Origin of the sequence: Aliivibrio kagoshimensis (assembly GCF_050337105.1) — a bacterium.
Taxonomy (GTDB): domain Bacteria; phylum Pseudomonadota; class Gammaproteobacteria; order Enterobacterales; family Vibrionaceae; genus Aliivibrio_A; species Aliivibrio_A kagoshimensis.
Map to the genome: position 1 here is coordinate 1 of NZ_JAKJSQ010000006.1, position 57,671 is coordinate 57,671.

At 43.9% G+C, this 57,671-nt stretch carries 53 protein-coding genes (1 of these 53 running past the window's edge); 29 read left to right on the top strand and 24 right to left on the bottom strand.

What is annotated here, in order from left to right:
- Positions 1 to 30: 30 nt before the first annotated feature.
- The 5 genes from add to glnA form a co-directional block, all read right to left on the bottom strand.
- Positions 31 to 1,032 carry an adenosine deaminase gene (gene add / locus L4C32_RS03620; RefSeq protein WP_428195496.1) on the bottom strand — a complete coding sequence of 334 codons (1,002 nt, stop codon included), beginning with the start codon at positions 1,030 to 1,032 and terminating at the stop codon, positions 31 to 33.
- Positions 1,033 to 1,130: 98 nt separating this feature from the next.
- Entirely contained in the window at positions 1,131 to 3,674 is a 2,544-nt protein-coding gene (gene gepA / locus L4C32_RS03625; RefSeq protein ID WP_428195497.1) for a phosphodiesterase GepA, read from the bottom strand.
- 70 nt (positions 3,675 to 3,744) lie between these two features.
- Positions 3,745 to 5,148 carry a nitrogen regulation protein NR(I) gene (glnG, locus tag L4C32_RS03630; RefSeq protein WP_428195498.1) on the bottom strand — a complete coding sequence of 468 codons (1,404 nt, stop codon included), beginning with the start codon at positions 5,146 to 5,148 and terminating at the stop codon, positions 3,745 to 3,747.
- A 33-nt stretch (positions 5,149 to 5,181) separates the two neighbouring features.
- Entirely contained in the window at positions 5,182 to 6,228 is a 1,047-nt protein-coding gene (gene glnL, locus L4C32_RS03635; protein WP_428195499.1) for a nitrogen regulation protein NR(II), read from the bottom strand.
- Between the two features lie 267 nt (positions 6,229 to 6,495).
- Positions 6,496 to 7,905: a glutamate--ammonia ligase gene (gene glnA / locus L4C32_RS03640; protein WP_428195500.1), complete on the bottom strand. Its 1,410-nt coding sequence runs from the start codon at positions 7,903 to 7,905 to the stop codon at positions 6,496 to 6,498.
- A gap of 503 nt (positions 7,906 to 8,408) precedes the next feature.
- On the opposite strand from glnA, the gene typA reads away from it, so the two are divergent.
- The 4 genes from typA (at position 8,409) to L4C32_RS03660 (ending at position 12,670) form a co-directional block, all read left to right on the top strand.
- A complete protein-coding gene (gene typA / locus L4C32_RS03645) occupies positions 8,409 to 10,232 on the top strand; it encodes a translational GTPase TypA (protein WP_428195501.1) in 1,824 nt (607 codons plus the stop codon).
- Positions 10,233 to 10,394: 162 nt separating this feature from the next.
- The gene (locus tag L4C32_RS03650; RefSeq protein WP_428195502.1) at positions 10,395 to 11,315 is read left to right on the top strand and encodes a virulence factor BrkB family protein; all 921 of its coding nucleotides are present in this window, start codon (positions 10,395 to 10,397) and stop codon (positions 11,313 to 11,315) included.
- Complete coding sequence (gene dtd / locus L4C32_RS03655) at positions 11,287 to 11,724, top strand: D-aminoacyl-tRNA deacylase (RefSeq protein ID WP_428195503.1); 438 nt, start codon at positions 11,287 to 11,289, stop codon at positions 11,722 to 11,724. Before L4C32_RS03650 ends, dtd begins: the two co-directional genes overlap by 29 nt.
- Positions 11,725 to 11,761: 37 nt before the next feature.
- Positions 11,762 to 12,670 carry a bifunctional GNAT family N-acetyltransferase/hotdog fold thioesterase gene (locus L4C32_RS03660; protein ID WP_428195504.1) on the top strand — a complete coding sequence of 303 codons (909 nt, stop codon included), beginning with the start codon at positions 11,762 to 11,764 and terminating at the stop codon, positions 12,668 to 12,670.
- A gap of 7 nt (positions 12,671 to 12,677) precedes the next feature.
- Here the strand turns inward: L4C32_RS03660 and L4C32_RS03665 are convergent, their stop codons facing one another.
- The 4 genes from L4C32_RS03665 to hslR all read right to left on the bottom strand — a co-directional run bounded on the left by L4C32_RS03665 (position 12,678) and on the right by hslR (position 18,020).
- Positions 12,678 to 14,621 carry an AsmA family protein gene (locus L4C32_RS03665; RefSeq protein ID WP_428195505.1) on the bottom strand — a complete coding sequence of 648 codons (1,944 nt, stop codon included), beginning with the start codon at positions 14,619 to 14,621 and terminating at the stop codon, positions 12,678 to 12,680.
- 128 nt (positions 14,622 to 14,749) lie between these two features.
- Positions 14,750 to 16,384 carry a phosphoenolpyruvate carboxykinase (ATP) gene (pckA, locus tag L4C32_RS03670; RefSeq protein WP_428195506.1) on the bottom strand — a complete coding sequence of 545 codons (1,635 nt, stop codon included), beginning with the start codon at positions 16,382 to 16,384 and terminating at the stop codon, positions 14,750 to 14,752.
- Between the two features lie 321 nt (positions 16,385 to 16,705).
- A complete protein-coding gene (gene hslO, locus L4C32_RS03675; RefSeq protein WP_428195507.1) occupies positions 16,706 to 17,581 on the bottom strand; it encodes an Hsp33 family molecular chaperone HslO in 876 nt (291 codons plus the stop codon).
- A gap of 19 nt (positions 17,582 to 17,600) precedes the next feature.
- On the bottom strand, positions 17,601 to 18,020 hold the full coding sequence (hslR, locus tag L4C32_RS03680; RefSeq protein WP_428195508.1) for a ribosome-associated heat shock protein Hsp15: 420 nt from the start codon (positions 18,018 to 18,020) through the stop codon (positions 17,601 to 17,603).
- 231 nt (positions 18,021 to 18,251) lie between these two features.
- Between hslR and gspC the strand changes: the two genes are divergently transcribed.
- The 14 genes from gspC to cysQ are packed head-to-tail and all read left to right on the top strand — an operon-like array spanning position 18,252 to position 30,910.
- Positions 18,252 to 19,163: a type II secretion system protein GspC gene (gene gspC / locus L4C32_RS03685; RefSeq protein WP_428195509.1), complete on the top strand. Its 912-nt coding sequence runs from the start codon at positions 18,252 to 18,254 to the stop codon at positions 19,161 to 19,163.
- A gap of 37 nt (positions 19,164 to 19,200) precedes the next feature.
- A complete protein-coding gene (gene gspD, locus L4C32_RS03690; RefSeq protein WP_428195510.1) occupies positions 19,201 to 21,228 on the top strand; it encodes a type II secretion system secretin GspD in 2,028 nt (675 codons plus the stop codon).
- On the top strand, positions 21,228 to 22,754 hold the full coding sequence (gene gspE / locus L4C32_RS03695; RefSeq protein ID WP_428195511.1) for a type II secretion system ATPase GspE: 1,527 nt from the start codon (positions 21,228 to 21,230) through the stop codon (positions 22,752 to 22,754). Before gspD ends, gspE begins: the two co-directional genes overlap by 1 nt.
- Positions 22,754 to 23,971, top strand: a complete 1,218-nt coding sequence (gene gspF, locus L4C32_RS03700) for a type II secretion system inner membrane protein GspF (protein WP_428195512.1) — start codon at positions 22,754 to 22,756, stop codon at positions 23,969 to 23,971. The genes gspE and gspF overlap by 1 nt, the downstream gene beginning before the upstream one ends.
- Before the next feature lie 30 nt (positions 23,972 to 24,001).
- Positions 24,002 to 24,460 carry a type II secretion system major pseudopilin GspG gene (gspG, locus tag L4C32_RS03705; protein WP_428195513.1) on the top strand — a complete coding sequence of 153 codons (459 nt, stop codon included), beginning with the start codon at positions 24,002 to 24,004 and terminating at the stop codon, positions 24,458 to 24,460.
- A 16-nt stretch (positions 24,461 to 24,476) separates the two neighbouring features.
- Positions 24,477 to 25,064, top strand: a complete 588-nt coding sequence (gene gspH / locus L4C32_RS03710; protein WP_428195514.1) for a type II secretion system minor pseudopilin GspH — start codon at positions 24,477 to 24,479, stop codon at positions 25,062 to 25,064.
- Complete coding sequence (gspI, locus tag L4C32_RS03715; RefSeq protein ID WP_428195515.1) at positions 25,054 to 25,410, top strand: type II secretion system minor pseudopilin GspI; 357 nt, start codon at positions 25,054 to 25,056, stop codon at positions 25,408 to 25,410. The genes gspH and gspI overlap by 11 nt, the downstream gene beginning before the upstream one ends.
- Complete coding sequence (gspJ, locus tag L4C32_RS03720) at positions 25,397 to 26,074, top strand: type II secretion system minor pseudopilin GspJ (protein ID WP_428195516.1); 678 nt, start codon at positions 25,397 to 25,399, stop codon at positions 26,072 to 26,074. Before gspI ends, gspJ begins: the two co-directional genes overlap by 14 nt.
- Positions 26,074 to 27,090, top strand: a complete 1,017-nt coding sequence (gene gspK / locus L4C32_RS03725; RefSeq protein ID WP_428195580.1) for a type II secretion system minor pseudopilin GspK — start codon at positions 26,074 to 26,076, stop codon at positions 27,088 to 27,090. The genes gspJ and gspK overlap by 1 nt, the downstream gene beginning before the upstream one ends.
- Positions 27,059 to 28,285, top strand: coding sequence for a type II secretion system protein GspL (gspL, locus tag L4C32_RS03730; protein ID WP_428195517.1), 1,227 nt, complete (start codon positions 27,059 to 27,061; stop codon positions 28,283 to 28,285). The genes gspK and gspL overlap by 32 nt, the downstream gene beginning before the upstream one ends.
- Entirely contained in the window at positions 28,282 to 28,758 is a 477-nt protein-coding gene (locus L4C32_RS03735; protein ID WP_428195518.1) for a type II secretion system protein M, read from the top strand. Before gspL ends, L4C32_RS03735 begins: the two co-directional genes overlap by 4 nt.
- A 3-nt stretch (positions 28,759 to 28,761) precedes the next feature.
- Complete coding sequence (locus tag L4C32_RS03740; protein WP_428195519.1) at positions 28,762 to 29,520, top strand: type II secretion system protein N; 759 nt, start codon at positions 28,762 to 28,764, stop codon at positions 29,518 to 29,520.
- A gap of 28 nt (positions 29,521 to 29,548) precedes the next feature.
- A complete protein-coding gene (nudE, locus tag L4C32_RS03745) occupies positions 29,549 to 30,100 on the top strand; it encodes an ADP compounds hydrolase NudE (protein WP_428195520.1) in 552 nt (183 codons plus the stop codon).
- A gap of 3 nt (positions 30,101 to 30,103) precedes the next feature.
- Entirely contained in the window at positions 30,104 to 30,910 is an 807-nt protein-coding gene (cysQ, locus tag L4C32_RS03750) for a 3'(2'),5'-bisphosphate nucleotidase CysQ (RefSeq protein WP_428195521.1), read from the top strand.
- 82 nt (positions 30,911 to 30,992) lie between these two features.
- Here cysQ and nfuA read toward each other — a convergent pair whose 3' ends face one another.
- Positions 30,993 to 31,577, bottom strand: coding sequence for a Fe-S biogenesis protein NfuA (gene nfuA, locus L4C32_RS03755; protein ID WP_428195522.1), 585 nt, complete (start codon positions 31,575 to 31,577; stop codon positions 30,993 to 30,995).
- 201 nt (positions 31,578 to 31,778) lie between these two features.
- On the opposite strand from nfuA, the gene L4C32_RS03760 reads away from it, so the two are divergent.
- On the top strand, positions 31,779 to 32,744 hold the full coding sequence (locus L4C32_RS03760; protein WP_428195523.1) for a DUF2860 domain-containing protein: 966 nt from the start codon (positions 31,779 to 31,781) through the stop codon (positions 32,742 to 32,744).
- Positions 32,745 to 32,768: 24 nt separating this feature from the next.
- Here the strand turns inward: L4C32_RS03760 and L4C32_RS03765 are convergent, their stop codons facing one another.
- Entirely contained in the window at positions 32,769 to 33,494 is a 726-nt protein-coding gene (locus L4C32_RS03765) for a ComF family protein (protein ID WP_428195524.1), read from the bottom strand.
- A gap of 39 nt (positions 33,495 to 33,533) precedes the next feature.
- Here L4C32_RS03765 and bioH point away from each other — a divergent pair, with 39 nt between their 5' ends.
- Together bioH and L4C32_RS03775 are read left to right on the top strand one after the other, a co-directional pair.
- Positions 33,534 to 34,301, top strand: coding sequence for a pimeloyl-ACP methyl ester esterase BioH (gene bioH / locus L4C32_RS03770; protein ID WP_428195525.1), 768 nt, complete (start codon positions 33,534 to 33,536; stop codon positions 34,299 to 34,301).
- A 100-nt stretch (positions 34,302 to 34,401) separates the two neighbouring features.
- Positions 34,402 to 34,875 (top strand): ATP-dependent Lon protease, encoded by a 474-nt coding sequence (locus tag L4C32_RS03775; RefSeq protein WP_428195526.1) that lies wholly within the window; start codon positions 34,402 to 34,404, stop codon positions 34,873 to 34,875.
- Positions 34,876 to 34,953: 78 nt separating this feature from the next.
- Here the strand turns inward: L4C32_RS03775 and L4C32_RS03780 are convergent, their stop codons facing one another.
- A complete protein-coding gene (locus L4C32_RS03780) occupies positions 34,954 to 37,287 on the bottom strand; it encodes a Tex family protein (protein WP_428195527.1) in 2,334 nt (777 codons plus the stop codon).
- A 3-nt stretch (positions 37,288 to 37,290) separates the two neighbouring features.
- Positions 37,291 to 37,767 carry a transcription elongation factor GreB gene (greB, locus tag L4C32_RS03785; protein WP_428195528.1) on the bottom strand — a complete coding sequence of 159 codons (477 nt, stop codon included), beginning with the start codon at positions 37,765 to 37,767 and terminating at the stop codon, positions 37,291 to 37,293.
- Between the two features lie 194 nt (positions 37,768 to 37,961).
- Between greB and ompR the strand changes: the two genes are divergently transcribed.
- Together ompR and envZ are read left to right on the top strand one after the other, a co-directional pair.
- Positions 37,962 to 38,681: an osmolarity response regulator transcription factor OmpR gene (gene ompR, locus L4C32_RS03790; RefSeq protein ID WP_428195529.1), complete on the top strand. Its 720-nt coding sequence runs from the start codon at positions 37,962 to 37,964 to the stop codon at positions 38,679 to 38,681.
- A 12-nt stretch (positions 38,682 to 38,693) separates the two neighbouring features.
- Positions 38,694 to 40,013: a two-component system sensor histidine kinase EnvZ gene (envZ, locus tag L4C32_RS03795; RefSeq protein ID WP_428195530.1), complete on the top strand. Its 1,320-nt coding sequence runs from the start codon at positions 38,694 to 38,696 to the stop codon at positions 40,011 to 40,013.
- 6 nt (positions 40,014 to 40,019) lie between these two features.
- Here envZ and recG read toward each other — a convergent pair whose 3' ends face one another.
- From recG to gmk, 5 genes are all read right to left on the bottom strand, one after another.
- Positions 40,020 to 42,104, bottom strand: coding sequence for an ATP-dependent DNA helicase RecG (gene recG, locus L4C32_RS03800; RefSeq protein WP_428195531.1), 2,085 nt, complete (start codon positions 42,102 to 42,104; stop codon positions 40,020 to 40,022).
- An 18-nt stretch (positions 42,105 to 42,122) separates the two neighbouring features.
- Positions 42,123 to 42,827 carry a tRNA (guanosine(18)-2'-O)-methyltransferase TrmH gene (trmH, locus tag L4C32_RS03805; RefSeq protein ID WP_428195532.1) on the bottom strand — a complete coding sequence of 235 codons (705 nt, stop codon included), beginning with the start codon at positions 42,825 to 42,827 and terminating at the stop codon, positions 42,123 to 42,125.
- 99 nt (positions 42,828 to 42,926) lie between these two features.
- Positions 42,927 to 45,041, bottom strand: a complete 2,115-nt coding sequence (spoT, locus tag L4C32_RS03810) for a bifunctional GTP diphosphokinase/guanosine-3',5'-bis pyrophosphate 3'-pyrophosphohydrolase (RefSeq protein WP_428195533.1) — start codon at positions 45,039 to 45,041, stop codon at positions 42,927 to 42,929.
- Positions 45,042 to 45,083: 42 nt separating this feature from the next.
- Positions 45,084 to 45,356, bottom strand: coding sequence for a DNA-directed RNA polymerase subunit omega (gene rpoZ / locus L4C32_RS03815; protein ID WP_428195534.1), 273 nt, complete (start codon positions 45,354 to 45,356; stop codon positions 45,084 to 45,086).
- A 122-nt stretch (positions 45,357 to 45,478) separates the two neighbouring features.
- Entirely contained in the window at positions 45,479 to 46,102 is a 624-nt protein-coding gene (gene gmk / locus L4C32_RS03820) for a guanylate kinase (protein ID WP_428195535.1), read from the bottom strand.
- 162 nt (positions 46,103 to 46,264) lie between these two features.
- On the opposite strand from gmk, the gene L4C32_RS03825 reads away from it, so the two are divergent.
- On the top strand, positions 46,265 to 46,972 hold the full coding sequence (locus tag L4C32_RS03825; protein ID WP_428195581.1) for a 3-deoxy-D-manno-octulosonic acid kinase: 708 nt from the start codon (positions 46,265 to 46,267) through the stop codon (positions 46,970 to 46,972).
- 14 nt (positions 46,973 to 46,986) lie between these two features.
- Here L4C32_RS03825 and L4C32_RS03830 read toward each other — a convergent pair whose 3' ends face one another.
- Together L4C32_RS03830 and L4C32_RS03835 are read right to left on the bottom strand one after the other, a co-directional pair.
- A complete protein-coding gene (locus L4C32_RS03830; RefSeq protein WP_428195536.1) occupies positions 46,987 to 47,811 on the bottom strand; it encodes a glycosyltransferase in 825 nt (274 codons plus the stop codon).
- A gap of 37 nt (positions 47,812 to 47,848) precedes the next feature.
- Positions 47,849 to 49,618, bottom strand: a complete 1,770-nt coding sequence (locus L4C32_RS03835; protein WP_428195537.1) for a bifunctional glycosyltransferase family 4 protein/polysaccharide deacetylase — start codon at positions 49,616 to 49,618, stop codon at positions 47,849 to 47,851.
- A gap of 319 nt (positions 49,619 to 49,937) precedes the next feature.
- Between L4C32_RS03835 and L4C32_RS03840 the strand changes: the two genes are divergently transcribed.
- From L4C32_RS03840 to L4C32_RS03850, 3 genes are all read left to right on the top strand, one after another.
- Complete coding sequence (locus L4C32_RS03840) at positions 49,938 to 50,942, top strand: YecA family protein (protein ID WP_428195538.1); 1,005 nt, start codon at positions 49,938 to 49,940, stop codon at positions 50,940 to 50,942.
- Between the two features lie 300 nt (positions 50,943 to 51,242).
- Positions 51,243 to 52,334 (top strand): AAA family ATPase, encoded by a 1,092-nt coding sequence (locus L4C32_RS03845; RefSeq protein ID WP_428195539.1) that lies wholly within the window; start codon positions 51,243 to 51,245, stop codon positions 52,332 to 52,334.
- Entirely contained in the window at positions 52,331 to 52,978 is a 648-nt protein-coding gene (locus tag L4C32_RS03850) for a DUF4276 family protein (RefSeq protein WP_428195540.1), read from the top strand. The genes L4C32_RS03845 and L4C32_RS03850 overlap by 4 nt, the downstream gene beginning before the upstream one ends.
- A 98-nt stretch (positions 52,979 to 53,076) precedes the next feature.
- Here the strand turns inward: L4C32_RS03850 and L4C32_RS03855 are convergent, their stop codons facing one another.
- Positions 53,077 to 53,940: a YicC/YloC family endoribonuclease gene (locus L4C32_RS03855; RefSeq protein ID WP_428195541.1), complete on the bottom strand. Its 864-nt coding sequence runs from the start codon at positions 53,938 to 53,940 to the stop codon at positions 53,077 to 53,079.
- A gap of 131 nt (positions 53,941 to 54,071) precedes the next feature.
- Here L4C32_RS03855 and rph point away from each other — a divergent pair, with 131 nt between their 5' ends.
- Both rph and pyrE read left to right on the top strand, forming a co-directional pair.
- Positions 54,072 to 54,788 carry a ribonuclease PH gene (rph, locus tag L4C32_RS03860; RefSeq protein ID WP_428195582.1) on the top strand — a complete coding sequence of 239 codons (717 nt, stop codon included), beginning with the start codon at positions 54,072 to 54,074 and terminating at the stop codon, positions 54,786 to 54,788.
- 80 nt (positions 54,789 to 54,868) lie between these two features.
- Positions 54,869 to 55,510: an orotate phosphoribosyltransferase gene (gene pyrE, locus L4C32_RS03865; protein WP_428195542.1), complete on the top strand. Its 642-nt coding sequence runs from the start codon at positions 54,869 to 54,871 to the stop codon at positions 55,508 to 55,510.
- A 56-nt stretch (positions 55,511 to 55,566) separates the two neighbouring features.
- Here the strand turns inward: pyrE and lpxL are convergent, their stop codons facing one another.
- From lpxL to coaBC, 3 genes are all read right to left on the bottom strand, one after another.
- On the bottom strand, positions 55,567 to 56,505 hold the full coding sequence (lpxL, locus tag L4C32_RS03870; RefSeq protein ID WP_428195543.1) for an LpxL/LpxP family Kdo(2)-lipid IV(A) lauroyl/palmitoleoyl acyltransferase: 939 nt from the start codon (positions 56,503 to 56,505) through the stop codon (positions 55,567 to 55,569).
- 29 nt (positions 56,506 to 56,534) lie between these two features.
- Positions 56,535 to 57,128 (bottom strand): nucleoid occlusion factor SlmA, encoded by a 594-nt coding sequence (gene slmA, locus L4C32_RS03875; RefSeq protein WP_428195544.1) that lies wholly within the window; start codon positions 57,126 to 57,128, stop codon positions 56,535 to 56,537.
- A 148-nt stretch (positions 57,129 to 57,276) separates the two neighbouring features.
- Positions 57,277 to 57,671: the end of a bifunctional phosphopantothenoylcysteine decarboxylase/phosphopantothenate--cysteine ligase CoaBC gene (gene coaBC, locus L4C32_RS03880; RefSeq protein ID WP_428195545.1), read on the bottom strand. The gene runs 814 nt beyond the window's last position; only the last 395 of its 1,209 coding nucleotides appear in the window; its start codon lies off the right edge, out of view; it ends in the stop codon at positions 57,277 to 57,279.

Consider the following 57,671-nt stretch of genomic DNA (forward strand, 5'->3'; position numbering starts at 1 on the left):
GAAATTAGCCATATCAAAGACTCTTATATATTATCGATTACTTACTAGCTCTCTCAACGCTTGTTTTTCTTGCTCTGACAAGTAAGCCAGCTCCAATCCATTGATCTGTGCCTGTTTAATCTCCCCCTGTGATAACCCCACTTTTGATGCCGCGATCTCATACTCGTGAGGCAGTTCAATACCCTCTACCGCTGGGTCATCGGTGTTCAAACATGCAAGAATACCATGATCTAAGAACGCTTTGATTGGATGCTCAGCAAAAGAAGCCACGGTGCTGGTTTGAATGTTTGAGGTTAAGCAAGACTCAATACCAATTTTGTGTTTTGCTAGGTAGTCCATTAGTTTTGGATCTTGTAGTGCTTTAACACCATGACCAATACGTGAAGCGCCAAGCTCTTGAATAGCTTGCCACATACTTTCTGGTCCTGCTGCTTCACCTGCGTGAACCGTTACCTGTAATCCCGCATCCCTCACTTGCTTAAAGTGCGTTAAGAAGCGATCACCAGGTTGTCCGAGCTCATCACCAGCAAGATCGATAGCGACCAAATGGTCTTTTTGGCTTAACAAACCGTTCAGCTCTTGTTGGCAGGCCTCTTGACCAAAAGTACGGCTTAAAATACCGATTAAGTTTGCTTTGATACCTAGGTCGCGACAACCGGCTTGAACACCATCCACAACCGCTTCAACCACTCCTGCGACAGGTAACTGATGTTTCATCGCCATGTAGTAAGGGGAGAAGCGCAGCTCGGCATAATCAATTTGTGCATTTTTTGCATCAGCCACATTCTCGTAAGCAACACGACGACAAGCTTCTAAATCGCCTAAAACCGCAACTCCCCAGTCTAGTTTTGATAGAAAGGCCACTAAACTAGGCTCGGCTTCGACAATCTGTACATGTGGTCTAAGGGACTCAATGTCATAAGCTGGAAGGGTTATCCCAAACTGTTTGCCCAGTTCTAAAATGGTTTCAATGCGAATATTCCCATCAAGATGGCGGTGTAGATCGGTTAGGGGTATGTTTTTAGTTATCATTGGTATCTTCCTAAGCTCAGTGGTTTACATCAGTATAAAAATGAATCCCGAGAGTGTCAGTATTAAATGGGCATATAAACAGCAAAATCAGCATTTTTCTATTTGATGTTAACCAAATCTGTTGGCCACTCTTCGATTGGAACAGGGCGAGAATAGAGGAAACCTTGCGCTTGAGGACAATGTAGTTGTGAAAGTAGCTCTGCTTGTTGAAGAGTCTCTACACCTTCAGCCACTAAATTGACCTTAAAGCCTTTGGTGATGTTGACGATAGCAGAGACGATAGAGCTGTCTATGTTTTCACTATTTAACTGATTTACAAATGTCCGATCAATTTTTAGGCAGTCAAAAGGCAGTTTGTGTAGGTAGGCCAATGAAGAGTAACCTGTACCAAAGTCATCAATGGCGATGCTAATTCCCAGTTTCTTTAGTGCGTGCATATTACTAATAACCATCGGGTCACTATCGGCAATACGTGACTCGGTTATTTCTAGTGTTAGGTTTTGTGCAGGTAGTCCCGTTTCATGTAAAGTCGCTTCCACACTATCGACATGGCAAGGTTGTGATAATTGGTTAACGGAAGCATTTACATGGATATTGAAATCTTGAGCCCACGCTCCTGATTCAATGGCACTGACAGTATCTCGACAGGCTTTGAGTAGAATCATTTTACCAATGGCTTCAATCAAGCCTGACTCTTCTGCCAGTGGAATAAAGTCATTAGGTGGAATAATCTCATTTGAATGAGTTATCCAGCGTGCAAGAGCCTCTGCCCCGACGACAGAACCGGTTTCTAGATTAATAATTGGCTGATAAAAAGGGATAAATTCATCATTTTTCAGACCATTCTGTATGCGTGCGAGCATCTGAGTACGGTGACGAGAGATATCGGTCATTTCTGTTCGATAAAAGCTGATCTTTACCTTGTCTTTTTTCGCCTGACTTAAAGCGATACTGCTGTTTCTCAGCCAAAGTGCCATCTCTTTTTCTGGCGATGTTTTGACAATACCAATCGACGCGGTTATCACAATGCTTTCATGTTCTAACAGAAAAGGAGAGGTGAATATATCTAATATAGAATCAGCGAATTGTTGAATTTGGTCTTGATGGTTAAGTGTAGGTGCGTAGATGGAGTATTCACTTCCACCAGTACGGGCAATCAGCATATTAGGAGCCGCTATTTTTTTTAAACGCTCAGCAATCATCACCAGTACGTTTTCGCTTTTTTGGTGGCCTAGGCTGTCACTAATTTCTCTGTACCGGTCTAAACCAATTAAAAGAAGTGCACCTTGTGTGGTTTGTTCAATATCGTTGCTCTGCTTGATTAACCCTTCTCGACTATAAAGCTTGGTCAATGAATCAAAGATAAGCTGAGACTGCAGAAGATCAAATGAAGCCTTAAGGTTATTGGTCATCTCATTGAATGCAACCACGAGCATACTGGTTTCATATATATATCCAGTTTGTGGCATTTTACTCCCCCAGCGACCTCTGGCTAAGTGTTTAGCAGCATCAGCAGTGGAGGTTATAGGTTTGGTGATTAAATTGATAAAAAAGAGAGAGGTCACAACAGCGATGATGCTGATCAGTAAACCGATGAGCCAGCTATTTTTCTGTGTTTGAAGGACATCCCCTAGAAGGTCAGACTCCGAAATGGAGATGCTAATGTACCAAGAGAGGCCAAATTCATCCTGAAAGGGCGTCACTTGGCTGAAGTAACGGTTATTATTAAAAATGAAACTAAATCGTTCAGCTGAGGATACATTTTTCAGAACGTTATTTTGGAAATTAATTGCGCTGCTTTTTATGATGGGATTATTGCTTTCGATAGCGAGCAGTCTTTCTCCTTTAGCAGTTTGACTCTCCCCATTTGACAAAATACTGTCATAGTCTGAATGAGTAACTAGGCGTTTGTTTTCATCAAAAATATAGATCTCATAATTGGTTAGGTTTTGCAATTCCTGCAAAAAAATATTGAAGCTATCAATTTGTATATCAGCAGCAAGTACACCAATAAATTGGGTTTTGGAGAAGACGGGAGTAAGTGCAGATAACGTGATCTTTTGTTTTTCGTCAGCATTAGTATAAATGCTTGACCATTGTGGTTTTAAGGATTGAGAGACGGGTTGATACCAAGGCCTGATGTTTGGGTTATAGTCTGGGATGGTTAAGCGAATTTCTTCGCTGATTTTATTGCCTCGGTAAATAATGAGATTTTGCTGCGTTCTATTATCTTTTAACATCAGAGAGTAGCCGTTGTTCGGCTCTTTACGAAATCCCACAAAATTCTGGGTTTCAGAACCAAAGCCTAAAACATCCAGTTGTGGGATGCTCTTAGAGGTTTTGAATAGTGAGGAGAAAAGGTACGCTTGTAACTTACTGAGATCCTCAGGTTGCACGATGTCATTAAATTCAATGTTATTACTTATATTTAACGCGACATTGAAAGGCTCAGATAAGAATTGATCAAGCCGTTGATTGACGCTTGCATTCATTAATGAGAGCTGTTTCGAACTGATGTCTTCAATCATCTCTTCGTAGTGGCTTTTTTGTATTAATACTATGGCACTAAATGTAAATATAAAGATGACTAAAAATGGCAGAAGGATTGCAGTTCTTAGTGTGATTTTATTCTTAGTAAGCATAGTTAAGCACTTCATGAACACGATATTATGTAATTGTATAGATAATAAAAGAAGGTAGCGAATTCCTTTATTAATATAGCTCCTTTAGTTTTCTCGTGAGCGTATTTCTTCCCCAACCGAGTACTTTTGCAGCCTCCTGTTTATGCCCATTTGTATGCTCTAGAGCCGCTTCTAATAAAATGCGCTCAAATTCCGGTTGTGCATATGAAAGTATCTCTTTCTCACCAGAAGCTAATGACTTCTGTACCCATAAGGTAAGTTGGGATTGCCAACTCATTTCATTGTGTACATCAGTAACCACCTTTTCTTCAAGCAGCTCTGAAGGGAGATCTTGAGAGAGGATCTCACTGCCACTGGCCATCACGGTTAACCAGCGACAGATATTCTCAAGCTGTCTAACATTCCCAGGCCACGATAGCTTATTCAATGTTTCAAGTGTGGATGGATGTAGGGATTTGACCTCTACATCCAACTCTTCGGCAGCCAAGCTCAGAAAGTGTTGACTGAGCTTCTCAATGTCCTGCTTGCGCTCTCTTAAAGCAGGAATATGGATACGAATAACATTAAGGCGATGAAATAGATCCTCTCTAAATCCCCCTTCATGAACCAGTTTCTCAAGGTGTTGATGAGTCGCTGCTACGATTCGCACATCGACTTGAACCGCTGAATGACCGCCGACTCGATAGAATTGCCCATCGGAAAGCACGCGCAGTAGTCGCGTTTGGATATCAAGGGGCATATCGCCAATTTCATCAAGAAAGAGTGTGCCGCCATTAGCTTGTTCAAAACGGCCTTGTCTAACACTGTTGGCCCCAGTAAATGCCCCTTTTTCATGACCAAACAGCTCTGACTCAATTAAGTCTTTCGGTATAGCCGCCATGTTGAGTGCAATAAAGGGTTTAGCTACTCTAGGGCTGTGACGATGAAGCGCGTGAGCAACGAGCTCTTTCCCTGTACCTGATTCACCATTAATTAACACTGAGATGGAGGAGCGAGACAGTCGGCCTATGGCTCTAAAAACCTCTTGCATAGCGGGAGCTTCACCAATAATTTCAGGGGCCTCAGAGTTAATCTCCTCTTCAGAGATGTTATTCCTTTTCTGTTCATGGCTATGAATAATAGCGCGTTCAACCAATGCCAGAGCTTCATCAATATCAAACGGCTTAGGCAGGTATTCAAACGCTCCGCGCTGATAAGCATTAACAGCAGCATCAAGATCAGAGTGGGCAGTCATAATAATTACGGGAATATCTGGGTAGTGCTCTTGCAAGTTCTTTAGCAGTGCAAGGCCGTCCATTCCGGGCATTCTGATATCTGAGACAATCACATCTGGGACATTCCGTTCCAGCGCAAGCAGCACACTTTCACCGTTGGCAAAGGTGTCACACTGCATTTGAGCGGAAGTTAGGGTCTTTTCTAATACCCAGCGTATAGAGCTATCATCATCTACAACCCAAATTAGTCCTTTGCTCATATCTGCCTCTGAAGTCTTTATTAAAAATGGTTGCTATTTTATTGGTAAATAGAGAGTGAACGTGGTCTGCCCCGGCCAGCTAATCACCTCTATCTTGCCTTTATGTTGGTCGATTAAGTTTTGTGAAATCGATAAGCCTAATCCAGTGCCTCCTTCGCGAGCACTGACCATAGGATAGAAAAGGGTATCCTGTATCTCTTTAGGGATCCCTGGGCCATTATCGGTGATTTCCACTTTGGCACTTAATCGATATTGGTGGCCATGGATATTGGTTTGGTATTCGGTGCGGGTGCGTAGGGTAATTACTCTCTCTTGCTGGTTTTCCAATGCTTGAGCGGCGTTGCTAATCACATTCAAAAATGCCTGCTCTATCTGCTCGGAATCCATCAAAAAGTCAGGCAAGCTTGGGTCATAATCGCGAATGAACTTGATCTCTCCCTCGTTGGCCAACTCAACAATTTGGCGCGCCTTCTCAAGCACTACGTGGATATTGTTCTCTTGTTTTTTCCCTAATCGTTGTGGCCCTAACAACCGGTCGACAAGGTTTCTTAATCGATCGGCTTGCTCAACGATGAGCTGGGTATACTCTTTTAGAGATGGGTCTGGCAACATTTTTTCAAGCAGTTGAGCAGCACCTCGTAATCCCCCGAGCGGATTTTTAATTTCATGTGCTAAGTTGCGCACTAATACCTTGGCCGCCATCTGTTGGGCATGCTGGGATATCTCTTGGCTTAATCGTCGCTGTTTTCCTATCTGTCTTAACTCTACCAGCAGCATGATTTTTTTATCCCAAGAGACGGGGCTGACGGTGATTTCTACCATGACGGGACGGTGATCAATGACTAATGTGACGTCGCTATCGGTAATACTTTGGCCACTGATTAAAGGCTGAGTAAAGAGTGAAAGGTCTAACGATGTGTGTTGAATGAGTTTGGTGAGCTTCAATTTATCCAGACGACGCGCACTTTGTGAAAAGAGTTGTTCAGCGGAAGGGTTAGCATAAGCGATCGCCAACTCTTCATCTAACAGCACAGCGGCGGTAACGAGATTGTTCAGTAGTGTTTCGGATAAATTTGTCATGGTATCGCCACTCATTGTCATCTGATTCTTAAGTGTGCACTATTTTGGTGCATCAAGATATCTTAGAAGGGACATTTATACTGATAACCTTCTGTTTTGGTGCGAATCTAATAAATTGTTACTCTTTGTGCTAATAATGCAATTTTCTTGCCTATATGTTTGTAATAAGCGTTTAATTTATAATTGATTTTATACGGGTGAAAAAAAACCCACGGCGAGCGCAGGTTTTATTTTATTACGGGTTAATGGTGAGCGTAATGCCTGCCATTATACTGAGTAGTACAGTTCAAACTCTAATGGGTGAGTTGTCATGTTAATCAGTTCTACATCTTCAGACTTAAGCTTAATGTAAGAGTCAATGAACTCACTTGAGAAAACACCGCCAGCCGTTAAGAACTCACGGTCGTCGCTAAGTGCCTGAAGCGCTTGTTGTAGTGATTCTGCAACTTGTGGGATCTCTGCAGCTTCTTCCGCTGGAAGGTCATAGAGGTCTTTATCCATTGCATCGCCAGGGTGAATCTTGTTTTTGATTCCGTCAAGGCCAGCCATAAGCATTGCTGAGTAGCAAAGGTAAGGGTTAGCCGCTGGGTCACCAAAACGTACTTCGATACGACGAGCCTTAGGGCTTGGAACAATTGGGATACGGATAGAAGCAGAACGGTTACGTGCTGAGTAAGCCAACATAACAGGGGCTTCAAAACCAGGAACCAAACGCTTATAAGAGTTGGTTGATGGGTTTGCAAATGCGTTAATCGCACGGGCGTGTTTGATGATACCGCCAATGTAGTAGATCGCTAGGTCAGACAGGCCGCCATACTTATCGCCAGCAAAAAGGTTTACACCATCTTTTGCTAGTGATTGGTGTACGTGCATACCAGAACCGTTATCACCTACAAGAGGCTTAGGCATGAACGTCGCTGTTTTACCAAATGCGTGGGCAACGTTATGTACAACGTATTTATAGATTTGCGTCTCATCGGCTTTAGTGGTTAGCGTATTAAAGCGAGTTGCAATTTCGTTTTGACCAGCTGTTGCCACTTCGTGGTGATGTGCTTCAACAACAAGGCCCATCTCTTCCATAACAAGACACATTGCAGAACGAATGTCTTGAGAAGAATCGACTGGAGCAACAGGGAAGTAACCACCTTTAACGCCAGGACGGTGACCTTTGTTACCACCTTCGAAGTCAGAACCTGTGTTCCAAGCCGCTTCGATATCGTCAATTTTGAAGAAAGAACCTGACATGTCAGTGTTGAACTTAACATCATCAAAAAGGAAGAACTCAGGTTCAGGACCAATTAATACGGTGTCAGCAATACCTGTAGAACGTAGGTACTCTTCAGAACGCTTAGCGATTGAACGTGGGTCACGGTCGTAACCTTGCATTGTCGTTGGTTCAAGGATGTCACAACGGATATTCAGAGTTGCGGTTTCAGTGAATGGGTCAAGAACCGCGCTCGAAGCGTCAGGCATCATTACCATGTCTGATTCATTGATTCCTTTCCAACCTGCAACAGACGAACCATCAAACATTTTACCTTCTTCGAAGAAGTCAGCATCAAGCTGGTGAGATGGAATTGAAATGTGCTGCTCTTTACCTTTTGTATCGGTAAAACGTAAATCGATAAACTTTACTTCGTTTTCTTGGATCAGTGCTAATACGTTATCAACTGACATCAGGGTAACCTCCGGTGTTATAAATTTAGTGTCTAAAATCTATTTCGTCTGAAAACTATACTGCGAAAATCGTGCCAAAGAGTGCACTCCTTAAAAATCAGTCATTTATCTGTTGTTATGTGAATGCTAACAACGATACTGCACCATTTTTGATCTTTGCTGCACTCTTTCGGTGCAACAGGGCAAGGTAAGCACCGTAATAATGCAACTGTTGAAATATAGACCACTGAACAATCCTATTCTATTAAAAAGGAAAGCAGGTTTTCTCGACAATCTAAGATACTTTTTTATTTTACTTAATGTAAGGAGAAATATTCAATTACACTTACAAATCATATGTTTATATGTAATTGTTGTGCTTGTGTTTAAAAAAAGGAAAAAAAGATTGTGGATTAAATCACATATTTCGTGGGTTTTGTCTTAAAATCTGTTAAATTATTGACCGATTTTAAACCAAGTAGCACCAATGGTGGTAGCTACATGCTCTGAGTGAATTTGAATCCATGTCTACTCCACAGATTGATAAACTAAGAAATATCGCGATTATCGCGCACGTTGACCACGGCAAAACGACGTTGGTTGATAAGCTGTTACAACAGTCAGGTACCCTAGAATATCGTGGTGAGTCTGAAGAACGTGTAATGGACTCGAATGATATCGAGAAAGAGCGTGGCATCACCATTCTTGCAAAAAACACAGCAATTAACTGGAATGATTACCGCATCAACATCGTAGATACCCCTGGACACGCCGATTTCGGTGGCGAAGTTGAGCGTATTATGTCGATGGTTGATTCCGTATTATTGATTGTTGATGCGGTTGATGGCCCTATGCCTCAAACTCGCTTTGTAACTCAAAAAGCCTTCGCACACGGTCTTAAGCCAATTGTTGTCATTAATAAGATTGACCGTCCTGGCTCTCGTCCTGAGTGGGTTATGGATCAAATCTTTGACCTATTTGATAATCTGGGCGCTACTGATGAGCAACTTGATTTCACAACCGTCTATGCATCAGCATTAAACGGTTGGGCAACAATGGAAGGCGATACGGTTGGCGAAGATATGCAACCTCTATTCCAAGCGGTTGTTGATACCGTTGAACCACCTAAGGTTGACCTAGATGGTTCACTTCAAATGCAAATTTCGCAACTAGATTACAACTCATACGTGGGTGTTATCGGTGTTGCACGTGTTGCTCGTGGTTCTGTAAAACCTAACCAACAAATTACTATTGCAAGTGCTGATGGTAAAACACGTAATGCTAAAGTCGGTACGGTTCTTGGCTACTTAGGCCTTGAGCGTCACGAAGTTGAACAAGCTAACGCAGGTGATATTGTTGCGATTACGGGTCTGGGTGAGCTTAAAATTTCAGACACTATCTGTGACGTAAATAATGTTGATCCATTACCGCCTCTTTCGGTTGATGAGCCAACAGTTACTATGACTTTCCAAGTAAACACTTCTCCGTTTGCTGGTAAAGAAGGTAAGTACGTTACTTCACGTAACATTTTAGAACGTCTTGAAAAAGAGTTGGTTCATAACGTAGCGTTACGTGTTGAAGAGACTGATAGCCCGGATCGCTTCCGTGTATCTGGTCGTGGTGAACTTCACCTTTCTATCTTGATTGAAAACATGCGTCGTGAAGGTTTCGAGCTTGCTGTATCTCGTCCTGAAGTTATCATTAAAGACGTTGACGGTCAGAAAATGGAACCGTTTGAAACCGTTACCATAGATGTTATTGAAGAACATCAAGGTGCCATTATGGAAAATATTGGTATTCGTAAGGGTGAACTTACTGACATGGCACCAGATGGAAAAGGCCGTATCCGTATGGACTTTATGATGCCTTCTCGTGGCTTGATTGGTTTCCAAACTGAATTCTTAACAATGACTTCAGGTTCTGGTCTTATTTATCACTCATACGATCACTACGGTCCTCATAAAGGTGGCGAAATTGGTCAGCGTTCAAATGGCGTATTGATCTCTAACGGCACAGGTAAAGCGGTAACTTACTCACTGTTTAACCTACAAAGTCGTGGTCGCTTGTTCTCAGAGCACGGTGATGAAGTATATGAAGGTCAGATCGTCGGTATTCATAACCGTAATAACGATTTAACCATCAACTGTTTACGCGGAAAGCAGCTGACAAACGTTCGTGCATCTGGTACGGATGAAGCACAGGTTCTTTCTCCTGCAATCAAGTACACACTTGAGCAAGCTCTTGAATTCATCGATGATGATGAGCTAGTTGAAGTAACACCTGAAAGCATCCGTATTCGCAAGCGTCACCTAACGGAAAATGACCGTAAGCGTGCAAATCGCGGATAAACATAACAGTAGGTAGAGAACCATCTACTAACTGGTTGTGATAGAAATCCCTTCGTGGCTAGGCTGTGAAGGGATTTTTTTTATCTGCTATAATGAGTTAGATAAATTCGAATGGAATGTCGACATTAATATGTGCAATAGAGTTGAAGAAAGATGATAGGTATGGATAAAATATTTTCGACACACAATGCACACCGCTTAACCGTGTTACTCAACTACTTTCGTTACCTTTGGCAGCGAATTGGTCATGACCGTTTACCGGTAAGCGCTGGCTATATGGCTTACATTACTCTGCTCTCATTGGTACCACTGCTCACTGTTCTGCTCTCTGTGCTGTCCCATTTTCCCATCTTTTCTGGTGTGGGTGAGGTGATACAGCAGTTTGTGATCAGCAATTTTGTGCCTGCAGCGGGGGAAGCTGTTGAACAATCACTTAATGAGTTTATTTCAAATACTGGCAAGATGACTGCGGTAGGTAGCTTGTTTCTTTTTGTCGCCGCCGTCATGCTGATTTCATCCATTGATAAAAGTTTGAATTTCATCTGGCGAGTCAAGCAGAGTCGTCGTCGAATCTACTCGTTTTCTATGTACTGGATGGTCTTAACCCTAGGTCCACTATTTGTAGGAGCCAGTATTGCCGCCAGTTCCTACTTGGCGTCACTGTCGATCCTAGAAGGGGAGTTGGCCAGTGGCTTTTATCATCAGTTGTTGGGGTGGCTACCTATCATTCTCTCTTTTTGCGCTTTTGGTGTGCTCTATCTGCTGGTGCCTAACAAAAAAGTGCACCTGTTACATGCGTTAATCGGTGCGCTGGTTGCCAGTGTACTGTTTGAGTTGAGCAAAGATGGGTTTGCCCTATATATCACCCGGTTCCCATCCTATCAACTGATATACGGAGCACTGGCCGCAATACCCATTTTATTTGTGTGGGTATATCTATGTTGGCTTATTGTATTGCTCGGTGCAGAGATCACTGCAAGTTTAGGTGAACACGATAAGTGGCGGTATTTACCCACACAGTCATTCGATACACATTCAATAGAGAGTAAAGATAGTGATAGCATTGATACAACGAGTAAGTGACGCTTGTGTAAAAGTTGATGGCAACCGTGTTGGTGAAATTGGACAGGGATTATTGGTACTGCTCGGGGTTGAAAAAGGCGATGATGAGAGCAAAGCTAATCGGTTGGTTGAACGAGTTTTAGGTTATCGAGTGTTTGAAGATGCCGACGGTAAGATGAATTTAAATGTACAACAAGTGAACGGTAGTCTATTAGTAGTGTCTCAATTTACACTGCCAGCGGATACTAAGAAAGGAACACGACCAGGATTCTCCAAAGGAGCGGCTCCTGAAGAGGCACAGAGGTTATATAACTACTTCTCTGACAAGTGCGCTGATACATCCATTACTACCGAGAGAGGGCGTTTTGGTGCGGATATGAAGGTATCACTGACCAATGATGGTCCCGTGACTTTCTGGCTACAAGTATAATCAGCCAACCAATTTACTACTGCGTGAGAGGGAGTTCATGTTTCGTTTAATTACCCCAAAAACTGATGATGAATATAAACGGTATTATCACTTCCGATGGCAAATATTGCGTGAAATGTGGCACCAACCTGAGGGGTCAGAGCGTGATGCCTATGATGAGGTCAGTCAGCATCGGATGATTGTTGACAGCAAAGGGAACCCCCTTGCGGTTGGTCGGCTTTATCTCACACCAGATAATGACGGACAGATTCGATATATGGCGGTCTCTCCACAATATCGAGGTAAAGGTATCGGAGCCTTGGTACTGATCGCTTTAGAGTCTTACGCTCGACAAGAAAATGCCAAACGTTTGGTCTGTAATGCCCGTGAAGAGGCAATACCTTTTTATCTGCAAAATGGCTTTGAAAGCCAAGGTGAAATGAGTGATGAGCGAGGGCCAATACGTCACCAACAAATGCTAAAACCATTGGATCCTATGGCGGATGTATTGAGACGACCAGATTGGTGCGCGGAACTGCAAGAGCGTTGGAGCAAAGAGATCCCGATCAGTGAAAAGATGGGCATCAAAATCACCCAGTACACCGGTTATCGTTTTGAAGTTGGCGCGGTAATGAATGCCAATTTAAACCCACACAACACCATGTTTGCTGGCAGTATTTTCACCATGGCAACCTTAGCTGGTTGGGGGTTGGTGTGGCTGCTAATGAAAGAGCGAAACTTACTTGGAGACATTGTGTTAGCAGATAGCCATATCCGTTATCGTAAACCGATTAAAAGTAACCCAAGAGCGGTCTCCTCTTTAGATAGCTTGAGTGGTGATCTGCGTAGACTAGCAAGTGGACGTCAGGCTCGTTTTCAGATTACCGTGAGCCTATTCAGTGGTGATGAGGAGTGCGCAGAGTTCACCGGAACTTATATGCTGCTGCCTCAAGGAAATAAATACTAATCGACTATCACTCCTTAGAGGTGTCGCAGGAGTTAATGATTTCCATCTCCTGCACATTTACCGCTCGGTTTATTTGCTGACACTCTTGACTGAACTGATAACTCAGAGAGCTTTTTTGCGGTGACACCAGATCGTAGTCACCCTCAAGATGTAAGATAAAATCATCTCCAGAGACATCGACAGGGGATACCGTGACTCTTCCTCTATCCGCAGATACCTCAATGGCTGAACTATCGAGAGCGAAAGGACCACCACCCTGCTCTTTATCAGTATGGATTTTTAACTGTCGTTGCCAAAGTTGCTGCCCGTCCATTGAAGAGAGGACGTTTCTTGGCACGAGTATTAACCGACCTTCAAGACTGTAGTTAAAGGCGGTTCGGTTAGCAATCAATCCTTTAGCGGATAAGTTTAGCTCGGCATCTCCGCTGATGGAGAGTTCAGGGTCTATCCATTGAGAGATCACATTTATTGGAACCCCATCACCAATGGCAGATAGCGACCAAGGCTGACTGTCACTATGCAAATCGACGTTACCAGTGATGTCTAGTAATCCTGCGGCAAAAGGAAAGACTGCACGTTCAATGATCCATTCGCCACCCATGCTATTCATCTTCACTAAGGGTTGCTCAGTGGTCAGGTAGTCAATACTGGCACTGGAAGCGCTCATACTGATGTTTCCACTCCACAAGCCCCATTGGTCATTCTGCTGTAGCTCTAACCCTTTTCCTTCCATTTCCAGTGACGTTATCTGGAAAGGGTGAGGATCATTCGCATTGATAATTTTACTGTTCTTGATAGAGAGTTGGGCAATATCAAGTTGAGAAAGGCCGTTTATATACGCACTGACTTTGTTTTTGATATCGGTGTCAACAATCCACTTAAGATGACTAATATTGAGAGACTCAAGATTAACGGTGGTTGGTGATACTTGGCCAGTGAACTGTATTGAACCGTTGAAGATCTGTAGGGATGCGTGTTCAACTTCAGCCCGATTATCACGAATAGAGAACTGAACAATCGGGCTTTCAATCAGCTGTTGGTTGAGCTGAATAGAGTCAGCACTGAAGGTCCACTCACTCTGTTGTTGCCAAAATGAGCGGTTCAGATCGATATTTTGCGCTGTTAGGTTCAGTTGGTTAGCTGAAAATTCAGGCAGTTCAATATTGCTGTTTAGCAGGTCGATTCGTTCTAATTGGAACTGATAATCTTGTTCGGTAATATGCATTAAATACTGTGTTGCTTGCTGAAATGAATCTGACTCAAGATTTAAATGACTGATAGTTAAGCTGGGAACTTTCCAGATTTTACTATCAATAAGCTCTGCTTGAGCGGTAATTTCACTCTGCTGCCAGGTAAAGGACAAACCGTAAAGTGTGGTCAGATTCGGAGCATAGTGGCCATTTATTAGGAGGTTGTTGAGTGCTTCACCGTGCCAGTAGAGCTGCTTGGCTGAAAATTGGAATTTACCGCTAAACTGCAGAGACGATTGTGACATATCGACGCCACTTTCAAACTGCACGCTTGCTTCTCTTAATACAAGTTCGTTGTCTGCGTAATCCAAATTATTGATAGAGAGTTGGTTGATCTGAATCCAGTCATACAGTGCTAATGCAGGTTTACCTTGCTGCAGACTCATACCATCAACAAGTAGACTTTTGAGCTGTAACTTTGAGTCTTGTATAAATCTAGGTGCAATCCACAGCTCGAGCCGTTCAATGTGTAGAGGAGCACTCTTAGCTTGCTTGATCGTTATATCTTTCATGTGGACGTAGAGAGGAGACTGGATATCATAATCGACCTGACCAATATGTACCGAGTTATCCGCGTACTTGCCAAGCAGTTGATTGATGACAGGTTCGGCGTATTTTGTCTGTAGAAGAATCGCAACAGAGGAGATGGCTAGCATCAATAAGATGATCAGTGTAAGAAGTAGTTTTGCCGCAAATTTCATGGATAACCCTCAGTATTAGAACCCAACACTGACGGAAAATTAGGGAATATACAAGTGAGAAAACAGAAAAAAGCCCTTCAGGTGAAGGGCTTGAGATCCAGATAGCTTTTTAAAATCTGAAGTGGGGATTAATCTCGCTGCGGTCCAGCAGCCACTAAAGATTTCCCTTCATCATTATCCGTGTATTGATCAAAGTTATTGATGAACAGTTGGGCTAAATCATCGGCTTTCTCATCCCACTCTTTGCTCTCTGGGTACGTATCACGAGGGTCAAGAATAGAAGGGTCAACATCATGAAGTGCAGTCGGTACTTCAAGATTAAACACAGGGATCATCTTAGTTGGTGCATCATCGATTGAACCATCTAAAATCGCGTCAATAATGCCACGAGTATCTTTAATTGAGATACGTTTACCTGTGCCATTCCAACCGGTGTTGACTAGGTAAGCTTCAGCGCCTGAAGCTTCCATACGTTTAACTAACACTTCAGCATATTTGGTTGGGTGAAGCATTAAGAAGGCTGCACCAAATGCCGCTGAGAAGGTTGGTGTCGGCTCAGTAATGCCTCGTTCAGTACCAGCAAGCTTTGCAGTAAAGCCTGATAGGAAGTGATATTTCGTCTGCTCAGGGGTTAACTTAGAGACAGGGGGTAAAATACCAAATGCATCTGCAGTTAAGAAAATCACTTTAGTAGCGTGACCCGCTTTTGATACTGGCTTAACGATATTTTCAATGTGGTAAATAGGGTAAGAAACACGAGTGTTCTCAGTTTTTGACCCGTCATTGAAATCGATCGATGCGTTATTACGAACCGTTACATTCTCAAGTAGAGCATCACGGCAGATAGCATTGTAAATATCTGGTTCTGCTTCTTTGGAAAGGCGAATGGTTTTTGCGTAGCAACCGCCTTCAAAGTTGAAGATACCATCATCATCCCAGCCGTGCTCATCATCACCAATCAGTTGACGTTTTGGATCCGTTGAAAGAGTCGTTTTACCGGTACCCGATAGACCGAAGAAGATAGAGGTATCTCCTTTCTCTCCTACATTGGCAGAACAGTGCATAGACGCAATGTCTTTTTGAGGAAGTAGGTAGTTCATTACAGCGAACAGACCTTTTTTCATCTCACCGCCGTACCAAGTACCACCAATGATTTGAATGCGTTCTGTCAGGTTGAAAGCAACAAAGTTTTCAGAGTTAAGTCCCTGCTCTTTCCAATTTGGGTTAGTGGTTTTCGCACCGTTCATGACTACGAAGTCTGGTTCAAAGGTTTCTAGCTCTTTGTCAGTAGGGCGGATAAACATGTTTTTTACAAAGTGTGCTTGCCAAGCTACCTCTGTGATAATACGAACACATAAACGAGAGTCTGGATTGGCACCACAATATGCATCGATAACAAATAGACGCTTGCTAGACAATTGCTCAGTGACTAAAGATTTTAGATCAGACCACACTTCCTGTGTTATCGCTTTGTTATCATTTTTACCTTGATCAGACCACCAAAGTGTATCGCTAGTGGTATCATCTTTAACAATGTACTTATCTTTTGGTGAGCGCCCAGTAAAAATTCCGGTATCAACGGCAACCGCACCTAGCTCAGTAACAGTCCCTTTCTCATACCCTTCTAGCCCAGTACGAGTCTCTTCAATAAAAAGCTCTTCATAAGAAGGATTACGCAGAATTTCTTTCACGCCAGTTAGACCATATTTAGATAGGTCGATGCCTTGCGCAACCTTTGTGTCATGTCCGTTATTAACGCTCATAGGTGCTCCTGTAGGGGGTAAAATTGTCTGACTAACTGTCGACCATGCTAGCAACCTGAAAATACCTCAGGTTAATGATGTAAATATAAACCGAAACTATTGTTAAGATCTTACGCCTTAATCATTTTCTGGCTATACCTATATTCTATCCTTAAGTTTATCGTTTGCGCTAGATGTAGATGATTATTACTTGTACAAAATTAAGTGAGTATTTATAAGAGTAAAAAGCGTTTATTTAGAAACGTAGAACACAAAAAAGCCAGCACGACGGCTGGCTTTTACTTGACTTATTGTTACTGAGAAATAAACCAGTTAAGCGAATTAATGTAGCTTTTCATTACCTTTTACTGCATTTTCGAATAAGTTGGCAACATCAACACTATCAAAGTTGTAAGTGGTGCCGCAATAATCGCAATGAAGAGAAACTTTTCCTTCTTGCGAAATGATGTCATTAATTTCTTCACGATTAATTGTGATAATTGCGGCTCCGCTCCGATCTCTTGAACATCCACAGAAAAATTCAACACTTTGAGGATCGAATAATTTTACTGATTCTTGGTTGTAAAGACGGTAAAGAAGGTCTTCTGCTACTAAGGTAAATAGCTCTTCATTTTTCACCGTATCTGTTAATTGTTCTAAGTGTTCAAAATCATCTTCGGAACCTGTGCCATCTGGCATCACTTGTAACAACATACCAGCAGCGTGTGCTTTTCCATTTACGTCACCAAGACGGATCCATAACCGTGTTTTTAGTTGTTCCGAACGTTCAAAGTAGGCTTCCAGACACTGAGATAAGTTGTCACCTTCTAAAGCGACTACACCTTGATAGCGCTCGCCTTTATTCGGAGTAATAGTGATCACTAAGTGACCCTTACCTAGTGCTTCGTGTAAACCTGCATCATCGGCAACCTCACCATCATAACGGGCAACCCCTCGCACTTTTTGATTGTTATCGCCATTGATAACCACTAAAGATACTGGGCCATCCCCTTGCAGTTGAAGCGTAATTGACCCTTCAAATTTTAAGGTGGCCGTGAGAAGAGTTGTTGCAACTAACAGCTCTCCCAGTAAGTTTTGAACGGCAGTCGGGTACTCTTTGCTAGAGATTATCTGCTGATAGGCGTCGTCTAGTTGAACAAGCTCCCCACGAACGGAGAGATCTTCAAATAGATATCGATGCAAAGTATTGTTGGCCATTAGCTGCTCCAGCTTTGATTTAATCGTTGTCGACTAAATTGTTAATATTTTTAAATTTAATGATGTCACGTCGCTGTTTTTTATCTGGGCGTCTCTCTGGACTAGGACTGACTGCGTGTAGTTTTCGTTTCAAATGATTCTCTTGACGAAGTTCGATGCTCTGTTCTGTTTCAGAGTAGAGCAGTTCCGCTTCTGGAGCTCCACGTCGCTGATCGGAAATTTTCAAAATGGTGATGGTTTTCTCATCATTACCTTGACGAAGTTTGATCACCGCATTGAGCTCAACCATTTTACTTGGTTTAGAGCGCTGACCATTATAATGAACTTTTCCACCATCAACCATGTTTCTTGCGATTGAACGTGTTTTATAGAAACGAGCAGCCCATAGCCATTTATCGAGACGAACTTGGTTATTTGTGCTGCTTTTATTTGAACTCATGGCTACTTTCCGAATCAAAGAACGACTCTCCTTATATGGAGATGGCTGATAACAATTTCAAGCATAGATAACTGGCGTGCTGTTAATTAGTATTGATAGAATTAATAGACCTTTTTTTGTGATAAGTAGACCAAGTACGGTTATTCATACTTCATTTTAGCCGCATTATTACGGACTTAGTGATGTTTATTGGTTAAGATTACCAGATAGATAAAAAGAGACGTTAACCTAATGACCCGAAGCCTTCGATCAACCATGACCGCCAATAAATTGCTTGCAGCTGAAAAGCCAGCAAGCCAGATAGTCATGATCGTTGTGATCATGTTACTAGCGTGGGTATTGGGTTCATTGATCTGGACACTTTCTACTTTAGAACAGCCTATCAGTAAGTGGCAGCCAAGCGGTGCTAATGTAACCTTGAATCAACCCATTCAAACAGGGACGTTAACTCCCCTTATTCAAAGTGATCTATTTGGTCAATATCGTGCGGAAAACAGTGCGGTGGCAGTTGTGACAGAAATCATCAGCGAAGTACCTGAAACGGAACTCAATTTAGAATTGGCAGGGGTAGTTGCCACCTCAGATAAAGAGAAAAGTTTAGCGGTTATCACCAATCAAGGAAAACAGAACACCTATGGCTTAGGCGAACTGATTGATGGGACTAGAGCAAGTCTAAAAGCCGTTTATCCAGATCGAGTGATCATTGATAACCGAGGTCGAGATGAGACCTTAATGTTGGAAGGGATCGATTATAGTCAGCAACCTATCACCGAACCTAAAAAAATACCGAGCGGGATGATTGCTAGCCAAGGGAATAACAGTGGCAGCAGTGAAGCGATGATTGCTAAGTTACGACAGGATATTGTTAAGAACCCTCAAGCGATTATGCAGTATATTCGGTTGTCTCAAGTTAACCGCAACGGTGAAATTGTTGGTTATCGAGTTAGCCCTGGAAAAAATAGACAAATATTTGATTTGATAGGATTGAAGCCAGGAGATGTGGCGATGAGCTTAAATGGAACCGATTTGACGGATCCAAATGCGCTGTCATCAATATGGCAATCTTTCTCTTCATTAACTGAATTAAGCTTAACCGTAGAACGCAACGGTCAAACCCATAACGTGTATCTACCTTTAAATTAACGAAAACTACAATTAAAAGCGGTTTTAGGAGTTTCTTGTGAACAAATGGACGTACAGATTAGCCGTTTTTCTACTCAGTGGATGGTTATGCTTTGGTGCCTCGGCCAATGATTTCAGTGCCAGCTTTAAAGGGACCAACATAACGGAATTTATCAATATTGTTGGTCGAAACTTAGAGAAAACCATCATTGTTGATCCCGCAGTTCGTGGCCAAGTGAATGTGCGCAGTTACGATGTTCTTAATGAAGAGCAGTACTATCAGTTCTTTTTAAATGTGCTCGAAGTGTATGGATTCGCGGTGGTTGAGATGGAGTCTGGTGTACTGAAGGTCATTAAAGACAAAGACGCCAAAACCTCCGCAATTCCGGTGTTGGGCAGCAGTGATTCGGTTTCAGGTGATGTTGTGATCACGCGTGTAGTTCCTGTACTCAATGTCTCTGTTAGAGAGCTCTCGCCGCTATTAAGGCAGCTAAACGATAATGCGGGTGCCGGTAATGTGGTGCACTACGATCCAGCCAATATCATTATGTTAACGGGCCGTGCCGCTGTGGTTAATCGCTTGGCTGAGATCATAAAACGCGTCGACCAAGCGGGCGATAAAGAGATTGAAGTGGTTGAGCTGAAAAACGCGTCAGCTGCTGAAATGGTTCGCATTGTCACCGCGTTGAATAAAACCACCACAGATAAAAACACGCCTGCATTCCTTCAACCTAAAATTGTAGCTGATGAGCGCACCAATGCCATATTGATCTCAGGGGATCCTAAAGTCCGTAAGCGCCTGAAAAAATTGATTGATCAGTTGGATGTGGAGATGGCAACCAAAGGAAACAATCGAGTTTTCTATTTAAAGTACGCCAATGCTGAAGAGCTGGTGGATGTGATTAAGGGTGTCACTGATAATTTAAGTGCAAGTAAAGGTGCGAAACAGGCAACCACTAATAGCAGTACCCGCGGAGAGATTTTTATTGCCGCGCATACCGATACCAATTCATTAGTGATTTCAGCCCCGCCCGATATGATGAAGTCGGTTGAAGATATTATTGCTCAGCTGGATATTCGTCGTGCGCAAGTGTTGATTGAGGCACTGATTGTTGAAATGGCAGAAGGTGACGGGGTTCAGCTTGGTGTGCAGTGGGGCTCTCTAGAGACAGGGGCGGTGATCCAGTATGGCAATACGGGCGTTCCTATTGGTAATGTCATGGTCGGTTTGGAAGAGGCTAAAGATGTAACCAAAACGGAAAGTTATTGGGACTCTACTAACAATAAATGGGAATCTCGAGAGACCACAGAAGAGGGGGATTACTCTGCGTTAGCATCGGCTTTAGGAGGGGTTAACGGCGCTGCTATGAGCGTTATTATGGGAGATTGGACAGCGTTAATTAGTGCTGTTGCCACCGACTCTAATTCGAACATTCTCTCTTCACCGAGTATTACTGTGATGGATAATGGGGAAGCCTCATTTGTTGTCGGCGAAGAGGTACCGGTGATTACTGGTTCTGCCGCGGGTTCAAATAATGACAACCCATTCCAAACGGTGGAACGTAAAGAGGTGGGCATTAAGCTCAAAGTGGTGCCGCAGATCAATGAAGGTAACTCGGTGCAGTTAGACATCGAGCAAGAGGTGTCTAATGTCTTAGGGGCCAATGGCGCCGTAGATGTTCGGTTTGCAAAACGCCAACTCAATACTTCCGTGATTGTGCAAGATGGACAGATGTTGGTGCTTGGTGGGTTAATCGATGAGAGGGCGCTTGAAAGTGAATCGAAAGTCCCTTTTTTAGGGGACATTCCAGTCTTAGGTTACCTATTTCGATCCACCAGTACCCAAGTTGAGAAGAAGAACCTGATGGTCTTTATCAAACCGACCATTATCCGCGATGGCATTACCGCCGATGGTATTACTCAACGCAAATACAACTATATTCGTGCGGAGCAGCTTTATAAAGCAGAGCAGGGCTTACAACTATTACCAGACAGTGACATTCCAGTACTGCCTGAGTATGGGGCTGATAGAAGACACCCCGCTGAAATTCAAGCCTTTATTGATCAGTTAGGAGATAAAGGGTAATGGTGGACTTTTCCTCGATGCAGGTGCCAATGCACTATCGACTCCCTTTTGCTTATGCAAAACGAAATCAGGTAGTGATCGAGCTCGTAGAGAGTCGAACCGTAGAGGGCGAGATGTTGTCAAACTGGGTGCTATTCCATATAAACCCATTGCCTTCTATCGTTTTGCTCGAAATTCGCCGAGTGGTAGCAGCGCCTTTCTCACTGCATCAACTGACGGATGAGGAGTTTGATGCAAAGTTGACTTTAGCCTATCAAAGGGACTCATCGGAAGCGCGTCAGTTAATGGAAGATCTTGGCTCAGATAATGATGACTTCTTCTCATTGGCTGAAGAGCTACCTGAAAACGAAGACCTGCTTGAGTCAGACGATGATGCACCCATCATTAAGTTGATTAACGCGATGTTAGGTGAAGCGATCAAAGAGGGGGCATCAGACATTCATATTGAGACATTCGAAAAAGAGCTTTCGATTCGTTTTCGTGTTGATGGTGTGCTGATTGATGTATTACGACCGAGTCGCAAATTAGCCCCGCGGTTAGTCTCTCGCGTTAAGGTGATGTCTAAATTGGATATTGCCGAGAAACGTATTCCTCAAGATGGGCGGATTTCATTAAGAATTGGCGGACGAGCGGTGGATGTGCGGGTTTCTACCATGCCCTCTTCCCATGGTGAACGTGTGGTCATGCGACTACTAGATAAAAATGCCACTCAGCTTGATCTGCACAGTTTAGGCATGACCCATGAGAACCACACTAGCTTCCAGAAGATGCTAAAACGCCCCCACGGTATTATTTTGGTTACCGGTCCTACTGGTTCTGGTAAATCCACCACGCTGTATGCCGGTCTGCAAGAGCTTAACAGTGCCGAGAGTAATATCTTAACAGTAGAAGACCCCATTGAATTTGATATTGATGGCATTGGACAGACCCAAGTTAACCCTAAGGTAGACATGACCTTTGCCCGAGGATTAAGAGCGATTCTACGACAAGATCCAGATGTGGTGATGATCGGTGAAATCCGAGATATTGAAACCGCTGACATTGCGGTGCAAGCATCATTAACTGGCCATTTAGTCATGTCGACTCTACACACTAATACCGCGGTGGGGGCGGTGACTCGCCTTCGAGATATGGGGGTTGAACCCTTTTTAATCTCATCATCTCTACTCGGAGTGCTGGCCCAGCGATTGATTCGTAAAATTTGTCCAGACTGTCGACAACCTTATGAAGCGGATCGGGAGCAGAAAAAACTGTTTGCGATGGGTGAAGAGCAATCATTAACCCTCTACCATCCGAAAGGGTGCGAGCACTGTAATCATAAAGGGTATCGAGGCCGAACCGGTATTCATGAGTTGCTGTTGGTTGATGAGCATATTCAAGAGCTCATCCACAGTGAAGCGGGGGAACAGGCGATTGAAAAGTGGGTACGTCAAGCAACGCCAAGTATCCGTATCGACGGTCTGCTGAAAGTCAGACAAGGTATCACGACTCTTGAAGAGGTAATGCGTGTTACTAAGGACAGTTAATGCCAGCATTTGAATACATTGCGCTGAACAGTAAAGGAAAGCAGCAAAAAGGAGTGATGGAGGGAGACAACGCTCGCCAAGTTCGTCAGCGCTTGAAAGAGAAATCACTTATCCCTACTCATGTGGTAGAGACCAAGCTTAAAGAGCAAAAAAAATCGACCCAATCCCTAAGCTTCAAAAAAGGGATCACTACCAATGCGCTAGCGCTGTTAACCCGTCAACTCTCTACGTTGGTGGAAGCGGGAATGCCTTTAGAGGAGTGTTTAAAAGCCGTTTCAGAGCAGACTGAATCAGTACGTATTCGAAATATGTTGATGAGTGTTCGATCTCGTGTTGTGGAGGGCTATACCCTATCGGAAAGCTTCTCAGAATATCCTCATGTTTTTGATGAGATGTTCTGCTCTATGGTGGCTGCGGGTGAAAAGTCGGGCCATTTGGATACGGTGTTAGACCGGTTAGCGGATTACGCTGAAAACAGACAGCGCATGCGAAGCAAGCTTCAACAAGCGATGATCTACCCAACTATGCTGACCCTAATTGCCATCTGTGTGGTGGCATTCCTATTAGCGACTGTGGTTCCTGATATCATTGACCAGTTTGTACATATGGGACAAGGGTTACCAGCAGTCACTGAAGTGTTATTGGCAATGAGTAACTTTGTCCAGCACTGGGGCATCACCGTCTTAATCGTGCTTTTTCTATTTATATCGATACTGAAATGGGCCTTAAAGAGGCCTTCATTTCGTTTGCATTGGGACAGAAGCCTGTTATCAGTGCCAGTGATTGGTAAAGTCGCTAAAGGGCTAAATACCTCACGCTTTGCCCGTACATTAGCGATCTGTACCTCGAGTGCGATTCCGCTGCTTGAGGGAATGAAAGTCGCTGCTGACGTGATGGGCAATCAGTGGTTTAAAGATCAGGTGATTGAAGCGTCGCTGAGGGTGAGAGAGGGGGAAAGCTTAAAGTTATCCCTAGAGCAAACACGACTCTTCCCACCTATGATGCTGCATATGATCGCCAGTGGTGAGCGCAGTGGTGAGCTCGAACCCATGTTAACACGAGCAGCGGATAACCAAGATCGAGATTTTGAATCACTGGTCGCCATGGCTCTAGGTATCTTCGAACCCCTGTTGATCGTTGCGATGGCTGGCGTGGTTCTCTTTATTGTCGTCGCAACACTTATGCCGATTATCGAACTGAATAATATGGTTGGTTAACGGTTTTTATTGGAAATGGTAGAGGTTTTTATGCAGTCACACAGTTTAGTACGATCATCAAAGCAGAGCGGTTTTACTCTATTAGAGGTGATGGTTGTTATCGTAATTTTAGGTATTTTAGCCACCTTGGTTGTTCCTAATCTGCTTGGTAATAAAGAGAAAGCCGATCAACAAAAAGCAGTGACGGATATTGTGGCCTTAGAGTCTGCGCTGGATAACTATAAGTTGGAAAACAGCCGCTATCCTAGTACTGATCAAGGGTTAGAAGCACTGGTTTCTAAGCCATCAATTGCTCCTGAACCTCGTAACTACCCTGAGGGCGGTTATATCAAACGTATGCCAAAAGACTCTTGGGGTAATGAGTACCAATATTTAAGCCCTGGTGAGAATGGTCGAATTGATATCTTTACCTTTGGTGCTGATGGTCAAGAGGGCGGTGAAGGTATTGATGCCGATATTGGAAACTGGAATATGCAAGATTTTCAGTAAGTAGGATTGAGCGATCATGACCGCGAGTAGAGGCTTTACTCTGATTGAAATCATGCTGGTATTGGTGCTGCTCTCTGTCAGCTCGCTGGTGGTGGTGATGAGTCTACCTGAAAACAGCAATAAACAGTTAGAGCAACAAGCGTCTCGTTTCTATCAGCTAGTGCAACTGCTCAGTGAAGATGCGCTACTGAATGGGACTGACTTCGGTGTCCGAGTGAATGAGAGCCAAGCGGAGTACCGGTTTTTAACCTTAGGCGAGCAAGGTTGGAAAGAGATTGAGGAGAGTCGCTACTTTACCCATGTCAAATTGGAGGATGATCTGCAAATAGCAGTCGAGTTGGGTGGCAGTGCTTGGTTAGATAAAGATCGACTTTTTGATACGGGAAGTCTATTTAACGATGAGATGTTTGACGACCTCAATGAAGAGAACAGAGTGAAACCACCGCAAATAGTGGTGTTATCCAGCGGGGAAATAACGCCATTTACCGTGACATTCTCTACTAAAACGGAAGGGACTTCGTCTGCTCGGGAGTGGCAAGTGAATACAGACCAAGCTGGTTTGGTTACCCTGCTTCGGCCTGGAGAGGATGACGATGAGAGATAATAGAGGTATGACCCTGATAGAGGTATTGGTCGCATTAGCGGTGTTTGCGGTGGCGAGCTTAAGCGTGATGCAGACTATCTCTCAGAGTGTCAATACCATCTCTCGGTTTGAGGAGCGAGCCTTTGCCTCCATGGTTGCGGATAATCAAATGGCAATGGTCATGTTATCGACGGTGCCAACCTCTACCGTTAAAGGCAAAAGTGAACTGGCTGATCAGCAGTGGTATTGGACCATTCAACCGATAAAAACCAGTGATAACCTATTAAAAGCGTTTGATATTAGCGTGGCAAAAGAGGAAGCACAGTTACACTCTATTGTAACGGTAAGAAGTTATGCGCAGCCTTAACCGCCATGTCGGATTTACCTTGATAGAGGTGCTGGTGGCCATTGCGGTATTTGCCAGTTTAAGCATTGGCGCTTATCAAGTGGTGAATCAGGCACAGCGAAGCAATCAGATCGCCAAAGTCAATATCGAGCGTATTAAGCAGATACAACGCACGCTTATTTATGTTGATAACGATTTTAGACAGATGGCGGCAAGACCATTCAGAAACAGTGGAGAAGAGGCGTCCAAAAGCCTGATCATTGCAGGGGATTATGTTGCTGACTCACAAGCACAGGGGATCCTATTTGTACGTCTTGGTTGGCAGAATCCGCAACAGACGTTTCCGCGAGGCGAGATCACTAAGGTTGGTTATCGCTTGGTAGATGGTGTGTTGGAAAGAGTATGGTGGCGCTATCCCGATACGATCTCCGGGGACAAACCGAATAAAGTGACACTGCTCGATAAGGTCGAAGCGTTGAGTTTCACTTTCTATGATGGAAAGTCATGGTTAGAGAGCTGGGAGAAAACTTTGAGCCTGCCAGCCGCGATAAAAATGAGCCTGACCATAGAAGATAGAGGGGTTATTGAGCGTATTTTTTTAACCCCGAAAGTGGATTTGCAGCAACTAGACTCAAACAGCAGTAGTAATGATAAAGGGGATGCAGCAGAGGGAGGTGACTCGTGATGTTGCGACAAAAACAGAGAGGCGTTGCGCTGATAGTAGTGTTACTTCTATTAGCCATAATGACCACGATAGCAGCGCAGATGAGTGACCGAATGGTGGTGCAGTTTCATCGTTCAGAGAATCAAAGTAATCATCAACAGGCCTATTGGTACTCTGTTGGGGTTGAAGCACTGGCTATAGTCGCTATTAAACAGAGCGTGAAAGATAATCCAGATAGCGTTAACTTGAGTCAAGTGTGGGCGCGTGATAAGCAGAGCTACCCATTAGATTATGGTACGGCAGTAGGTTACATTGTGGATAAGCAAGCCTGCTTTAACTTGAATGCACTGGCAGCCGCTGGGCAAGGGAACAGCATTGACCAACGGCCCTATTTAGTTCGCGTATGGATGAACATATTAGAAAATGCTGGGGCTGACAACTACATAGCAGAGACAGTAGCGGACTCAAGCTGGGAATTTATTGATAGTAACCAAGCAGTGCAGTCGCTTTCAGGTGTGGAAGACAGCAGCTACGAAGCATTTTCTCCGCCCTATGTGACTCCCAATGGTTTGATTGCAGACATCAGTGAGTTGAGAGCCGTTAATGGTGTATCCGCCACGCTCTTTACTGAAGTACAAGCGCTGATATGTGCTCTGCCAACCTCTACGTGGCAGCTCAATATCAATACCATCAAAGAGAAACAGGCTGAAATTATAAGCGCACTGTTTTCACCAATGTTGAGCCTTGAAGATGCACAGAGCGTAATTAGTGATCGGCCCTATGAGGGGTGGAAAAGCGTTGATGACTTTTTAGCGACAACAGCAATCAGTGTGATTGACGATAAAGTAAAAAACAGTGCTAAGCCATATTTAACGGTAGTTAGCGACTATTTCGAATTAGACAGTGAGGTAATGGTCGAGCAGTCTCGAGTACGTGTACGCTCGCTGTTACACAGCGAAGATGAGAATACGGTGAACGTAATACGTCGCCGTTATGGAGGGTTCAGTGAGCGAAGTTCTGACAATAAGACTCAATAGTGTAGAGACTGAACCAGTTCAATGGTTGGTGTGGTCTCAAACTCAGAATGAAGTGATTGCCTCTGGAGAGTTACATTCGGCCAGTGAGCTTTCACAGCTTAGTCGTTACGCAACGCAACGACAGATTATTGCGTTAATGCCATCTTGTGATGTATTGCTAACGGAAGTCGCAATACCCGCCGGAGCACCAAGAAATATAAGCACCATACTGCCCTACTTATTGGAAGATGAGTTAGTGCAAGACATTACCGATTTGCATTTCTCGTTAGTGAGTAAAGAGGCGAATGTTGCCCATGTTGCAGTGATTAATCGTAATAAGCTAGAGAGTTGGTTAACCCAGTTTGAACAGGCAGGGTTGAGTGTGAAAAAGATCATCCCAGACTGTTTGGCTCTGCCATATTATCGTGATGGATTAACGGTTGCCGCTATGAACCAGCAGTGGATAGTAAGAAGTGGCGCTTATCAAGGGACATGTGTGGAAACGGAGCTGTTTGAGCCCCTTCTACGCGCCTTTGAGCATCAGAAAGCGGAGAGTGAAGAAGAGTGGGTGATTCATACCCTTAGCGATACTCCCTCCGAACTGACCGTAAATACTATTTCTGCACAGTGGCAAGCCGAGAAGCCCGAGTTGATCATGGAGCTGTTATCAAAAGGAGCGATGAGCTGTTCCGCCAACCTGTTAAGCGGCCAGTATAAAAGTCGTTCGTCGTGGCTTGCTCACTGGACGTTGTGGAAACCCGCGGCCATCGCAGCCAGCCTGTTAGTTGTAATGCTCTTTGCTCAACATGTTATTACGATAGAGAAGATGGAAGCACAAGGTTTGGCGTTGCGGGCGGAAAGTGAACGCATCTTTAGGGAGATCTTTCCAAATAAACGAAAAATCCCGACCATCAATTATCTAAAATCTCAAATGAGAGCCGAAGAGTCTCGATTAAAAGGGGAAGGGGGATTTGATGCGCTGAGTTGGTTGAATGAGTTACACCCCTATTTTGTTAAAGTGCCCACCATGTCTATTGTCAGTATTAAATATGATGGCAAGCGAGAAGAGGTGCGTATCCTGGCTCAAAGTCCTGACTTTCAATCATTTGAAAAAATGGGTGTGAGTTTAAAAGCAGCGTTTGAGGTGGAACAAGGGCAACTCAATAAGAGTGATAGCTTAGTCAGTGGCTCATTTATTATCCGGAGGCAGGGATGAGAACGTGGTGGAGTAACTTATCCAATCGAGAGCGAAATTTACTCTTGGTTGCGGTCTTTTTTTTGCTATTCGCTACGCTCTACTGGGGGCTATTAAAACCGCTAAGTAACAAATCAGTTATGGTCGAAAGCCGCTTGAACAGTGAGCAGAAACTGTTGACGTGGGTGGAAAAAAGAGCAGACGCCATTGTTGCATTAAGAGGCAGTAATCAATCGACTACCTTAGATCGTTTTAAACCCTTAAATCAGGTGATTCCAGCCAGTAGCAAGCAGTTTAATATTGAATTAATAAGAATGCAGCCTAGAGACAACAAAGTACAAGTGTGGATCAAACCAGTCCCATTCTCATCACTGATCCAGTGGCTCGCTTATATCAAAGAGACGGAAGGGGTTGAGGTCGAGTTTCTTGATATAAAACGCACCGACATTAAAGGTGTGGTTGAGTTGAGTCGATTGCAGCTAGGTCGAGGGTAGGTTATGAGAACAAAATGGTTACTGAGCCTACTTTTTCTATCGGTCTTTTTGATCAGCGTAGTGTTCCACATGCCAATCGCTTGGTTAATTCAGTATCTGCCTCAAAACAGTCATCTAGCCATTCAAGGATCATCTGGAACCGTATGGCATGGCAAGGCTGAACATGTTTTATTACAACAGTATGACTTAGGGGAGTTGCAGTGGAAGTTTGAACCTGTAGAACTTCTCTCTGGCGGGGCTGCTTTTTCTACACGTTTTGGTCGTGGTTCTTCCGTTGAGTGGGATGGGAAAGGGCTAGTAGGCTACAACCTGGATGGCCTGTATGCCAAAGATCTTCTCGCTTCAATAAAGGCAGACCGTTTGATGAAACATCTCAAACTGCCACTCCCTGTGCACGTTGAGGGGGTATTAGAACTGACTTTGAATGAGTACCAATTTTCTGCCCCATGGTGCGAGATCGCACAGGGGGAGTTAGTTTGGTTTGATGCACAACTGAATACAGCTTTAGGTGCAGTTAACCTTGATCAAGCGATCGCAGCACTTGAATGTCATCAGAATACTCTTACGCTGCAATCCGTACAGGATTCAAGTGCACTGAGCAGTGAATTTTCTGTTGAACTGCATCCAGATGCAACGTATAAAATATCAGGATGGATAAAACCAGGTGATGAGTTACCAAGCAAAGTGCGAGCACAGCTTAAATGGCTGGGCAGTTCAAATACACAAGGGCAGTATAAGCTTAACTACACTGGTCAACTGTAACGGTTTCATGAGTTATTAGAGGTTTATTATGAGTCAGCCGAAAAAACCTGAAATAGTAGCGTCACAAGTGGTTGCTCAATCAAGGCTGTTTAAAATCGAGTCACTGGATCTTCGTTTTTCAAATGGTGAAGAGCGAACCTATGAACGGATGAAACCGACTGAACGACATGCCGTGATGATGGTTCCAATTACCGAGCAAGGTGATCTGTTATTAATTCGCGAATATTCAGCCGGAACGGATAGATATGAGCTAGGCTTTCCTAAAGGGTTAATCGATAAAGGGGAGTCGCCAGAGCAAGCGGCAAATCGCGAACTCAAAGAGGAGATAGGTTTTGGTTCCAAACGACTCACTCTATTAAAAGAGGTCGTGTTGGCACCCTCCTATTTCTCGAGCAAGATGACACTCTATATTGCTCAAGATCTCTTTCCTGAACAGCTCGAAGGGGATGAACCTGAACCGTTAGAGGTGATTAAGTGGCCACTGTCTCAAGCAGAAACGTTATTAAGTCACCTTGATTTTGCTGAAGCAAGAAGTATCGCAGCATTGATGTTAACAATACAAAGGCTATCTAAGGAGTAAAAGATGGCAACACTTTCTCATTTAATACCAGAGGTGATTGAGATCGCACGATCGTCAGGTCGCTTGATCTTGGATATTTATGAAAAAGGGATATTTGAAGAGTTTACTAAATCGGACAGCACACCAGTGACTAGTGCTGATTTGGCCGCTCATAAATACGTTACAGAACAACTTGCCAAGCTAACGCCTGATATACCCGTGTTATCAGAAGAGGATGCTAAGGTTAGTTTGGCAGAGCGCAGCCAGTGGGATCGTTATTGGTTGGTGGACCCACTCGATGGGACGCAGGAGTTTATTGCTCGCAGTGGCGACTTTGCCACCATCATTGCGTTGGTTGAGAATAATCAGCCAGTGATGGGCGTTGTGTATGCCCCGATTGCTAACTTGACCTACTTTGCGTATCAAGGCGAGGGTGCTTGGAAAGTTGAGAATAACGAGCGTTTCCCCATTGGTATTCACAAACACCAAGAGAGTGATGAGAACATCTCTATTGCGGTAAGTCGACGCCAAAAACTCTCTACCATTACTGAACGTATGGACTCATCTTGGCATTACGACTTTACACCTTTAGGATCCGCCGCCTTGAAAGCCTGTTTAGTTGCTGAAGGTGCAGTAGACTGCTATCTACGCATTGGACCAACCGGTGAGTGGGATACGGCTGCGACTCAGTGCATTGTTGAAGAGGCGGGAGGGAAAATTCTCAATACGCAGCTTCAGCCGCTGACTTACAACGAAGAGGAGTCATTAGAGAACCCGAACTTCATCGTGTTAGGGGATCAAGATTTGCCATGGAGCAAAATTTTAAAGTAGCGCCTTACGATAAAATAATGCCTGCCAATAAAAAAGGGCCAAGACTTGATTGAGTCTTGGCCCTTTTTTGAACAGTTTGAGATTAGTAGTAAGAGTGCTCACCACGATCATGTTCAGTCTGATCTCTTACCGCTGTCAGCTCGCCTTCAAATTGAGCTAATAGCTCTTTCTCGATGCCCTCTTTTAGAGTCACATCTACCATTGAACAACCGTTACAACCGCCACCAAATTGAACAATAGCCGCACCGTCTTCAGTGATCTCTAGTAGACTAACGTGACCGCCATGGCTAGCTAGTTGAGGGTTAACTTGCGTCTGAATAGCATACTCAACACGTTCCATAAGAGAGGCATCGTCAGAGACTTTACGCATTTTGGCGTTAGGCGCTTTCAGCGTTAGCTGCGAGCCCATCTTGTCAGTGACATAATCAATGTCCGCTTCATCTAGGAAAGGAAGGCTTAGCTCATCGATATAAGCAGAAAAAAGCTCATATTTTATCTCTGTATCGCTTGCTTCAACCGCTTCAGGTGGGCAGTAAGAGACGCCACATTCCGCATTTTGAGTTCCAGGATTCACAACGAATACACGGATGCTTGTACCTTCAGGCTGCTGTTCTAGTAATTTTGAAAAATGACTTTGTGCATTTTCAGTAATAGTAATTGTCGACACGCTTAATACCTGACTAATTTAGTAAGTTTTCCCTATTCTACTATTGTTCAGAAAATCGATCATCTTTTTTGCGATGGTTTTATGAACCTAATGAGTAGAAAGTCAGCGGATTTAGAAGGAAGTCAAAATAACGTTTGACTTTTTATTGACATAGCGAAGGTTACCTTGGAGGGAAATGACTCAAAATGAAGGTGAAAAAATATGCATAAACGAGCTCTGGTTACTTTAATATCGGCGGCCATACTTCCATTAAGCGCTTCGGCAGCATTAAGCGATGATGCTGGCTTTGGTGGTGAAATCTCAATAAATACGGGTTATATGGCACAAACGAGCAATTTTAATACTGACGGCGACGAAATCAAAAAAGGTCCTGTGAATAGTGAAGGCTCATCAGAAGGTGAGATGTTAATTATGCCGCTTGGGAAGGTGAACTATACCTTTGGCTCAGCACTGGATAAGCAGGTATATCTTGGTACGTCTCGTGAAGATATCGCGGTAGGTAATATCGCTTTAGAGCTAGGTTATACGCAAGAATTTGCAGACGGAATGACCGTTGATGTCTCTTTCTTACCAACGATGATGTCTGGCGAAACGTGGGCTAACCCCTACCTAGTTGACCAAAAAAGAGAGACAACCGATGAGTCAGGAAATGCTTATCGTCTACAAGTAGAAAATATTTATGGCAGTGATTTCTCACTTGATATGGCTTATGCAACGTTAACGGTTGATGATGAAAAATCAGGCCACAAAGACCTTGATAGAAATGGCAATACGATCTACCTAAAAGCCAGTTACCAATATGGTTTAGATAAACAGTCAGCATTGGTTCCATCGCTTATCTATAAGAAGCATTCCGCCGATGGCAGTGCCATGGCTTATGATGAAATGGGCACTGAATTAACCTACTTCAGAAAGCTAGATCGCCACCAATTTGCCATTACAGCGGACTACAGTAAGCGTTCATATAATGGAAACAACCCTATTTTTAACAAAACACGTTCAGATAATGAGTACAGTCTCTTTGCCGCTTATGAGTATCAAGAAGCATTTGGACTAGAAGACTGGTCACTTGTGAGTTTTGCAGGGTATGGAAACAGCTCTTCAAATATCGAATTTTACAAGGAGAGTGAATATTTGATGTCTGTCGGCATGAATTTCGAGTTCTAAATAATAAGCCTAGGTGAGTCAGTATTATTGGAAAGGTGACACTGACTCGTTTACTTCATTGTTCCCACCGGTTCGACAAATACAGTAGACGTCTACACGCTGTACCCCCGCCTTTTTGAGTAGTTTAGATAACAATCCAACGGTACTTCCCGTAGTCACCACATCATCAACAATGGCAATATGCAGAGGCAGTGGGGCTTGAGTCAGGCTAAAGGCGTTGCGTAAATTCCGTTTACGAGCTGCTCTGTCTAAGCCGTGTTGATTTCTGGTAGCACGAATACGGCGAAAAAGTGATGCATTCATGTTCACGTTTAAAGCTGTGGTTAGGTGTCGCGCCAACAGTTCACTCTGATTAAAGCTGCGCCACAATTGACGCCGCCAGTGCAGAGGAACAGGGACGATTAACGGTGCCGGTGTGGTGATCCGCTCTGCCAGCAGTGAAGCAAGGTCCTGCGCTAACCAGAATTGGCGTTGATATTTTAATTGATGAACCAAAGGCTTTAATGGACGTTGATACTCACCAATACAGATAAGACGATCCCAAGAAGGGGGAGCACTTAGGCAGGCACCACACTGTTCAAGCGGGGTTACTGTGGCTACTCCGCATTGTTGGCAGCGTGGAGTGGGTGAAAAAAATTGTAAACAATCATCACACCAGACTAGATTACTAGTTGTCATTGGCAATCTGCACCATAAACAGTGTGATTGATGACAACGAGTGATTGATCTTCTAATCCATCCAGATAACATCAACCTATATTCCTCGCTTAATGAATTAAGGCAGTGTAAATGAGAAAACCCCTATTTTGGCAAACCGAAGGAGAAGGTCTGGATCTAGTTCTCATTCACGGTTGGGGCATGAATGGTGCGGTTTGGCACAATATTGTCATGCAGCTATCGCAGCATTATCGGGTTCACGCGGTGGATCTTCCCGGTTATGGCCACAGTGCAGAGTCGCAAGCGGACTCATTTGAACAGATGTGCGAGTGGATTTTGGAAGAGGCGCCAGAGAAAGCGATTTGGCTAGGATGGTCTTTAGGTGGGCTGGTTGCTACTCACATCACTCATATTGCGCCAGAACGTGTGGATAAATTGATTACGGTGGCGAGTTCTCCCTCTTTTGCGACTTCAAAGGAGTGGAAAGGGATTAAACCTGAAGTGCTGGATAACTTTATTGAACAGTTATCAGATAATTTCACCTTAACTGTGGAGCGATTTATGGCGCTCCAAGCGATGGGCAGCCCCACTGCCAGACAAGATGTGAAACAAGTAAAAAAAGCCGTTTTTAGTCGACCGATTCCACAACCGAAAATTTTAACTCAAGGTTTGAGAATCCTCGCCGATACTGATTTACGAGGCTCATTAACTTTAATCAACCGCCCCTTTCTCCGACTGTATGGTCGATTAGATGGATTGGTACCGGTTAACGTTGCTGAGAAGGTGTCTGAGATGTCACCGCACTCTGAGTGTTATGTTTTTCAGAGTGCTTCTCATGCACCTTTTATCTCTCACAGTGATGAGTTTATTACTGTACTAAAACGCTTTATTGATAACTAGGTGGTAATGAAGCTATATAACATCAGCAATGAAGTAAAAGCGATGTCATAGCAGCGCATTACTTTGTCGATGGTTTGCAATGGATAGGTAGGTAAATAGCATGATGTTTTCGCCCTCGAGCGTTAATGTGCCGTTAATAGCACCATCCGTTAACTTACCGACGGAACAAGTAGCACGGGATAACCGAGTCCGTCAGCCAGTTACTCCAGCAAAGCAACTGACAAAATCTTTAGCTGAAAAACCAATTTCAGAAAAAGATAAGCAGCGTCGCAGGGAAGCTTGGGATCCCTCTGAGCACCCTGATTATGTATTTGAAGAAGAGGATGGCGATGTTGAGCACCTCCCCTCTTTTTATGTCGATAATGAGTTAGCTAGAATAGCAAAGTTATTATCACTGGATACATACGCCGCTGGTGAGGGGATGGGGTACACGATTCGCTTTGGGCTACCTAAAGAGTTATTAGTTGCCCTGGAACAGTTAGGAACAATGGTTCGTCGAAGAACGGTGATCAGTTACCATTATGACAAATCGGTTGTTCCTAATTTACCCTCAGAAGTATTGGCAGTGCTTTAAGCGCAGCGAGAGTATTTCACTGCACTTAGATGGTAAATAGGAAACCAAGAGCTTGATGAAAATCGAGCTCTTGATTTTTTACTTCTTCGCTTTAGCAAACGCGGCGGCAAATGCACCACCCATAGCTGCATTCCCTGAATGATTGCTCGGTTTTGACGGTGAGGTTGGTCGCGAGTTTCTTGCCGCTGAGCTCCCTTTGTTTGAGCTGGTTTGACGCTGAGGACGTTTCTCTTGTCCCGGTTGATCGTTAAGGCGCATAGAGAGAGCGATACGCTTTCTTTGCACATCGACTTCCATGACTTTGACCTTCACGATATCCCCCGCTTTCACCACTTCACGAGGATCCGCCACAAATTTATCGGTCAGTGCTGAGATATGCACCAAACCATCTTGATGGACACCGATATCAACAAACGCACCAAAGTTAGCCACGTTAGACACGACGCCTTCTAAGATCATACCCACCTCAAGATCGGTTACTTTATTAATGCCAGCAGCAAAAGTAGCGGTTTTAAACTCGGGTCTTGGATCTCTCCCCGGCTTATCCAACTCTGAAATGATATCTGTGACCGTTGGTAGACCAAAATTATTATCAGTGTAATCCATAGCGTTAATACCACGCAAAAATTCATGGTTTCCAATAATGGCATCAATAGATTTGCTGTTTTTGGCCGCGATCTCTTTTACTAGAGGGTAGGCTTCTGGGTGAACAGCAGAGCCATCAAGAGGGTTCTTCCCTCCCATAATACGCAAAAACCCGGCGCACTGTTCAAACGCTTTTGGCCCAAGACGGGCCACTTTTTTCAGAGTGATACGCGCTTCAAAGCGACCATTTTCATCACGATAATCTACAATGTTCTGTGCAATCGTGGTACTCAAGCCTGCGACTCGTGTCAGTAGCGCTGCTGAGGCCGTATTCACGTCAACACCAACCGCATTCACACAATCTTCTACCACGCCATCCAGTCGTTTCGCCAGCTGGTTTTGGCTGACATCGTGTTGATATTGACCCACACCAATTGATTTTGGATCAATCTTAACTAATTCTGCCAATGGGTCTTGCAGACGGCGAGCGATGGAAACCGCACCTCGAATAGAGACATCTAAATCAGGGAACTCTTTGGCCGCAAGCTCTGAGGCTGAATAGACTGAAGCGCCAGCTTCACTGACAATAATTGATTGTGCTTTGAGGCCACTGCTTTTCAGTAGTTCTGCGACAAAACGGTCGGTTTCGCGAGAAGCGGTGCCGTTACCGATGGCAATCAAATCCACCTGATGTTTTCGGATCAGTGCTTCAATAGTTCGCCCTGATTTTTCAATTTGATTGTGCGGTTGGTTAGGGTAGATAGTATCAGTTGCCACTACTTTTCCAGTCGGGTCTATCACGGCAACCTTAGTACCTGTACGAAGGCCAGGATCCAGTCCCAGAGTCGTTTTTAGCCCTGCAGGGGCCGCCATTAATAGATCTTTTAGGTTAGTCGCAAACACATCAATGGCACCAGTCTCTGCGCTCTCTTTGAGTGAGCCCATTAGTTCGGTTTCCAAATGCATTAAGATTTTAACGCGCCAGCCCCAACTAATGACCTGCTTACGCCATGCATCACTAGGTTGGGTCGCCAATTTTACCCCATAGTGATCAGCGATGATCACCTCACAGTATGAACCTCGGACTCCCTCTTCCTGATTGGGGTCTGCATTAAGAGAGACTTGTAAAAAGCCTTCATTACGACCACGAAACATAGCAAGAGCACGATGAGATGGCACTTTGGTCAAGCGTTCATTGTGTTCAAAGTAATCTTTAAACTTCTCACCTTCACTCTCTTTGCCTGTAACTACTCTAGAACTTAACTCTGAACTACTGAGTAGATGACGACGAATTTTATCAATCAACGCAGCATCTACTGCCATACGCTCAATAATAATAGCGCGAGCCGCATCGAGTACTGCTTTGTTATCACTAAACCCTGCTTCTGTGTTGATGAATTTCGCTGCTTCAATATCAGGGTTATGATTAGGCTGTGACCACAGAAGATCGGCCAAAGGTTCGATTCCTGCTTCAATGGCGATTTGACCTTTAGTGCGGCGTTTCTGTTTGTAGGGAAGGTAGAGATCTTCAAGACGAGTTTTATTGTCTGCAGCATGAATCTCGGCTTCTAAAGCGGGAGTGAGTTTATCCTGCTCTTTAATCGATTTTAAAATAGTTTTGCGGCGATCATCCATCTCACGAAGGTAGCTTAATCGGCTATCAAGAGTACGCAGTTGGGTATCATCCAATCCTTCCGTCACCTCTTTACGGTAGCGAGCAATAAAGGGCACCGTATTACCGTCATCGATAAGTTGTACTGCGGCAGCGACTTGCTGCGGGCGAACATTAAGCTCTTGTGCGATCAAGTTATTGATGGCTGTAGTCATTATTTAGTCTCGTTTATAGGTGATGTTATTTACAAACCAAGTCTTAGGGCCTTCAGGGGTTTGAACAACAGCATCGTCGTCCACCTCTTTTTTGAGCAGTGCTCTGGCCATGGGAGAGTCAATCGAAATGTAGTCATGTCGGCCGTAAATCTCATCAGGGCCAACAATACGCAGAGAGAGAATCTCTCCTGTTTCATTTTCAATCTCTATCCAGGCGCCAAAAAAAACCTTACCATCTTGCTGTGGAGAGTATTCAATGACATCTACCACCTCAAGACGTTTACGCAGATATCGAACTCGGCGGTCAATCTGCCGTAATATCTGTTTGTTGTATTTGTAGTCGGCATTTTCTGAACGATCGCCTAAACTCGCGGCCCACGTCACTTTCTGGGTGATCTCAGGCCGTTTAACACGCCATAGATGATCTAACTCTTGCTTGAGTTTGTTGTAACCTTCACGGGTAATTAAATTTGTCTTCATACGCTTTATTGTACTTATTAATGTCGATCTTAGCTAAGATAAAGTGAGGGGTTAAAATTTTTGAAAAAGGACACAAAACGTAACAATTTCAAATTGAAATATTATCGATATTCCATACATCGCACTGAGTTATTAGTACACTAGTGGTGAAAGTACTATTTATAAATAGTGCCATTGTTTGAGGTAGGTAAAATATGCAAGATAATTTCAAAATATTGGTGGTAGATGATGATGTACGTCTACGTTCTCTATTAGAGCGCTATCTTTCAGAGCAAGGCTTTCAGGTAAGAAGTGTCGCCAATAGTGAGCAGATGGACCGCTTGTTGACTCGTGAAAACTTTCATCTCATGGTGTTGGACTTAATGTTGCCGGGTGAAGATGGTCTTTCGATCTGTCGCCGACTGCGCAGTGCCAATAATATGCTACCGATATTGATGCTAACCGCTAAAGGCGATGAGATAGACCGTATTGTCGGCCTAGAAGTAGGGGCGGATGACTACTTAGCTAAACCATTTAATCCTCGTGAACTGTTGGCACGTATCCGTGCCGTGTTAAGACGCCAAACGGTTGAGTTACCGGGAGCGCCAAGCTCTGAAGAAGAGGTGATTGAATTTGGTGAATACCGACTTAATCTTGGTACTCGCGAGATGTTCCGCAATGAAGAGCCTATGCCACTGACATCGGGTGAATTTGCGGTACTGAAATCGTTAGTGACTAATGCACGTGAGCCAATGTCGCGTGATAAGTTAATGAACATGGCTCGAGGCCGTGAATACTCGGCTATGGAGCGTTCAATTGATGTTCAGATCTCTCGTCTTCGTCGTATGATTGAGGAAGATCCAAGTCGCCCTCGTTATATCCAGACGGTATGGGGTTTGGGTTATGTATTTGTTCCTGAAGGAAAAGAGCAGTAGACTTAACCGATAATGAAAAGTACTTTTGCTCGCACTCTCTTTCTGCTTGGTAGCTTGTTAATTGCGAGCCAGATATTCTCATATCTGGTAGTACTTAATTACGCGTTGCTGCCGAGCATAAAACAGTTTAATCGGATTTTAGGTTACGAAGTCCGATTAATGTTAGCAGAAGATTTAGAACTGAAAAACGGCAGTAAAATACACTTAGATCAGCCTCTGAGGCGTCACCTTCTTGAGCAGCTTGGTGTGACGTTGCACGGCCCTAGTGACACGCTGGTTAAGCATGAGTATCAAAAAGCGACAAGCATTGAATTTCTCAGTGAAGATATGAGTAAAGAGTTAGGCTCGCATACTGAAGTCAGTTTGGTACTGGGTGTCGATAGTTATGTGCTGTGGATGAAGTGCGATGCGATGCCGGGTTTCTTGATGCGAGTCCCTCTGTCTGAACTGCATGAGGATGATTTCCAACCGCTGTTTCGTTATAGCTTAATCATCGCTTTATTGGTTATTGCTGGTGGTTGGTTATTTATACGCTTGCAAAATAGACCTTTAGTGAACTTGGCTGAAGCGGCAAAACGGGTGGGCCAAGGTGAAGTACCGGCACAGATCCCTGAAAAGGGGGCGTCTGAGATTCGTGCCGTGACCTATGCGTTTAATCAAATGACTCGTGGGATACAAAAGCTAGAAGATGATCGAGCTCTGCTCATGTCGGGGGTTAGCCATGATCTACGCACACCATTAACCCGTATCCGTCTTGCCACTGAAATGATGCCTCCCGAAGACAACTACCTTGCCGAGAGCATGATTAAAGATACAGAAGAGTGTAACGAGATCATCAGTCAGTTTATGGATTACTTAAAACCCGCGACGGCACAAAGCTTTTCTTCACTAGACATTAACGACTTAGTGAGTGAAATTGCAATGTCAGAAGGGGGGTATGAGCGAGAAATTGAGGTGCAACTAACGCCTATGCCAAGCGACATTTATGGCAATGCGATAGCCATAAAACGAGCGATTACTAACTTGGTGACTAACGCCATTCGTTATAGTGAAGGCATGATCAAGATGTCGACGACACTGAGCGATGATCAGAAGATGGTGGTGGTCAGTGTGAAAGACTTTGGTCCGGGTATCGCTTTAGAGCAGCAACAATCTGTATTTGAACCCTTTACCCGTGGAGACAGTGCGCGAGGCAGTGAGGGAACAGGGTTAGGCTTGGCAATTGTGAAACGTATTGTGACTCATCACAATGGCTCGATCTCACTGAACAATCACAGCGAAGGAGGATTGGATATTCGTTTAATGTTCCCTTTCTATAATGAGGAGCTGTAAGCGAGTTTAGGCGTTAGAGTAGACGTCTTTCTCTCCAACCCAGCGCTGAATGATCGCTTTTGCATTGTTCGGGTAGCTATCATGAATATGGCGTGCCATGCGTTGTACTTCAGGAATCAACCGTTGATCTCTGACTAAGTCGGCAATTTTAAAGTCAGCCAGTCCCGTCTGTTTAGTCCCTAACAACTCTCCTGGCCCTCTTATCTCTAAATCTTTTTGCGCTATCACAAACCCATCATTACTTTCTCGTAGTACACCCAACCGTTTTTGAGCGGTTTTTGATAGCGGTGCATGGTAGAGCAATACACAGTGACTCGCCACTGAACCTCGACCTACACGGCCACGCAGTTGATGCAGCTGTGCTAAGCCAAGACGTTCTGGGTTCTCTATGATCATTAAGCTAGAATTTGGTACATCGACACCGACCTCAATCACAGTGGTAGCCACTAACAGCTGTAACTCTCCGGCTTTGAACTGCTGCATTATGGCCTGTTTTTCTACCGATTTCATACGGCCATGTACTAAACCAATCTTCAGTTCAGGCAACAGTAAGGTTAACTCTTCAGCTGTGATTTCAGCGGCTTGTGCTTCCAGAAGTTCAGACTCATCAATTAAGGTACAGACCCAATAGGCTTGTCGACCATCATTGGTACAGGCGGCTCGAACTTTTTCAATAATGTCTCGGCGCCGCGTATCCGGAAGTGCAATGGTCTGAATCGGGGTTCTACCCGGAGGCAGTTCATCAATGACCGAGGTAACTAAATCTGCGTAAGCCGTCATGGCTAACGTTCGAGGGATCGGCGTTGCCGTCATGATTAACTGATGCGGAAAAGCACCTTGCCTCTCTCCTTTTGCCCGAAGCTCTAACCGTTGATGCACCCCAAATCGGTGCTGCTCATCAATAATCACTAAGGCTAAATTTTGAAATTCAACATGCTCTTGGAATAGGGCGTGAGTACCCACCACCATTTTGGCACTGCCATCAGCAATGCTGGTTAGCTGACTCTCTCTTGCTTTTCCTGTTAATTTTCCGGCTAACCAACCGACCTTTATTCCCATCGGTTCAAGCCAAGCATTGAAGTTAATGGCGTGCTGTTCGGCAAGTAACTCGGTAGGTGCCATTAATGCGACCTGATAACCGTGTTCAATGGCTCTGACCGCAGCTAAGGCAGCAACGAGAGTCTTTCCTGAACCAACATCCCCTTGCACTAATCGCATCATAGGGTGAGGTTGAGCAAGGTCATCTTCAACCTCTTTTACGACTCTTTGCTGTGCATTGGTGGGTGTAAAGGGAAGCTGTTGAAGCAGTTGCTGTTTTAGACGGTTGCTGTCAGGGAGCGGGAAGGAGATATCTAACTGACCTTTACTACGAACCGCCAGCATTGAGAGGTTTTGAGCCAATAGCTCCTCAATGATTAACCGCTGTTGTGCGGGGTGTTTGCCTTGATCAAACTGATCCATATCCATCGGTGGTGTTGGTCGATGAATGGTGTGAAGAGCATCAGCGAGAGTGATTTGATTATTATAGAGGCCAGCAGGTAGCAGTTCACTCACCGCCGCTTTATCCAGCAGTAACAGAGCTTGGTCAGTGATGTTTCTTAAGGTTATTTGACGAAGTCCCTCTGTGGTCGGGTAGACCGGAGTCAGGGTTTGCGGCTGCTCTTGGGCGTTGTCAGAGCTAGTCTGAAAACGATAATCAGGGTGAACAATCTCTAACCCATTCATACCGCGTTTGATTTCACCAAAAGCGTGTACGGATTTTCCTTCTGCAAAACTGTTTTTCATGCCCGCATTAAAATTGAAAAAACGCAGTGCCACTGTGCCATTGCCATCACTGATTTTTACACTCAGCATTTTCTTACGGCCAAAATGGGTATCGCAGCTCATCACCGTCCCTTGCACTGCAACCACAACACCAGCATGAAGTTGGGACATGGGCCAAACACGGGTGCGGTCTTCATAACGAAGAGGAAGGTGAAACAGCAGATCTTGAACCGAGTGTAAGCCTACTTTTGCCAGCTTCTCGGCCACTTTTGCCCCGACACCGGACAGTGCCGTCAATGGAACCGCAGATAAGATCTGATTAGACATACACCCTCCTTGTTACGATTAACGGCTCTTTTTCGGTTTAATAGCTTGCATCTCTGCCCACCACGCTTCGTCGGCCACGATCTGTCCAATCTCATCCAATTTTGGCATTGGCAGCCCTTTACGTTTAGCCACTTTTGCAAGAACGGGGTGACCACGTTCAAACAGGATCTTATTTACTACGTCATCAGGGAGATCGGTTTTGCTTTTGTTGTACATGCCTGCTAATGCTCTTTGACGCTGTGCTTCATAAAGAATCAGGGCACTGGCAACGGAGACATTCAGAGACTGTACCATACCGACCATTGGGATGATGATGTCTTGATCCGCTAATGCGAGCGCCTTCTTAGAGATTCCGGTTTTCTCGCTGCCTAAAATAATGGCGGTCGGTCTGGTGTAATCAATTTCGCGAAAGTCGACTGCGCTATCAGACAGGTTGGTCGCTAGCACTTGCATGCCTTGATCTTTTAGTTGGCCAATGGCACTGGTAATGTCTTTATGAGTATCCACCTCAACCCAGTTGCGAGCGCCAGCAGAGGTGTGGCTTAGCGTACGCATTTGCTGAGTGGGCCAAACTGCATGAATTTTATGAACACCAGTCGCATCTGCCGTTCGAATAATAGCGGAAACATTATTAGGCTTGTGGACTTCTTCTAAGCAGAGAGTGAGATCAATCTGTCTTGCTGAGAGTACGGAAGTGATGCGTTGGTAACGTTCTAGATTCATAATATTTAGGTAATCGTTAATTAGAGTGGATTGACACTGGGTGCTTTTATAATAAAAAATGCGCCCAAAAAGAGCGCAATTTTAATAACGAACAGAGGATCAGTTCTTCCGTCGTCGTACTTTCAATACTAGAGGCATGACGCGGATACGGCGCATAATTTCGGCTAAATGAACGCGATCTTTCACCGTCAACTCAACAGTCACAGCGTATAATCGACCATCTTTCTCTTCGGTCGAAATGCTGCGGATGTTGGATCCTGTACTCGCAATCACATTGGTTAAATTGGCCAACACACCTTGGTTATTATGCAGCTCAACTTTTAAGGTGGTGACGAACTCTTGTTCAAATTCATCTGCCCACTCAACACCCATGTATTTATCAGGTTCTTTTTGGTATCCACGCACGTTGGCGCAATCTTCCATATGAACCACCAAACCACGACCCGGACTCACATGTGCAATAATGTGATCGCCTGGAAGTGGGTGACAACAGTTGGCAAAGGTGAGCAGTATCCCTTCTGCACCTCGAATAGGCAGTTTGTTGCCAGAGATTGAACTGCTCTCTTGCTCGGTGAGTTCATCAGAATTGCCCAACAGTCGACGAGCAATGACAATACTCATCAACTCACCTAAACCTATGGCTGCTAACAGATCGTCTTGGCTCTCCAGCCTTAAATCGGTGAGTACATTGTTGAGATTCTCAGCTTGAACGTCATCAATCGCAACCTTACCAAGAGCATGGTTGAGTAGACGCCTTCCGAGAATAATGGAATCTTCACGGCGTAATGTTTTTAAGCTTTGACGGATATTAGTACGGGCACGCGCGGTGACCACATAGTTCAGCCAAGCGGCATTAGGGCGAGCACCAGGAGCACTAATTATCTCAATGGTTTGACCGTTTTTCAGCGGTTTACTTAACGGATAAGGCTGGCGATTAACACGTGCGCCAACACAAGTACTTCCGACATCAGAGTGTAGAGAATAAGCGAAGTCGACCGCGGTTGCCCCTACCGGAAGCTCGAAAATTCTGCCTTTTGGGGTAAAGACATAAATTTCGTCTGGGAAGAGCTCTGATTTTACATTCTCGATAAATTCAAATGAGTTACCGGCACTCTGTTGCAGCTCTAATAAGCTTTGCATCCAGCGTTGGGCTCTAATTTGAGCGGTGGTGCCTGACTTATCACCATCTTTATATGTCCAGTGAGCCGCCACCCCTTTATTGGCCATCTGTTCCATATCTTCAGTACGGATCTGTACTTCAACAGGCACGCCGTGTGGCCCAACCATTGAGGTATGTAGAGATTGATAACCGTTGGCTTTTGGTACCGCAATGTAATCTTTTACTTTTCCGGGACGAGGTTTATAGAGGTTATGTGCCTGTCCAAGTATTCGGTAACAGGTATCCACATCATCAACAATCACTCTAAAAGCATAGATATCCATAATAGTATGGAATCTCTGCTCTTTATTTTTCATTTTTTGGTAGATAGAAAACAGGTTTTTCTCTCTGCCTAATACCTTGCCATTGATCCCTGCTTCTTCAATACGCCCTTCAATTTCAGAGTGGATCTTTTGGATCATCTCTTTACGATTACCACGGGCAGATTTAACCACCTCTTTTAGCACTCGGTAGCGATTGGGATAGAGAGCTTCAAAACCTAACTCTTCAAGCTCAGTTTTGATGTTATGGATACCTAAACGGTGAGCAAGCGGGGAGAATATCTCTAAGGTTTCACGAGCAATACGGCGACGTTTATCTGGTCGTAGTGCACCGAGCGTTCTCATGTTGTGAGTACGGTCAGCCAGTTTAATCAGAATCACGCGAATATCATGAACCATCGCCATGATCATTTTACGAAAGTTTTCAGCCTGGGCTTCTTTGCGGTCTCTGAACTTTAATTTGTCCAGTTTAGAGACACCATCAACCAATTCGGCGACAGTTTCACCAAATTGCTCGGCAAGATCTTCTTTGCTGACAGGGGTGTCTTCAATGACATCGTGCAAAAGCGCGGCCATGAGTGACTCATGATCAAGACGCATCTCTGCCAGAATACGTGAGACGGCGACAGGGTGAATAATGTAGGGTTCACCACTAGAACGAGTCTGTCCTTCGTGCGCTTCTCTTGCTACTAGGTAAGATCGACGCAGAGCCTCAATTTGAGGCTCTGAAAGGTATTCTTGGGCAACATCTTTAAGGCTATCGAATAAATACAAACTTAAGCTCGGTATCCGTAATGTTGAACAGGGGTTGCCGTATTAGCGAGGCAACGTAATTGAGCTAACAGCAGCAAGTTCTGCAGCATCTTGCTCTTGTTGCTCTTGACGCTCACGAGCATCCAATACATCTTTAGTGATTAAACCTTCTTCGATTTCACGAAGAGCAATAACAGTAGGTTTATCATTCTCTTCAGGAACCAAGGCATCCTTTCCGCCAGTCTGCATTTGACGAGCGCGACGAGAAGAGATAAGTACTAAGTCGAAGCGGTTGCCGATTTTTTCAACAGCGTCTTGAACGGTTACGCGTGCCATGAAGGACTCCAAAAATAATTAATTTAATATACGATGTAAAATTGTACAGAAATGTTGTGCTTAATACACTAAAAATATGATCATCGCGATCTTTGAGGATCGTTGCTACCCCTTTAGTGGCGCTATTCTGCCAATAAGCCAGAGAGCATGCTGCTGTATTTTGCAGACTGCTTATCTTGTTTTAATCTTTCTGCACGAATAATGGCTTTAAAATCCACAAGGGCTGCATCAAAGTCATCATTTACAATGACATAGTCATACTCATTGTAGTGTGAAATCTCAGATTTGGCCTTATCCATACGTTTTGCAATGACGGCTTCGCTATCTTGTCCGCGCGTATTTAATCGGCGCTCGAGTTCCTCTTTGGAAGGAGGCAAGATAAAGAGGCTTTTTGCTAAAGGCATCTGTTTGCGAATTTGACGAGCACCTTGCCAGTCAATATCTAAGAAGATATCGATGCCTTTATTTAGGTTCTCTTCTATCCACACCCGAGAGGTTCCGTAGTAGTTACCGAATACTTCAGCGTGTTCAAGAAAAACTCCTTGATCCATTAATTCTTCGAACTTCTCTTTGCCAATGAAGTGGTAATGAATACCATCCTCTTCGCCTGGGCGCATGCCACGAGTCGTGTGCGATACAGAAACTTTCATGGCATAGGTCGGATTGGTTTCAATCAGTGCTGAAATCAAACTGGATTTACCCGCGCCACTTGGGGCTGATACGATGTAAAGAGTACCTTTGCTCATGGTTATTTCCGCTTAGAAATTAGGGAGGCGAAGATTATCATGATCTTCGTTAAAATAGAATCAGAAGCTGTATTATTTGCCTGAATAAAAATTATGCGCCAAGCTCTGATAAATGTAAAATACTATGGCCTTTTATAGTTTTAAACTGTTGATATATTGATGATGAAGAGCATTCGAATAGAGAATCAAACGATTTGGTACGATGAGAGTTTATTGGCGGAGAGCCCTGAATCTTGCTTTGATGCCACTTTTTGGCAGAAGAGTGGAAAGATAATTGGCAGCGCTACGGGTCGCGGAACCACCTGGTTTATTCGTACCGAGCGAGTAGAAGCAGCGTTGCGTCATTATCGCCGAGGTGGATTATTCGGAAAAATAGTCACTGATCACTATCTCTTTTTTGGTTGGGAAAAAACACGCAGCTACCAAGAGTTCCAGCTGCTCAAGACGCTTAGAGAAGCAGGTGTTAATGTTCCAAAACCTGTTGCAGCAAGAGCGGTGAAGCGTACTTTCTGTTATCAAGCCGATCTCCTGAGTGAGAAGATAGCCAATGCGCGGGATCTGGTCTCTATTTTACAGGGTCAGTCACTTGGGGGCGAAATTTATCAAAAGATTGGCGCTGAGATTCGAAAAATGCACGATGCACAAGTTAATCACACTGATCTTAATACTCACAACATCTTGGTCGATGATGATAATAAAGTGTGGATTATTGATTTTGATAAGTGTTCGCAGCAAACCGGGGATACCTGGAAGAGCGGTAATTTAAAAAGGTTGGAACGATCATTTGAGAAGGAGCGTGTGAAAAGAGCGATTCAGTTTCAACCGCTCGATATTGAACTCATTATGCAAGGCTATAAGGGAGATAAATAGCGAGCTTGCCAATATTAAGGCTGTTCAAAGGCTTGAGCATAGCCATCGATAGCCACTGTCTCGCCGTTTTTCACCGATTCATTAAAAATATCAGTGGCCTCTTTTAATCGGGGCAGTTCTGGATGAATCACATGTAGCATATTGGCTTTAAAGAAGAGGTTTTTTACTCTCTTACCATCTTTGACTAACCGATATTCAATGTCAGTATCTTCCCCCACACTGGCAACTTCATATCGATTATTAAAACCATTCACTGAAAGAAGGTCGGCTTTGAACAGAGAGAAGTTGCAGCCTACGATGCTTTTATCTTTTCTGTTTAAAAAGCCCGAGAGTTTAGGATTAGTCACCCTTAATCCCTTCTCCACATTTTTTCCTTTGCCAAGTAGGTAGTGAAATAGAATGCTACCTAGATTATTGTAAAAGAACGTTTGCGGCGACCGTGATTGATGAAGTCTCTCTTTATACCTTTCAGCAAGATCGACGCGTCGGCCATTTAGAATCAATCCAGAGGCACTGTCATTAAGGTGATCGGCGACAAAATGCTGCTGAGGAATACAGTCACCATCAATAAAAATGAGGTATTCACTTTCAGCTAAACTGACCGCTTTATTAAGGATTCGGTTTTTTCTAAAGCCCTGATCACGCTGCGAGATGTGCTTGATCGTTAATGGTGACGAACTGATTTTATCTGCTAGGTATTGTTGCGATTGTTCATTTGAACCATCATCAGCGATGATAACGTCAAACTGAGCATCTGCTTGCGATTCTAACGACGTAATAATGACATCGAGTGCTTTAATATTATTGTAAAAAGAGATGATTACAGACGCTGAGAACATGAATGACCTATAGTGTTCAATGTGAGTGAGTATTGATTTAACGCTTCGCTTTTCTAAACGTATAGTTACCACGAACTTTGCGCCATAAACCGAACACATCGGTTTTTGGGAAGATGGCAATTCGACGGATGGTAAAGGGATCTTGATGCATGGCGAGTGGACCTTGATTGGTCGCCACGGCAAATTGATAACCTAACTCTTGAGCCAACCTTTTTGAGTCTTGATTATGATCACCAAATGGATACGCAAATGAGGTTAAAGGCTCATCGAGTAAGTTCTCTAATTGAACCTTATTCTCTAGAATCTCAGCTCTTTGTTGTTCCGTTGAAAGTTGGTCTAATCGAGGGTGAGTCATGGTATGACCGGCAATCTCAACCAATCCCGAGCCGTGCATCAGCTTAATCTGCTCTGCTGACATTAACGGTACGGACTTTTCTGGATTGCTTGGAACCTCAACATCCCAGCGATTAAAGTTCTCACCAGTAACACAATAGACCACCGCTTTAAAATCGTATTTTTTAAGCAGGGGTAACAGCAGTTCGTAGTTATCTTGGTAACCATCATCCACCGTAATAATAATATAGCGCTTATCGGCGTCAAGGCGACGAATCAGGCCACTGTCTGTCAAATCTTTAAAGGTCAGAGTTTCAAACTTCATCTGTTTAAGTAATTTGAAGTGCTTTTCAAGCATATCAACATGCATATAGGTGCCATGTACCCCTTTCTCGCTCTCATCTTTGATGAAACGGTGGTACATAATGATCGGCATCTCACGCTGAATTTTTTCCACATAGATGGTTTGATAAGTCTGTTCTAACTGATCAACGATATTATTCAAATCATAGTTCTGACGAACTTGCTGGCTGACCTGTTGATCGCAATGGGGTTGTGACAGTCCTAATTCGGCTTGCTTGGCAATTAAAGAAAAATCAATATCGAGATCTTTGGGCCCGATATCACCAAAATTAGAGGCCATCGCGGCTGCAATATTGTTTGCATCAACAATACCGATACAACTGGCTTCACCGATTGCCAATGTTGGCCTACCACATAGCAGAGACTCCATAGCGACTCGGCCCGCGCCAATCACCAGATTCGACTGTGCCAACATCGCAGGGACATCATCGGTATAACCGGTGAAATTGACTGTTGATTGAAACGGCTTAAAACGTGCTTCAACTTTTGAACCGGTGACGACTTGAATCTGGTATTTGTTGCTATCCAGACACTCGTTAAGCAGACGATAACAGAGCTCGCCTTTTGGCCCGGTTAAGCGACCGATAATGGTGATCACCGGTTTGTCGTTATTCGGTGCAGGCTGATGGGTAAATTGTGAGGCCTCAATACCGTTTCGACTGACGATCATGGAGTCGAGCGATACCCCCAAATCGTTGTGCAGCTGATCTCGAATCGCTTCACAAACGGGCAGCGCCTTGTCACCCATAGCATGAAATTTTTTACGCGATGCATGCACAGGCTGACGGCCATGTACTGTGGTGACCATCGGCGTACCTGTGAGTTTACAGGCGAGATGACAGCTCCAACTTGATGCGCGAGAGTGGGCATGAACCAGCTGAATATTATGCTTTTTGATGAGGTAGATTAGGTAACCCACATGCCAAAAACGGCGTGGAATACTGCGTTTATTGAAGCGTAATTTGAAAAACGGACCTTGATGGGGTTTGGTCAGCGTATCTGAGACATAAAATACGTTATGGCCCCGTTGACTGAGCTCGTCACCTGCTGTCGTCGCGTAAACTTCTGCGCCGGTGACTTCCAGCTGAGACAGAGCCATCAAAATATTCATCGGTTACCTTTTATTATGTTTTATAATTAATCGCATTACATCTCTTTCGTGACGCATAGGGGAAAAAGAGTCTCGTATGATGCTGTTGTCTGAGTGAAAATAGCAGTTTTGACATATTTTATCTAGTCAGCTTGATATTCAATGGATTCAGTTGGATATCATTGTATCTGAAAACTGAATCTTTAGTCTGTAATGGACATTATAGTGTCTTTCTTGTGTAAGTTTTTATAGGAATTATTCACTTCTGAACGATGTTTACTTAAGGTGGCGTTTGTTTAAGATGAAGTAGCATTAAGATAAATTGGCGAGTAGATAAAGTATGAAACCAGGTCGAAATGAACTCTGTCCATGTGGCAGTGGTAAAAAGTACAAACGTTGCTGCATGAGCAGTGCCTCTAAGCAGCAAACATTTATGTTGGATGATATTGAGCAAGTTGTCGCAATGAACCCTAACTTGTCATTAGAAGAGCTGAATATCGTAGCAGAGCAAAAAATGAAGGCTGCCAATGAACGACCTCATCCTGATTTTTGTGGTCTTTCGCCAACACAAATGAGTAACTGGTTATATGCGCATTTCAAAGAATTGGAATGGGTCACGATAAGTACTCCAGACGATCTTAAGGCCAGTCCCGTGATGCGTTACCTAGTGTTAATATTCGATGAGGCGATGCAGAGCGATGGCTCATTTAAAGCCACTAGCAAAGGTAATTTACCGACAAAAATAGTTAAACAGGCCAGTGATTTATTGCCAGAGTTCGCGGTCTCTCAATTCGAACGACACATCAGTATCAGTGAATACGCAGGAAGTAACGAAGATAAATTCAATGCATTGCATTACAGCCGGGTGCTGGCAGAGGTAGCAGGTATCATTTATCGGCGTAGTGGCCGCTACCACATAAAAAAAACAGCCCAAAAGCAGTACCTAACACATGGTATTCAAGCGTTCTTCATCCCTATGCTCGAAGCGGCAACCACTCAGTACAATTGGGGCTACCTAGATGGATGGGAGCACGATGTTGATCTAAGGACTTTCTGGTTGTTTATGCTGTGGCGATTGCAAAGCCATGGCAATACTGAGCAGTTGATTGAAGAGGTGATGATCGCTTTCCCTGATTTGCTACTGGCATCCTCTACGGATGATAATCTCTCAACTGAAAGAGACTTAGGTGTGTTAATCGAATCCAGATTTGTTGAGCGGTTTTTACAGTTTTGGGGATTTATCACCTTAGACTCGAGAGGTTATTTAAACGGTGAGCCTGTGGCCAGAATAGTTCAGAGCCAGCCTTTGTTAAAGCAAACCTTTCAATTTACCATTAACTCATAAAAAAGATCATCGGGATCGAATATCAATATTATCGATTAAGCTATGCTATATATTACGATGATGATATGTATAAATTTAGCTAACTATTATACATATCAAAGTTAACGTATATAAATCACATGAAAAGCCCCCTATTATTCAGTGTGGTTTCAATCACCCAGCTATATCAATTGGTTGACTTAAAGAGGCGCTGAGAACTAATGCAATATCCCCTCCTTTATTGTAAAGTTACATCATTGAACCAGCAACATATGAAATATTCCTTGTCATGACTAAAAGGACACTTTCTAGAGGATAGCTATGAAGCCAGTAACAGACAGCGGACATTTAAGTGAACTTAAAATTGATGGATACAAGTCAATAGGTCACTGCGATTTGAAAATGGGCTGCTTAAACGTGCTAATTGGTGCGAATGGTGCTGGTAAGTCTAACTTTATAAGTTTTTTCCGGCTAATTGCCACAATGCTTGACCATAACTTACAGTCATTGGTTGGGCGCTCTGGTGGGCCTGACGCTTTGTTACATTTTGGACGTAAGAAAACAGACCTTTTAAATGCAGAACTCTATTTTGGCAACAACGGTTTTAAGTTCTCATTAGAAGCAACTATGGATAATCGTCTGATGTTTCAGAAAGAAGCGTTATGGTGGAATCAAAGCGGTGATAAAGGGGCTTGTTCAGGACATTTTGAGTCTCAAGCTGATCAGCATCGATCAGGGATAGCTAACTATACGCTGCCTGTAATGAAAAATTGGCGTGTCTATCATTTTCATGATACGAGTGATAGTGCCAAAGTTAAACAAATCCATGCCCTCAATATTGACGACTATTTGCGAGAAGACGGCTCAAACTTAGCGGCATTTTTGTATCGTTTAGAAAAGCATCACCAAAAGCAATATAGACGAATTGTACGAACTATACGAATGGTTGCTCCGTATTTTGGTGATTTTAAGCTAAGGCCTATTGTCGCAAATTCTGAAACAATCCAATTAGAATGGACGGAACAAGGGCATGATACGCCATTAAAAGCGAGTGCATTATCCGATGGTACTCTCCGGTTTATCTTATTGGCAACAGTGCTTCTACAACCAGAAGTGTTTATGCCTAGTGCCATCATTATTGATGAACCAGAGCTTGGATTACATCCCTATGCTATAAATGTATTGGCTGACTTAATTAAGAGTGCCAGTAACGAGCATCAATTAATTATTTCCACTCAATCTGTCGAGTTGGTAAGTGAGTTCGATGCGGAAGATCTTATTGTGGTAGATAAGCAGAGCGGTACTTCAACTTTTAAACGTTTGAATGAAGAAGACCTTAGTGGCTGGCTTGAAGAGTATAATCTAGGGGAGTTGTGGAAGAAAAATCTTCTAGGTGGGAGACCACAGCGATGATTCGAATAAATGTGTTCGTTGAAGGGCAAACAGAAGAAACTTTTGTGCGTGATGTTCTAGCGCCTTATTTTGTTCCACAAGAAATCTACTTAAATCCGATACTGGTACTGACAAGTCCCGGCCATAAAGGGGGAATAGTCAATTATGATAAGGTTAGATATCAAGTAGTAAAGCTCTGTCAACATGACAGAACAGCTTACTTGACCACATTGATAGATTATTATGGATTACCAAATAACTTTCCTGCGTATGATGAACTGACACTAGCTCCTGCTTCTGAACGAGTGTTGCGGCTTGAAGAAGCTTTTTCTGATGATGTTAATGAAGAAAATTTTATAGCAAATTTCTTACTTCATGAATTTGAAGCATTGCTTTTCTGTGACCCTCAAAAGTTTGAGGATTGGATTGATGATCCAGAACCAGTGGATACCCTTCAAAACATAAAAGATTCCTTTGCTACACCGGAAGATATTAACAATAGCCGAGAAACTGCGCCTTCAAAACGTATTCTTTCTGCTGTGCCCCATTACAGAAAAACGCTTCATGGGCCATTGATTGCTGGTGATATAGGCATTGATGAGATGCGTAGGCAATGCCCTCACTTTAACTATTGGGTTGAAAAAATTGTCCGGTTAAATGAATAAACGCAACTTATTATAACATTTACCCAAGTAGAAAAAGAGGTTCAGAAAGAACCCCTTTAAATTAGATGTTTAGGTTTAGTGTGAAGTGGCGTAAAGCACTATTCTATATTCTGGATCTGCTCGCGCATCTGCTCAATTAACACCTTAAGTTCAACGCCGGACGCGGTGATATCAGTACTGATAGATTTCGATGCGAGCGTATTGGCTTCACGGTTAAACTCTTGCATCATGAAGTCCAGTTTACGACCACAAGCGCCGCCTTTCTTCAGGATGTTATACCCCTCTTTGACGTGGGAGTCTAAGCGGTCTAACTCTTCTGCTACGTCCGATTTTTGAGCCAATAAGATTAACTCTTGTTCGACGCGTGAGCTATCCAGTTCGATTTTTGCATCTTCAAACTTGCTGATTAAACGATCGCGTTGCCACTGGATGATTTCAGGCATGCGAACACGCACTTTTTCCGCTTCTGTTGTGATGGCTATAAGACGTTGCTCAATCAGAGCGCGCATGTTTTCGCCTTCACGAGCACGAGCAGCAATAAACTCATCTACGGCCAATTCAAAGTTCTCAAGCAGCTCTTTATTGATGGTATCAAAGTCTTGCTCTGGCGCTTCCATTACTCCAGGCCACTGCAGTACTTGAAAAGGACCAATATTACCTTCACCTGAGGTCTCTTTTACCCACTTAGCGGCATTGATGACCTGCTTGGCGAGATCTTCATTGATTTTTAGCTCAGATTTCGCTGATGTGTTTGACTCAAAACGTAGGTTACACTCCACTTTTCCACGAGCTAGACGCTTACGAAAACGCTCACGAAGCACAGGCTCTAAACCACGGAACTGCTCTGGCATGCGAAAGTAAGTCTCTAAATAACGCTGATTCACGGAACGAATTTCCCAAACAGCGGTGCCCCAGTCGCCTTTGACTTCGCGGCGGGCGTAAGCAGTCATGCTATAGATCATTGTAGAATTCCTTAAAATTGGATTGAGCAAATTATACCTAGCATAAAGGGGTTCGTCAGTAATATTTCAGTGAATGATAATTTAGGCTATAATCTGCGCCAATTAATGAGAAGCTAATGAAAGGTAACCCAATGCGTCCAAGTGGAAGAACCGCCGAGCAAGTCCGTCCAATCACTATTACCCGTAACTTTACTGCGCATGCAGAAGGGTCAGTACTGGTTGAGTTTGGAAATACCAAAGTTATCTGTACAGCAAGTGTCGAAGAGAATGTTCCTCGCTGGTTAAAAGGTAAAGGCAAAGGTTGGGTTACAGCTGAATATGGCATGCTTCCGCGTGCAACGCATACTCGTAATCGTCGTGAAGCCGCAAGTGGCAAGCAAGGCGGTCGTACTATGGAGATTCAACGACTGATCGCTCGTAGCCTTCGTGCTGCAGTTGATCTTGAAGCGCTGGGTGAGCAGATGATTACGGTTGATTGTGATGTAATCCAAGCGGATGGCGGAACCCGTACCGCTTCTATCACTGGTGCCAGTGTTGCGTTGGCTGACGCCATTAACCACATGATTGCTTCTGGTAAGCTAACGTCAAACCCAATGAAAGGGCACGTTGCTGCTGTTTCTGTGGGCATCTACAAAGGTGAAGCGGTTTGTGATCTTGAATATTTAGAAGATTCAGCAGCTGATACCGACATGAATGTGGTGATGATGGAAGATGGAAAAATGATTGAAGTGCAAGGCACGGCAGAAGAGGCGCCTTTCAGTCATCAAGAGCTGCTCGATATGTTAGCGCTGGCTCAAAAAGGCATTAACGATATTATAGAGATACAAAAAGCCTCACTGGTTGAATAGTTTTTAACGGTTCCTATTGGAGCCGTTTTTTTTAAGCAAAAAATTGAGTTATTGATTACCGAACAATGAAAGGAAGAGAGATGAAAGCATACCAACGTGAATTTATTGAATTTGCATTAGAGAAAGGCGTTTTAAAGTTTGGTGAGTTTACTTTGAAATCAGGCCGCATTAGCCCTTACTTTTTTAATGCGGGTCTGTTTAATACCGGGCGTGATCTTGCGCGTCTTGGTCGCTTTTATGCTGCCGCTCTTAATGATTCCGCGATTGATTTTGATGTGCTGTTTGGCCCAGCTTATAAAGGGATCCCGATTGCCACCACTACTGCTGTGGCACTCGCTGATCACCACGATTGCGATAAGCCATACTGCTTTAATCGTAAAGAGGCCAAAACTCACGGTGAAGGTGGCAGTTTAGTCGGTAGTCCTTTAGAAGGTCGTATCATGCTGGTAGATGATGTGATTACCGCAGGTACGGCAATTCGAGAGTCGATGGAGATCATTAAAGCGTGCGGTGCGGACCTTGCAGGTGTATTGGTGGCCATTGACCGTCAAGAGAAGGGCAAAGCAGAGCTCTCGGCGATTCAAGAAGTTGAGAGAGATTTTGCTTGTTCTGTCATCTCAATTGTTAGCTTAAGCGATGTAGTGACATACCTTGAAGAGCAGGGTGATCAGCAAAAACATCTAGAAGCGGTTAAGCAGTATCGTGCACAATACGGTATTTAGTCGCTCAATAGCATAATAAAAATGGCCTAACGTCTTGTTAGGCCATTTTTGTTTGTCTACTTATAACGTATTCCTGTTTTGACCTCTGGATCTTCCATGGTTTTGAAGCGTTTATGTAGCCACATGTATTGATCAACGCCTCGCAGAATGAGTTTCTCCATGTGACTGTTCATATAGATGGCTGCAGCTTTGGAATCTTTGTGCGGAAAGTCATGATGAATATCCTCATCAATGGTAATTTCATACTGACCATTCGATTTTCTAACGTTAGACACGGTTACAATGGCGCAGCGGCTAGAGTCGACAAGTAGGCTGGTGCCCGCGGTGGTGCAAGCATCGGGAACCGCAAAAAAGGGCACAAACTCAGAGCGGTGACGGCCGTAGTCATGATCTGGCAGATACCACAGCACGCCGCCTTTTTTCAGTAGTCGCAGCATGCCTCTAATATCAAGTCGATCTATGGTGGAGTGGCCACCTGCAGTACGACCTCTATACTGAAGGTACTCATAAGCGGGGTTGCTATGTGGACGGTATACTCCCACTCCTTTAGTGAGCAGACCCAGAGCACGACTGGTGAGTTCTAAGTTTAAGGAGTGCACTGAGGTAAGAAGCACTCCTTTCTCTTGCTGTTTGTATCTCTCCATCGCTTCTGGATTCACAAATGAGAAGTGTTTCTTGATGCGCCAGTCAGGCCAGAACCACGCCATGCCAGTTTCAAAAACGGCTAAACCAGAATTTTTGAAGTTCTCAATGACGGTCGTTTCGCGTTCAGATGCACTCATTTCTGGAAAGGCGAGCTCTAAGTTCCGTCTCGCCACATTGGCTCTACTTTTGGCGAACTTCATGGCAAAAATGCCTAAAGCACGACCTAAAAAGTACTGCAACTTATAAGGGAGTAGAGAGAGCAAAAAGAGTAATCCAAAGAAAAACCACACAATCCAATATTTAGGATGCAGCAGTTTTAGTGAAAACAGGGGCGGTTCAAATTTACTCATGTAAGCTCTCTATCTTGAAGCATTTAGGGTTAACCCTCTATCTGTGCACTTAATAGTGACCAGTACTCATCAAAGTTTTCGGTTGGTTGATATTTAAAATCGGAACGGACGAAGCGCGAAAAACTGCCTTCAATCTGCCCTAACAGTTGTGCTGCAAGAATGCGCTCATCAATGGGAAACGTTTTACCCTCTCGGATCTTTCTCTCGCGTAAAATTTGGCGAAATTGTGTCTCAATGCGCTCAAACAGTTGGTTGATTCGCTCTCTTAATCGCTCATTCTCAAACATCAGAGCGTGGCCAGTCATAATTCGAGTTAACCCCGGGTTACGCTCAGCAAAGGCTAACAATAGCTGTAATACTAACTGCATTCTTTTCAGTGTGTCTTTTTCATCATCAAGAATACGGTTAATACGAGAGAGCAGTGACTCTTCAATGAACTCAATCAAACCTTCAAACATACGCGCTTTGCTTGGGAAGTGCCGATAGAGTGCCGCTTCAGAAACCCCCACTTTTTTGGCTAACTTAGCCGTGGTGATACGAGAAGCACCTTCATTAGATTCTAGCATTTGAGCTAATGCTTGTAAGATCTCTTCTCTTCGGTTTGGTTTTCTAGAGCCGGACATTGATTGTCTCCCTTAAACAACAACAGCAGTTAAACAGCGGCTATTTTAACGAGTTACACAACGAGATGTAAGAGGTTGAGTGAGTAATTGATATATAACACGGTACTATTCTAAGGTAATGCAAAAAATAGTACCGGATTTGAGTATTCTATTGGGCGCTATATAGAGCAATGATTTCACTGAGCAGTTGTTGACCCAATTGCGCTTTAGAGGTTAAAGGTAATGCTTTTTCACCCCCTTTCCAGTAAAGGTGTAATGCATTGGTATCGGCGTTAAAACCTTGCCCAGACTTAGAGACATCATTGGCGCAGATAAGATCCAAGTTTTTACGTTCAAGTTTGCCTTTAGCATATTGTTCAACATCTTGAGTCTCTGCAGCAAAACCAACGGTGAAGGGTCTCTGTGACTCAAGAGCTGCGACTGAGGCAACAATGTCTGGATTTTTAATCATGTCGATCTGCATGCTATCGCTGTCTGCCGTCTTTTTGAGTTTTTGATTGGCGATGGTGCTTGGTTTGAAATCTGCCACGGCGGCACAGGCAA

Bases quoted from the DNA above. Each gene is read 5' to 3' on its own strand.
- gepA (WP_428195497.1), bottom strand. From the start codon at position 3,674: ATGCTTACTAAGAATAAAATCACACTAAGAACTGCAATCCTTCTGCCA.
- gmk (WP_428195535.1), bottom strand. From the start codon at position 46,102: ATGAGCAAAGGTACTCTTTACATCGTATCAGCCCCAAGTGGCGCGGGT.
- rpoZ (WP_428195534.1), bottom strand. From the start codon at position 45,356: ATGGCACGCGTAACCGTTCAAGACGCTGTTGAAAAAATCGGCAACCGC.
- L4C32_RS03845 (WP_428195539.1), top strand. From the start codon at position 51,243: ATGAAGCCAGTAACAGACAGCGGACATTTAAGTGAACTTAAAATTGAT.
- slmA (WP_428195544.1), bottom strand. From the start codon at position 57,128: ATGTCCGGCTCTAGAAAACCAAACCGAAGAGAAGAGATCTTACAAGCA.
- L4C32_RS03855 (WP_428195541.1), bottom strand. From the start codon at position 53,940: ATGATCTATAGCATGACTGCTTACGCCCGCCGCGAAGTCAAAGGCGAC.
- glnA (WP_428195500.1), bottom strand. From the start codon at position 7,905: ATGTCAGTTGATAACGTATTAGCACTGATCCAAGAAAACGAAGTAAAG.
- L4C32_RS03650 (WP_428195502.1), top strand. From the start codon at position 10,395: ATGGATAAAATATTTTCGACACACAATGCACACCGCTTAACCGTGTTA.
- L4C32_RS03735 (WP_428195518.1), top strand. From the start codon at position 28,282: ATGAGAACGTGGTGGAGTAACTTATCCAATCGAGAGCGAAATTTACTC.
- pckA (WP_428195506.1), bottom strand. From the start codon at position 16,384: ATGAGCGTTAATAACGGACATGACACAAAGGTTGCGCAAGGCATCGAC.
- gspF (WP_428195512.1), top strand. From the start codon at position 22,754: ATGCCAGCATTTGAATACATTGCGCTGAACAGTAAAGGAAAGCAGCAA.
- L4C32_RS03840 (WP_428195538.1), top strand. From the start codon at position 49,938: ATGAAACCAGGTCGAAATGAACTCTGTCCATGTGGCAGTGGTAAAAAG.
- gspH (WP_428195514.1), top strand. From the start codon at position 24,477: ATGACCGCGAGTAGAGGCTTTACTCTGATTGAAATCATGCTGGTATTG.
- nudE (WP_428195520.1), top strand. From the start codon at position 29,549: ATGAGTCAGCCGAAAAAACCTGAAATAGTAGCGTCACAAGTGGTTGCT.
- L4C32_RS03780 (WP_428195527.1), bottom strand. From the start codon at position 37,287: ATGACTACAGCCATCAATAACTTGATCGCACAAGAGCTTAATGTTCGC.
- envZ (WP_428195530.1), top strand. From the start codon at position 38,694: ATGAAAAGTACTTTTGCTCGCACTCTCTTTCTGCTTGGTAGCTTGTTA.
- recG (WP_428195531.1), bottom strand. From the start codon at position 42,104: ATGTCTAATCAGATCTTATCTGCGGTTCCATTGACGGCACTGTCCGGT.
- L4C32_RS03830 (WP_428195536.1), bottom strand. From the start codon at position 47,811: ATGTTCTCAGCGTCTGTAATCATCTCTTTTTACAATAATATTAAAGCA.
- rph (WP_428195582.1), top strand. From the start codon at position 54,072: ATGCGTCCAAGTGGAAGAACCGCCGAGCAAGTCCGTCCAATCACTATT.
- gspK (WP_428195580.1), top strand. From the start codon at position 26,074: ATGTTGCGACAAAAACAGAGAGGCGTTGCGCTGATAGTAGTGTTACTT.
- glnL (WP_428195499.1), bottom strand. From the start codon at position 6,228: ATGACAAATTTATCCGAAACACTACTGAACAATCTCGTTACCGCCGCT.
- add (WP_428195496.1), bottom strand. From the start codon at position 1,032: ATGATAACTAAAAACATACCCCTAACCGATCTACACCGCCATCTTGAT.
- L4C32_RS03850 (WP_428195540.1), top strand. From the start codon at position 52,331: ATGATTCGAATAAATGTGTTCGTTGAAGGGCAAACAGAAGAAACTTTT.
- L4C32_RS03765 (WP_428195524.1), bottom strand. From the start codon at position 33,494: ATGTTATCTGGATGGATTAGAAGATCAATCACTCGTTGTCATCAATCA.
- L4C32_RS03825 (WP_428195581.1), top strand. From the start codon at position 46,265: ATGAAGAGCATTCGAATAGAGAATCAAACGATTTGGTACGATGAGAGT.
- cysQ (WP_428195521.1), top strand. From the start codon at position 30,104: ATGGCAACACTTTCTCATTTAATACCAGAGGTGATTGAGATCGCACGA.
- glnG (WP_428195498.1), bottom strand. From the start codon at position 5,148: ATGAGCAAAGGACTAATTTGGGTTGTAGATGATGATAGCTCTATACGC.
- hslR (WP_428195508.1), bottom strand. From the start codon at position 18,020: ATGAGTTCAAATAAAAGCAGCACAAATAACCAAGTTCGTCTCGATAAA.
- lpxL (WP_428195543.1), bottom strand. From the start codon at position 56,505: ATGAGTAAATTTGAACCGCCCCTGTTTTCACTAAAACTGCTGCATCCT.
- gspE (WP_428195511.1), top strand. From the start codon at position 21,228: ATGGTGGACTTTTCCTCGATGCAGGTGCCAATGCACTATCGACTCCCT.
- gspJ (WP_428195516.1), top strand. From the start codon at position 25,397: ATGCGCAGCCTTAACCGCCATGTCGGATTTACCTTGATAGAGGTGCTG.
- greB (WP_428195528.1), bottom strand. From the start codon at position 37,767: ATGAAGACAAATTTAATTACCCGTGAAGGTTACAACAAACTCAAGCAA.
- gspG (WP_428195513.1), top strand. From the start codon at position 24,002: ATGCAGTCACACAGTTTAGTACGATCATCAAAGCAGAGCGGTTTTACT.
- pyrE (WP_428195542.1), top strand. From the start codon at position 54,869: ATGAAAGCATACCAACGTGAATTTATTGAATTTGCATTAGAGAAAGGC.
- L4C32_RS03665 (WP_428195505.1), bottom strand. From the start codon at position 14,621: ATGAAATTTGCGGCAAAACTACTTCTTACACTGATCATCTTATTGATG.
- L4C32_RS03760 (WP_428195523.1), top strand. From the start codon at position 31,779: ATGCATAAACGAGCTCTGGTTACTTTAATATCGGCGGCCATACTTCCA.
- trmH (WP_428195532.1), bottom strand. From the start codon at position 42,827: ATGAATCTAGAACGTTACCAACGCATCACTTCCGTACTCTCAGCAAGA.
- gspC (WP_428195509.1), top strand. From the start codon at position 18,252: ATGACCCGAAGCCTTCGATCAACCATGACCGCCAATAAATTGCTTGCA.
- typA (WP_428195501.1), top strand. From the start codon at position 8,409: ATGTCTACTCCACAGATTGATAAACTAAGAAATATCGCGATTATCGCG.
- bioH (WP_428195525.1), top strand. From the start codon at position 33,534: ATGAGAAAACCCCTATTTTGGCAAACCGAAGGAGAAGGTCTGGATCTA.
- ompR (WP_428195529.1), top strand. From the start codon at position 37,962: ATGCAAGATAATTTCAAAATATTGGTGGTAGATGATGATGTACGTCTA.
- L4C32_RS03835 (WP_428195537.1), bottom strand. From the start codon at position 49,618: ATGAATATTTTGATGGCTCTGTCTCAGCTGGAAGTCACCGGCGCAGAA.
- L4C32_RS03740 (WP_428195519.1), top strand. From the start codon at position 28,762: ATGAGAACAAAATGGTTACTGAGCCTACTTTTTCTATCGGTCTTTTTG.
- L4C32_RS03775 (WP_428195526.1), top strand. From the start codon at position 34,402: ATGATGTTTTCGCCCTCGAGCGTTAATGTGCCGTTAATAGCACCATCC.
- gspI (WP_428195515.1), top strand. From the start codon at position 25,054: ATGAGAGATAATAGAGGTATGACCCTGATAGAGGTATTGGTCGCATTA.
- L4C32_RS03660 (WP_428195504.1), top strand. From the start codon at position 11,762: ATGTTTCGTTTAATTACCCCAAAAACTGATGATGAATATAAACGGTAT.
- hslO (WP_428195507.1), bottom strand. From the start codon at position 17,581: ATGGCCAACAATACTTTGCATCGATATCTATTTGAAGATCTCTCCGTT.